We start from the raw sequence: 56,304 nt of genomic DNA on the forward strand, positions 1-56,304 counted from the left end.
AAATACGTTGGCTTCAAATGCGCGGACGACTACTACGAAAGCATCGACATGCCGACCGCGTTGCATCCACAAACTCTCCTCACCTTTACTTACGACGGCCAGCAATTGCCAACTAAGTACGGTTATCCGATGAAGCTCAGAATGCCAACCAAACTCGGCTACAAGAACCCGAAGCACATCATGGAGATCTTCGTCACCAACACTTTTCCTGGTGGCCACTGGGTCGACCAGAGTTACAACTGGTTCGGAGGTTCGTAACGGTACAAATGCGTCGTCGGACAACACGCTGCGATTCGCCTGTCGACGCCATACCGATTCTTGTAACAGCGTCGTATGCCGCCAGTTCCGTGCGGACGATTGCGTGCAGCACTTTCGTGCGCCGTGCTCGTCGTCAAGAGCTTGGATCAGCGGGTGCGCGTCGCATAAAGAGGCGGAATCGGATTGAACGAAGATAACCACATCCTCAAGACGGAATGCGACTCAGTGCATCTCCAATGAGTCACCCCTCGGATTTTTAATTCGCGGACCATTGCGATGTCGCGAGCAATGAAGCGATCGCCGCCGCAAGAGTTCGGTAGTGTTTTCACGTGGAGACGGTTCTGGAGTTTGCATCGAATTAATAGTGCGCGCGATGCTTAACAATTTGACTTGCTAGACCCAAGATTATTGCAGGCGTCTGATCCGCAGGAGCAATTGAGGCCCCTCCGTCGGTCGCATTGGCTCGCAAGTGAACCACATGTACACTCGCCTACTCAAGAGCCTATGGTCCTGGACACGCCATGTCTTACCGATTGCAAGTAAGTTCGCGCTGGCTGCCCATGGCGGTAGCTCGCCCGGTCAGACCGACGTTGGAGTCTCAGCAGATCTCGATGCAAATTCACGTGTGCTTGGATCCACGATAGCCGACTAAGGACCTGACGAGCCGCGGGCACAGCCATTGCTGCCTTTAGGGGACAAATCGCGACGTTCACCGGGCAGCATCGCTGTCTTCTCAAGCGAGCTACCCAATGACGACCAGGTCCACCGGTGATCCGACTGTTGCCGTGCTTGCGCAACTTATCGAACGCATTGCGGATCGCGACATCGCCGCGATAAGCGTGCTTTATGAGCTTACCGCGGCGAACCTGTATGCCGTAGCGCTACGCATACTGAGGCGAAGGGAGTTCGCGGAGGAGGTATTGCAAGACGCCTTTGTGAATGTCTGGAGGTTCGCTTCGGGATACAACAACAGCGTTTCGGCGCCCATGGTATGGATGGCAGTCATCGTTAGAAACCGCGCGTTCGATTACCTGAGACGACGAAAAGCCCTTGCGGGCCCGGAGATCGAATGGAGCGACATGCTTGACGATCTATTGGCGACTGAAACGCCTGATCCCTATGAAATGGCGGTCTCAGATGAGAATGCCCGGCATCTGTCCATCTGCATGAACCGTCTTGATGTAAACCAACGGCGCGCATTGGAGCTCGCTTACTTTTACGACTTGACCCATCGGGAGGTAGCAGAGCAAATGAACGCGCCACTCGGTACTGTAAAGGCGTGGATACGCCGTGGGACCGAAGCGCTTAAGATCAGCCTGCAGGTTTTGGATGGAACTGCGACTTCGACACCCTGTCTGCAAAAAAACAAACCTTCAAGCATCTCACCAATGGCATAGCGACATGATTGAAGTCCGGAAGGTAAATAGTCTTATGGGAGAGGCCGTTCTCGTCGATTGAGAAATTTCCGGCCGGTTCTCAAGCGGCTTCCTGAACTATCCCGGTCGTTCGGCTTAAGATTTTGCCATTGCGTTGCGATCGATCATCAAGCGACACGACGCGGCGAGGATCGGAATTTTCAATGAAATCGAAATGCGATCACTCTATCCTGCCGCGCCCTGTTGAACATGGCTAGGCTTGTGCGTCCCTTACAGATCAAGGAGGCTTCAATGAACTACCGGGCGAGTTATCTCTTGGCGCTACATCGCTGGGTGTTGCGTGTTGCTCTGTCGGCGTGTGCCGTCGCCGCTTGCTCAACCACGAGCGCGATCGCAGCAACGACGCTGTCGGCCAATGATCAAGCATTCGTAGCCAAGGTTGGGCAGGGTGGGATGTTTGAAGTGGAAGCGAGCAAAGTGGCAGAAGACAAGGCAAAGGCGCAGGATCTCAAGGATCAGGCGACGACCGAAGTCCATGACCATGAACTTGTCGGTGAAAAACTCAAATCAATCACGTCGGCTAACGGGGTCGATTTGCCTTCAAAACTGAACAGCGACTTCCAAAGTCGTGTCGATCGCCTCCGCACGCTGTCCGGCGATGCATTCGACAAAGCCTATCTGACTGAGATGGTGCGAATCCACGCGATGGATGGCGCGGCCTTCGCTAAAGAAGCCAAAACCGGCGACAGCCCCGATTTGCGCGCGTTTGCCTCCGAGACAGTGCGTATCGTTGAACGCCATATTGGCGCCCTTCACGGCACGGATAAAGCGATCAGATGATTGAGGTTCGACGGGATGCATGGACATCCGCCGAGGCCAACGAAGCTTCTACCGATCCTTCCTGGTCGTCGCCTCCGGATTTGCTACGTTTCAAGGTGCGAAAGTCCGGCTGTGCGTAGTGCGCCGGCGAAGGGAACAAGCTTATCCGATCGGGGAAGATTGGGACTTGCGCGATTGTTGCTAGAGCTTTCTCAACTGGAGGCTGCGATGGAAATGATGAATAGCATCTTCAGATAGTATGTTGTCTGGCCGCCGTAATCACGATCTCCCCGAACTCCTTTGGTCCTTGTCCCAAAGTAGCTGGCCTGCGATCAGGCCGCCGGCATCGAGTAGCGGGAAACATCGACGCGGTCTGCCACACGGCCGCCAAACATCACGGTGCGCCTTCGCGAAATGGACGAGGCTGACATCTTCGCGTGGGCCGGGAACAAGTGTTGCATCCCCGTTGTAATCCGGGATGCAACGGCCGTCGAAGCGTCAACACTGGGGGCAAGCACATGAGCGTTCTCGCGAGCATCATCGACAAGATTTTCCCGCCCGATCATCCTGCCAATACGTTATCTGGCGCAACAATTGCCCCGGCGACCGCTCCACCCGGTCCTTCGATCGCGCCACCGACCAATCTGAACGATACCGCCGCAGCGTCACAACCTCCGGTCACGCCCTTGCCGACGGTAGACATTGCGGCGATTCTTGACACGCGGCAGTCGGCCCGCACCGATCCTTTGGACTGGCGGACTTCAATTGTTGACCTTCTGAAGCTCCTTAATCTCGACAGCAGCCTTGAAGTCAGAAAGTTACTAGCCGCAGAATTGGCCTATCCAGAAAACCAAGACGACTCCGACCTCGTGGACGTCTGGCTCCATAAAGAAATATTGAAGCGGCTTGCGCGAAATGGCGGCGAGGTTCCAACCAGTTTGAAAACTTGAACGACCCTAGAGAACCCAAACAAGGTGACGCACGATGACTTCGAAAGCGGGAAACAACGCATGCAATGCCGGCGTCGTTTTGATTGAACAGCAACTGATCGCCTTGACAACATTCGCAACCTTGCTAGCAGACTGGGACGGCAAGGGGCGCGCGCTGCCCGACCTCACTGCAGGCGAGCGCTACCTGCAAAGAAGGCGTGCAGCGAGCCGCGCCAGCTCGCACATTGAAGCGGGCGTGACGCTGAAGCACGAACTGGTTCCTGTTCGACTCCTATGGGAAAGGTTTCTTGATTTTCCTGAGGGATCATCGAGCGTACTCCGAACTGCCTGTGCTAATGCCATCCTTGCGGTCGCGGTATTTTTCGAACAACATGGGATGGGCGCATTGAAGACGCCCGAAGTCCAGTTCTTAATGCGCATTCGCGATGCCGCAGTGAACGCAAACCTTTTTGAAATCGAGAGCGGCCACTATATTCCCGTCGCGACCTTCGATGGCCTCGCCATTTCCGACAGGCTCAACGGCGCGCTTCTTTTCGGCGACGAAACCACGCCCGGCTTTTTAGAGTTTGGCGATGTTGCCGCACTGCTCGCGTATCTTTCGACGCATCTGAGCGGTGTTCAGACCATGGTGAGTGCCGGCGATGCGGGTTGAATGTGGAGATTGTCGACCGCTAAGTCACTTGAACCGGGTCAACTCGCGCGTTGAAACGCGCTTCCGTCGATCGCGGCCATGACGAATAGCTGACCCGACACCATCAAGGGTATCCGATCACACAATGATCGCGTGCGCAGCAACGGCCGTTCTATAGCCCTGGGAATCGTTTAAGCCACCAGGGTCGACGCGATACGCCTTCAGGATTTTGCCGCCGACCGGCGCGTGCTAGCGGCGATAGTTGACGCCGCCCCCTGTCGACCAGCGATCAGTGATAGGTGGTGGCCGACCAGTATTGGCCATTCGCACACGGCATTATTCGCAAGCCCCAATTGGTCGGCTCCGAACATTTTAGTTAGTCGGGGCGTTTTAAGACCAATACAGCATTGGTTCCACCGAAAGCGAATGAATTCGACAGCATAACTTTCGTCGACCGGCGTTCTCGCGGTGCATTCGGCACATAGTCCAGATCGCATGCTGGGTCAGTGTTTTTCAAGTGCATAGTGGGCAGCAAGGTGTCTTGCCGCATCGCGAGCAACGACAAAACACACTCAAGCGCTCCAGCCGCGCCCAGCAGATGTCCGTGAACGGACTTCGTCGCGCTGACCGGAATACGATAGGCACGTTCGCCGAAAACCTCTTTTATTGCTGCTGTTTCAGTTGAATCGTTCGCAGAAGTCCCGGTACCGTGAGCGTTGATCGCGTCAACTTCAGACCTGTCGATTTGAGCGACGAAGAGTGCGTTGCGCATGGCAGCTGCTTGTCCCTCCACACTTGGTCGTGTGATATGGCCAATATCGGTTGCGAGGCCGTAACCAATCACCTCGCCGTATATCGGAGCTCCACGTGACACCGCGAATTCCCAAGGTTCGAGGATCACCATCGCTGCGCCTTCGGCGAGCACCATACCGCTGCGATTCTCGGAAAATGGCTTGCACGACGCGGCAGGGTCCTTGCCGTCGATAGTCGCGATGGTGTGAAGCGCCTCCCACGCTTTGAGCGAGCCGCATGATAATGGCGCCTCTGTGCCGCCGGCGATCGCGAAGTCGAGCTCTCCGCGCGCAACCCGCGACCACCCTTCCCCAATTGCCACGGCAGACGAGGCGCATGCAGTCGAATAAGTCAGGCACGGGCCACGTAGCCCGTATTCAATGCTGATCCACGCCGCAGGCGCGTTGTACATGCCCATCAAAACGGTAAATGGTTTGATGCGGTCGGACTCCTCACCATAGAGAATTTGATAACCATCATCTATAGTGTGTGTGCCTCCCATCCCGGTCCCGACGAATACTCCGCTACGCGAAAGATCGTTGGAATCCGATTCCCACCGCGCGTCAGCAACCGCTTCTTTGGCCGCCACGAGCGCGAACTGGCTCACGCGGTCAAGCATCCGTAGTTTGGGGGGAGCGAAGTGATCCGCACCATTTAACTTCGCCGATCCCGCTATGGGCGATACAAGCCGCCCCGCAAATGGAACGTCCAGACGATGAATGCCGGAAACGCCTTTTCGTGCGTTTTCGAACACTTTTGGCGCAGAGGTGCCTAGCGGACAGATCGCACCTACGCCAGTAATAGCTACTCTTCTCATAGCGACGAAGACGCCGAGGGCAACTTGTCGGTCGCGGTCAAGTCTCCGTGCTGAACAGCAATCTGCGCATCGATAAACTGAAAGACATCCTTTAAAGTTTTTAGAGGCGGCGGTTCTGCCGACACGGTTATCTTGAATTTGTCTTCAACGGCAAACAGCAACTCTGCCACTGCCAATGAGTCAAGGCCGAGCGTTTCGAGTGAAGCATCAGGTGTCAGCGCTGCCGGCTCGAGGCTGTAGTCCTCAGCCAGCGTTGCGCGAAGCCATTCAAAGGTCGTGGTCATAGCGGTATGGTTAGCCTTCTTTTGCTTGTCGTCTGTCGGTCGAATATCGCAATCATACGGTGCTTCGCAAAGTGGTTAGCGAGGCGATGGTCGCTGCATCGACCGCGCAACGGGTCTTACCGCTCCATCTTGCACCCAATGGCAGCAGGCCAGGCCACACTTTGACGAGCATAAGCAATGCATCGGCAGTTGGCGCGCGCATACTCGCGTGAGCGAACAGGGAAGCGAGGCGCATGCGCGGACCGAATCGCTGATGCCATTGTCGTGCGTAGCGGCGTCTCGCTGAATGTTGCCACGCCGCGTCACCCGCTATGTGACCTCGCTCTTCGCGTTGTGCGCCGAGCAACTCCGCGCATAAGAGCCACGCCGATTGCAACGCCATGCTCATGCCCTCACCAATGATCGGGTGCGCCTCCCCCGCAGCATTGCCTATCCGGAAAAATCCGTCATCGTTGTGAACACGAATACCGGGATGCAGTGGACCGGCGGCGATCCAGGCTTCGGGGCGCGTAGCCGTTGAAAGCGTTTTGCGAACTCCCGCGCACTCTCGTATAAGCATGGCCTCAACCGCTTCGCCAGCACTCATTCCCGGCGCTGTGTGTCGCAGCGCTTCTAAACGATCGCGACGCACGCAACAGGCCAACGTCATGACGCGGCCGTCGGCCACAACCATGCCTCCGTATCCGCCGTCAAACGACAATACAGGCAGCAAGCCGTCCTCTAACGATGCGTCCGCGAAATTAGCTTTGAATGCTAGCAAGTCATTGGCACGGTGTACGCGTCTTCCTTCGTCACGACTTCCAGGCAAGGCCGCCCAAGAACCGTGCGCGTCGATCGCGATGGGAGCACAAAGCGTTGCTCTTGCTTTTGATCCCAAGGCTTTCAATTCGCAGCGCCATGCACCTGGACCGCCTCGAACGCTGTTCAAGGACCACGGTTGAAAGATTTGCACGCCGACCGCGCGAGCTTTTCCAATTAAAAGCGTGTCGAGCGTCTCGCGGCCAAGCGCACGACCCCATGCAAAGCCGCTGCGGGTGGCTGGCGGCAGCTCGGTGACCGCAGTGTGAGCGCCCCGCATGAAGGCAACCTTGCGCAACGCCGGTCCGGCGAGGCGTTCGAACTCTGACGCTACTCCCAGCGCGCTGAGAAGCGGCAGGTTGCTTGCTGCAATGCACTCACCACATACCTTGCGACGCGGGAACGTTTGCTTTTCGATCAGCGCGACAGACCAGCCCGCACTCGCCAATAGGATCGCGGCCGATGATCCGGCGGGACCGGCACCGATGATAAGTACATCGAAGTTATTTTCCATGATCAACCTACAATCGATGGGCAGAAAAGCAATGGCTAAAGAACCCTGCGGAATATTCACTCATGCTCCAACGATGCCCTGTTTGCACCCAAAGTTTTGTGATCTCGGCGTCCCGAAAGCCCGCGTGTACACTTAGCACTGCGTCTTCGCGCGTGACCGCGTTCGCACCAATCGCCCCAATTAAGTGGCTGCCTGCTAGCGCGATGTACGAACGGTGCGGCTCACAAGCGAGAAACCGGCTGCAAGACCGCGCAATTGCGTTGAGCAAATTAAGCAGGAACACTCCTTCGAAGTGGTGCAGAAAGAGGTTGACGACGATCAGGTCCCATCGTTCCGGGTCCTGATCGTGCCGAGCACAATCACTATTTTCGACCCAATCGGTGACGTCCTCGACTTTTATGTCGACTTTCCAATTAGCCTTCTCGTACGCTTCTACCGTCTTTGACGCGACCAATTGTTGGCGATCAAGCAGGGTTAGATCGACCTCCGGCCACGCGGGTCCTAAAGCTCTCGCGACGCTAAGCATCAGCGTGCCGTCGCCCGCGCCAAGTTCAAGTACCCGGAGACGGCTAGAAGGAAGGTGAGGGACTAGCTGCTTAAGGGCATTGCAGACAATGGAACGCGTGCCCATTACCCGATGCACGCGTTGCAAATCTCGGCGCGAACGCATCGCTCTCGGATCGACTTCTTTGAGGTGATCAGGCGTCTCAGCAGAGACCTTCCGTGGAAGACTCATCGGTGCTCCAGGATCGACAACGCGAACGGTAACGAATCGAGATAAATCATTCGCCCACCTTGAGCAGCGCGCCATGGCAACTAAACCCGGCTCCGAACGAGGACAGCCACCACCATCCACCCGGTGCGTTATCAGCGAGGGCCGCTGCGAGCACGAAATAGACAAAGGCGCTTGACATGTTTCCATACTCACGCAGCATGGCTGCGCTATACCGTAGGTCGAGCGGCTGCAGGTCCAAGGAGCGCTCGATAGCGAGTAAAACGTCACGCCCCCCCGCATGCATGATCCAGGCGGAAATGTCTTGAGATACTACATTTTGCCGTTTGAGCACGACTTCAAGCACGCGCTGAGCATAATGCGCGGCCAGTCGCGGCACGGGTCGGGTCAATACGTTTCGCAACATACCGTCGCGTTGCTCGAACATCAACGCTTGCCGCTCGCTCGGATCAATCAGCGACGAACTGTCGATCCACTCGATGGAACGCGATGCGATGTCGGGGTCGGGGTCTCGCGACAGGACGACTGCGCCGGCACCATCGCCAAAAAGGCAAGCGCTTATGATGACGCCCGGGTCATTGTCCAGGTACATTGCCGCGCTACTGACCTCGACGCAGATTGACAGCACATGCCGGCAACCGCCAGGTGCACCGGCAGCGGACGCCCCTAAGAGCGCTTGGCCGAGTTGCAGATTAGGTAAAGCGGCCGCGCAACCCTGCCCCACAAGGTCGAACGCTTGGACGTCAGCGCGCAGGCACACTCGCTCAGCGACATAGCCGGAAAGGCCTGGACACATGTATCCAGTGCACGTGCTAACTACGACTGCGTCAATCTCGCCAGATACCAAGCCTGCACGATCCAGTGCTCGCATAGCTGCCTGTGCGGCGAGATGAGGCGCGTGCTCGGAAAATCGTTTGGAAAGCGTGTTCGGATCAATAGCAAAAACGTCGTCGAGCGACGCAAGCGCGAGCCGTCGCGCCTCGATTCCGTTATCGCGTTGTAAGACAGTGCGGGCAACGAAGTGCGAACGTGCATCGAGGCGAGCAAACCACTCCGAGTTTTGGAATGCCGCTAGGCACTCGGCCTTTGTGTACCGCTGAGGAGGACTTGCGGTACCGATTCCTCTAACGAACATATAACCTTTGATATCTTGAGTGATGCTTCGCGTGGTGAATGCATAGCCATTACTGGCATGAAAGCGGATCTGACCTCGCCGAAGTCCCGATAAGTGACTAGGCGTAGGCGCAAAAGACGGACCTGATCAGCTCAAGCGCAACCATGTGCGCAGCTCAAGCGCAACCATGTGCGAGTAAAAATGCACAAATGCTGAGCCACTTATTCGGATAGCCGGCCGGAACCCGGGTTTACGCGGGCGGTCCTGGAGCTCGCCTCGGACACTCATGAGGTGCCGACAGTTGCTTGGGTATGCCACCAAATAATTCTAAAGAATTGCCGTCTCGGGAGAACTGGAAAACGTAGCTGCGGTCCTTTAACGACGGACATCGCCGGCCGAAAGGGTAATCGGCATTGCATATTCCGACGAGCCGACGTCTTGGAAATTCGCGGAGCACAGACGAGGAATATCTCTTGCGAGAGCGATCTAACCACCCAAGGAGGCGCTCATGACATCGCACAAGCCGTCCGACCCATTCAAGAATGCTTCCGGAGGTTGGGGGTCTCTGAAGGCCGTGACTGGAATTCTTCTTCAGGAGCATGTCGCAATCGATGGCAGTCGGGTACTCATGCATCAAAATAAACCGGACGGGTTCATGTGTGTGAGTTGCTCGTGGGCCAAACCCAAGGATCCTCACACGTTCGAGTTCTGTGAAAGCGGTGCAAAAGCGACCGCGTGGGACCTGACAGCGAAGCGTGTCGACCCAGATTTTTTCAGCCAGCACACCGTGACAGAACTCAACGAGTGGCACGATCACGAGCTCGAGGAAGCAGGTCGAGTCGCGGCCCCTCTCCGATGGGATCCCAAATCCGACAAGTACGTTGAAGTGTCGTGGCAACAGGCATTCTCCGAGATCGGGAACGAACTCAAAGCCCTTGATCCCGACTCTGCGGTTTTCTACACCTCGGGAAGGGCATCGCTCGAAACCTCGTACATGTATCAGTTGTTTGCTCGCATGTATGGTACGAATAATCTGCCCGACAGCTCGAACATGTGCCACGAGAGCACCAGCGTCGGGCTCAAACAAGCTATTGGCGTGGGCGTAGGAACTGTCACACTCGAAGATTTCGAGAAAACCGATCTCATATTCTTCTTCGGTCAAAACGTAGGTACAAATAGCCCGCGCATGCTTCACCCGGTACAGGATGCGCGCAAACGCGGCGTACCGGTCATCACCTTCAACCCGATCCGAGAGCCGGGCCTTGTCAGCTTCGTCAATCCCCAGTCGCCTATCGAGATGCTGACGCCCGGCTCAACGCAGATCAGTACGCAGTACCATCAAGTCAAGGTAGGGGGCGATAGCGCCGCGATCGCTGGGATTTGTAAGGCCTTGCTGGAAGCGGATGAACAGGCCGTCGCCGCTGGCCTGACTCGGCTGCTTGATGTCGCCTTTATTCAGGAGCACACAGTTGGCTTTGACGAGTTCGCAGCGTTCGTGCGGAACACCGGTTGGGAAGAAATAGAAACTATGAGTGCCCTTTCCCGCGAGGCGCTTACCGAGGCCGCTAACGAGTACAGCCGCGCAAATGCAGTCATCGCGAACTATGGCATGGGGCTAACTCAGCACAGGATGGGGGTCCAGAATGTGCGCATGCTGATGAACCTTCTGCTACTGCGGGGCAATATTGGAAAGCCCGGTGCTGGCCCGTCGCCTGTGCGCGGCCACTCGAACGTTCAAGGCCAGCGAACGGTTGGCATCACCGAAAAACCCGAGTTGGCGCCGCTTGACAAGCTTGCGCAACAGTACAGTTTTGAGCCGCCGCGTGAGAAGGGGCTCAATACGGTGGAAGCCTGTGAAGCAATTCTAGCGGGCAAGGTGCGCGCGGTGTTCCAACTTGGGGGAAATCTTGTCCGGTCTGTGCCGGACCGCTTCGTAATGGAACCTGCATGGCGCAACCTTAGGTTGACCGTCAACGTGACGACCAGGCTCAACCGCAGCCATTTAATTCACGGCGCAGTCTCTTACATTCTTCCGTGTCTAAGCAGGATCGAAATCGACGTACGTGCTGGCCACGCGCAAGCAGTTTCAATGGAAGACAGCACGGGGTGCATGCATGGTTCCCGCGGCGTTGCGAAGCCCGCCAGCGAAATGCTTATGTCCGAACAAGGGATTGTTGCGGGCATCGCCCAGGCGACGCTGGGACACGCTTGCACCGTCGATTGGACCGCGTGGGCCAACGACTATGGGTTAGTACGAGACGCGATCGCAGAAACGTATCCAACCATTTTCCATGATTTCAATGAGCGCATGTGGACGCCGGGAGGCTTTCATCGGCCAATACCTGCAGCCGAGCGCAAGTGGGACACGAAAAGCGGAAAAGCCGAATTCCTGACTCCCACGTCGCTTGACGAAGACCCAGATATGACCATTTCCGAGGCGGATACCTTGCGGTTATTCACCTTGCGCAGCGATAGCCAGTTCAACACCACCATTTACAACCTGGACGACCGCTTTCGTGGAATCCACGGTAATCGGATGGTGCTTTTCATGAACGAGCACGACATCGACCGCCTAGGCCTGTCACCGGATCAGGAGGTGACTGTGGAAACTGTCGCGGGCGACGGGGTACAACGTCGAGTGACCGGACTGAAGGTAGTGCGCTATAACGTGCCGGCCGGGTGCGTCGGAGGATATTACCCGGAATGCAATCCACTATTGCCCCTTTGGCACTACGCAAAGGAAAGCAAGGTGCCCGCGGCAAAGTCGATTCCGGTGAGGATGGTCTTGTAGGCGAATGATGGCGAGCTTCCGGGTCGCTCCTTGGGAAGCGCCTCCTCAAAGGAGGCAGCCCGACGATGAGGGTTGCATGCGCCTTCTGTTTGGCGAAATATGAAACGCTTCTTTTTCTGTAACGGATCAAGCGAACGCCTATGCCTCCGTTCTGGCTGAGTATCATCGCGAAAGCTCATATATTTCTTTCGCTGATTGCGGCGGGTTGGGTGGCTGTCGATATTTTTGTAGTGGGTCTACTGCGGTGCAATAACCCGAGGGATGGGGCCAACCTCGGCCACCTTCGTGCCGCCCACTGACGACCCACCCGCTGGGCCGAGCGTGAAAAGCCAGACCTTGCCCGCCGATTCGGCGACCAGTGCCCAGGTGCCTGCGGCGGTTTGTGCTTGGCCGCATGTCGTAAAGCTTTCTATCCGCCAGAAAAGTTGTCCGGGCGGCAACTCGGCGACCTTCTTTTCGGCCAGCATTGTGATGACAAGCGGCGTCTGCGCAACCGCCGCCGATGGCAGCAAGCATGGTCCCAACGCGAGAACCAGGACGAAACCGATAAGAAATCGTGTCATGAAGGCGCCGCCTTCGTTCCCGCACCGGCGTAAGCCACTCTGGAGCCTCAATCGCCGCGCTATGTCATCGACAAACCGACGACTGTGACAGGTGACCACGCGCCAAAACGGGCTCTTTCGCGGCCGTGCGGCGGTCAACTGAGGCTAGCCAGAATCTACTCCGAATAGAAACCCGAACCCACCAGGCCTGGAACTCCGTTGATCTTTACTGCCTTCACATAGGTCCATTTATGCGACGGCTGAGTCTGCCCGGGTCTCTGGAACATATAGTCGACCCAGCCCGATCCCTTCGTTTCAGTCGTCTGAATCATTACGTCGTGAAACAGCTTGCCGTTGGTATCTTTCTGACCGCTGACGTTGGTCCCCTCACGGGCTGGGAAGGCCGGATTCAACAAGACATTTGTGTTCAGATCGTACACGAACAGATAGGTGTCCCCGTGGAACCACTCGCTGCCTTTCACTCTGAATTCGGAAAACGCGGCCTTGCCTTTACTGTCAATCAACGCCGCGGCTTTGTCGACCAGCGCTTCGGTCTGTTTTGCTGTCTCGGACGTCGGGGGAGATGACTGAGAAAGTGCAGGCGACGCGGAGCAGAACAATCCAACAAGCAGCAAGATGCTGGTAAAGAGAGCCTTCCCGTTCATAGCGCTATCTCCAGCCGCTGAATGCGGCGCTGTTCCGTACATTGGTCGCTCTTCCCGGCCTGAACTGGTGGCGCTGGGTCTGGGCAGCCTCTGCGCGTGATCGCGTGTCTATCCCCGAATCCCGGGCGTCGGCCGCTTTCAATGGCTTGTCCAGCCGTATCGCCAATGACGACCGCTGAGCGGACCCGGTGGCGCTTCGTCATAGGCTCGGCGAGGACCGCACAAGAGCCACTTGTGAACGTGAAGCATCCGCTCCGTATGCGAGAAGACTAGTGCGCAAAGCGCAGCTTGGTGAGGCTCGTTTTCCCGCATTGCATGGGGGGTAAGCATCAAGCCCTGCGAACCGTATTTCCGTTGATCGAACGGCGTTCGTGATAGCGGGTCTCGAGCGCATCTTGCATACGGTTCAAGAGGGAAATATAGGGGGCCATCTGTGTCGTCGGCATGAGCTGCGCGGCGGCGATATTTGTTTCGTCCCAAAGTCGCTCCAATTTGTCACGCGCGATTGCTAGTGGCAAATGAGATGCTAAGAGATCAGCGAAATCCTGTTCGATTTCTGCTACGGGCCGGAAGGAGGACATGTGCAGTTTGGTGATGGTTGGCGTGCCTTGATGGTAACAACATCGGTGAGGTTCATAGCTGCGTTACACAGGCGAGAGAGCGAAGAATAGTGCGAGATAAAATGGCCCCATTTTTAACGCTACGTCGCCATGAATCTCTCCGTTGCGCAGCCCCCGTAAAACTCGATTCACGCTTGCTTGAGCGGTGCCGTGAACATCTGGTCAAAGCCGCCGCGCGCCATGGGCTCAAGCTCAGACAGAACTACAACCGCGAGGCACCGCGCCTGGCCGGGCAGATTGGCCGCTACGCGCACGCCAAGCAGTACAAGCGCATGAGGAAAGCGTTGCGCACGCTGCGCTCGCGCGTGGGCCGGGTGATGCGCGATGTCCAACGGCAAGTCGACCGAGCGTCGGACTCGGGTCGCGTCGCGCTGCTGGAACTGATCGCCCGTACGAAGCGGATTCTGGCGCAGAAGCCCAAGGATAAGAACAAGCTATACGCATTGGATGCACCGGAAGTCGAGTGCCTGGCCAAATCTAAGATTCGCACACCATATGAGTTTGGTGTGAAGGTATCTATCGCGACGACTCACAAGGAGGGCCTAGTCGTTGGCGCTCGCTCAATGCCGGGCAATCCATACGACGGGCATACGCTGGCTGAGGCGTTGGAGCAGGCGGCAATCATGAGTGATGTGAGCCCGGAAGTGGCGGTTGTGGATCGGGGCTACAAGGGCGTCGCGATCGATGGCGTGAAGAACTATCACCCTGGCTTGAGGCGTGGCATCACGCGTGGACTACGGGCGATGATTCGACGGCGCAGCGCGATCGAGCCGGCTATCGGTCATATGAAGGCGGATGGCAAACTCGATCGGAACTGGCTCAAAGGTGCACTGGGCGATGCGATGCACGCGGTGCTGTGCGGCGCCGGCCACAACCTGCGGATGATTCTCAGGAGGCTGCGGTTTTTTTACGCCTTTATGCTGGCCCTGCTGCTGAACTCGGCCGTTCGCATATGACCCAGCGACTACACCACCGGCCGACAAAACCAATTGTTCAGGGTCGACCAGGTAACAAGCGAAGTGCCGTTCATCTCGGTTAGAGGCTCGACTTACCGTTGATATCTGGGGACGGCCAAGATCCGTTACACCCGAACCGTAGACTCTGGAGCCTTTGCATGATTGCCTCAAAGGGTTCTTTAAATTTGTCACACCGTGATATAATATAATTATAGATCCTTTCATCATCAGACCTGGAGTCGGACGGCCTGCTCCAGAATAGAGAAATGTCGCCGGGTGCACGCCCCATGGGGAGGTGCTGTACGCCGGATGGACGGGACCTCCCCATGCTAAAGGCCTCAATTCACGGAGGCCTTATCATGCTGGTTATTTTCCAATCCACCGCGACGCCTGACGTTGTCATGCTCAGGAACCTCGCTCAATATCTTCTAAGTCTGATGGGCAAGAAGCTCGGCGCGCGCGGCGTGATCGCGCACGAAGAAATACCCCATGCGATCGCTCGGCTCGAAGCAGCTATCTCCGAGCAGCCGCATGCAGAGGCTACCCTCGAATCGCTCCGTAGCATCCCGAATGGTCACCACCATGTCGCGGATGACGACCGTCGCGCGCTTTTGCACCGGGCGTGGCCATTGCTCGACATGATGCGTGAGGCTCACAAACAGAATGCCGACATTATCTGGGGCCTGTAGCTGTCCTTTGTTATGCCAACGAGCGAGCGGTCCGAGCGATTGGGGTTCATAGCGACGCCGGAGCAGTTGAGCACAACCTGCGCCCGCAGGTGTCCATCGGCCATGACAGGAGCGAGCCCCGCTATTCAGACACTTCAAACAGGACGCCGCATGACACACGGTTCAACAGCTCCGCGTGGTTCTCGCCCGTCCACCAGCGCGCAAAGAAGCCTCCGGGACGGTGACCAACGACGATTAGATCGACTTCCAGGGAATTCGCGAGACGTGGGATCTCGTCAACCGCACTTCCAACAACGAAATGCCCTGTTGCCGTGACACCCCACGCACGAAGCTTCTCGGTACCCTCTCGGAGTATCTCTTTAGCAGCCTCTTCGTCGATGTCAAACTTCATGGGCGACAACGCGTCGTAGCCACCTGACCACCAAGCGCAATCCATGATGGCAAGCAGATGGGTTTCAGCTTGCAACTGCTGCGCAAGTGCAGCTCCGCAACGTAACGCCCGTCGCCCCTCGGGGGTCGCATCATAGCAAAGAAGAACCCGGTTAAACGGAGCCATTATTCGCACCTTCTGAAACCGATCGATCATTACAGTTCTCGCAGCGAAATCCGTGCCGGCACCGCGTAAATTTGGTCCACGCGATTGATTCCGATCCTGTCCCACACATCGCAATTGCGGTTGACATCGGAACCGCTGTGAGCGGCTCAATAGGTAACACGGGACCTCGTGAAGCTGACGCTGCAGATATACGCAAATTACTTAAAAGTGATCCTGGCCGAATGCAAGGCGCAGATGGCCGTCTCTCGTTCGGTTCGCCACACTTCGATGCGGCGCCGCAGTTTCATTGGCTGTGCCTTGCTTGCATAGACGTAAGGCACAGCGCGTAGTTGATCGGCCGGGATAGCGTGCGACCGTCCAGAAGCACTTCATGCTCAAAGCTCAACACGGTCGCCATCGGCCGTGATGTGATCTCGATCTCTTCGTCACCACGCCGACGCAGTAAGTCCAGGAACAGAACGCTGCGTTGGAACGCATCGACCGTGTATTCCGGCCAACTTGCCAGAACGTCGCTGACACTTATCGCGGTCGGAATAGACAATTCAACGCCCTTCTCGCCTCCGGTAAGCGAAGCGCGCAAGGTGTCGGATGAGGTCGTGTGCAGCATGGCGATCTTTCCTTCGGTACGGTATTGAGCGATAAAGGGGGCGTTCTATCCAATGCTAAAAAGATCAGTGGAGTCGCGACGGCGGCTGGGGCGAGCTTCGGCCGAGCGAAACCTCGAATGACCAACGAAATACGATGAATATTACAGTTGCCGGACTACCCTGATCGCGCACCTTTGCTGATGCGGTCTTTGTGATTTCCAGCGTGAGCTGCTCCGGCATTCGACGGTGATTGCAGTGCGATATCTCTTAGAGGCATGCGGATCTGTCCTTCGAACGGCACAGTGAACGGACCGTTTGCCAACTTGACGGGTTTTGCTCGGTTAGCAAAGTCAACTGTAGAGGTAAAGCCCTGGGCTTAATTGATCTAAATCACCTCGCCGCGCATTCCACGCCCAGTCGACGAAGCCTGACACGTCCTCACTCAACGAAAATGCCGCAAGCAAGTGCTGTTTGTTCCGACAGGCAATCCAAAAGGAATGATCGACTGGTTCTCCTGCGTGGATGTTGACTTCGTACGGAAAGTCAGCGTCAGGGACGCCAATGCTCCCGGTCATTCGGAAAATCCAATGTTGCAAGCCACGTTTCCGGGCGTAAGTCGGCCGCCAATTCCGACTCCCCATTTAAGTGATCGTTAAGACACGCGTCCTATCGTGGTAGGTACAGGCACTCGATCGCGCGGCAAGCTGTAGTCTCAAAAGAGTTGCCCAACTCCCGGTGGACTCGCTGTGAATATCGGGTCCGATGAATAGTTATATATTTAGTAAACCATAATTTATGGAGATAGATCATGACTAGTCGATTTATAGCAGTGGTGGCAGTAAGTTCGCTTGTCGCCGCGACGTGCTTCTCTGCGGAAGCCAATGCCGCCCAGCCGCCTCAAGTTGCTCTCAACGACATGGGAAAACTATCAAACCAGGGCAGCAAAGCCTTCAGCGATATCGAACTTGCCAGACTGGCAATTTTTAACGGTCATCCCGTGGAAGCCAGCAGGCTTGTCAGTGAGGCTCAACGGTCTCTGAAGACCGCGCAGACCGACGACACCGCATTCCTCAAAGCCGAGTCTGATATGAAGCCTCCCCCGTCACGGGTCTATCAATCGAGCGCGCCTAAGGACACGAAGGCCGTGTCATGGTTGCCAGTTGGCGCGGATGTAACGGTTAGCGACGACTTCACGACGCCCGCGAAAACAACCGCGGTCACGTCCGCGAATGCCCACCTGAAGAAGGGACAAACCAACGCCGCCATGAAGGAGCTAAAGTTAGCCAACGTAGGCGTCTCTTATACGATGGAAGTTGTGCCGCTCAAACAGACTACGGTTGATGTGGACAAGGCAGCGGGGCTGATGAAGCTCGACAAGTTCTATCAGGCTGATCAAGTCCTCAAGCAGGTTCAGGACGGCGTGAGATATGACTGGGTCGATCTCAGTGCGGTGCCTCATTCAAGCCAGACCACGTCAAGTGCCAACGCCAACGCAGCCTCATCTGCCGTAGCGAAATAGAGTGGGATTGAACGATGCAGGCCGAGTGCCGGACAAGCAGCCGTGGCCTGAAAAACCTGTCACCGTCATCGCGAGCGACCCATACTTTTGCGCTCAATTGGAAGAAGAGCTCGGACTTTTCGAGTCCGTTGACGATCGCGCCATTTCGCTTCACGAAGGTGGTCAGAGGCCAGTGTCAGTACCTCGCTCGCACCGAGAATTCATGATTCACTCCCGGGACGGCTCGCGGGTCTCCTATATCGGCGCATGGCTTCAGCGCCGAATAGCCCCGTGGTCACTGCGCTGGTGATTCGGGGCGGCCCGCGATAGTAGCCGGCAGGGGTATGACCGCTATTGATATGTCGCTGGTCTGTGCCCTCGGCATTTTTGCAACATAGGTCGCTGTGGCTCCGTCCCAGTAGACCCAATGATTTACTGTGTGAATTTTTACCCTGTCACTAAGTGGACCGCCGGCTGGCAGGCGAACGGGGGTTTTCGATTCGATAAAGACCTGTGCAATACACCCTTTGACTGTCGTGATGGTAATCACCCCACGAGCCCAGGACGGTCGGTTTTGTGTCTGGAGCGTGTACACGTCCGGTGCGATAGCGTACAAACAAGGCGGGGTGCTTGAATCGCATTTCGGTAGCTGGGAAACAGGTGTCGCCAGATTCATCCCTAATAGCGTCGCCGCATGCGCCGACGTGACAGCAAACAATAGCAAGCTGGAGAGAACGGACTTCATGATTTCGTCCTGAAATTTGGAATCTGAATCCAAAGAATATGAGTTGGCCGTCTGTCAAACCATATGGCAATTTTCGGTCCTGTCGGCTGGTAGTAATGCGTTAGGCATTTAGGTCGTACCTGCTCCCTGTGTCGCACATGGCGCTTGCTGCCCGCTCCGCACAATCGGGTGATGGTGGCGCAGGCGACTGCGCTGCATGCCGAAATCCGAATATCCAGTGCCGGGTACACTAAATGCTAAAAGCTATCACGGCACAGGCGGTAAGTCGGCAGCATCAAACCCCTTCTATTGTTGCAAGCTCCGGTTGCAAGCTCCGAAGGCGGGCGTTCGCTTCAGCGTCGGTCAGGATCTCTTCGTCACGGCCAAACGCATACGATCTGGTTGATCTAGGTGCTGATGGAAAAACGCAATTTTCAAGACGCAATTCAATCGGCTGGGATCGGGCGTTGGCTACTGTGCTGTTTGCCAAGGTACCAGCACCATGCTGCTCGCGCGGCAGAGAGCAAGGACACCCGGAAAGCGATATCGTGAACATCGGCAACGGAAATCGTGGTCTTGAGAATCAACTGAAGCGGGAATGTCCGAGCGAGGCATTGGCCGATGCTCATCTCCGTGCCGCAACGCCCCTATTCGTGAATGTCAGGTCCGCTCCCTGCTGCATTTTTCGTTGCGCCGCTGTGCTCACACTCAGCGCTTGCGCTAGCGACACCCATCTCAGTTTTCTCAATCCGCAAGGCCCCGTGGCGTCGATACAGCATACGCACTTTCTTGAGATGGTGGCGTTGCTGGCGATCTTCGTTGCGTTGCCGATCTTTGTTCTCATCCCATGGTTCGCCTGGCGCTACCGGTATGACGCGAAATCCTCACGTTACACGCCTAAATGGGCGTTCTCTAGAATTCTGGAAGTCGCTGCGTGGAGCGGTCCCGCGGTGATCGTGGCGCTGTTGGCCGTGCTTGTCTGGCGTAGCACGCACGCGCTCGATCCGTATAAGCCTCTGGCCTCGGGCACACCGGCGCTGCGCGTGCAAGTAATTGGTTACGACTGGAAATGGCTATTCATCTATCCCGACCAGGGTGTAGCCAGCATTGGGGTGCTGCCCCTGCCCGCGGGTCAGCCCGTGGCAATGCAGCTAACGTCAGCCACGGTAATGCAGTCGCTGCAGATACCCGCTCTGGGCGGTCAGATTTACGCCATGGGCGGCATGGTCACACAGTTGCACTTGCAGGCGGACAAACCCGGGCGCTTCATGGGTGAAAACACCATGTACAACGGCGACGGCTTTCACGAGCAGCGCTTCACCGCCGTGGCGATGACGCCCGATGCGTTCGACGAATGGGTGAAACATACCCGGGCTCACGGTATGGCGCTGGATGCGAGCACGCTCAAGCTGATATCGAAACCCACGACCCGCGCGCAACTCACGGCCGCGCTGGGCCAAAGTCCAGCCAGCGATGGCGGCATCTATTTCAACCACGCGACATCCGACGTTTTCTCCAACGTCGTCAGAGCGACCATGGACGGTACCGTGGCCGATCCTCAGATCACCGGACATGCCGCAACATCGACAGCGGTGAACGTCGTTGGAAACGCGCCCCCCCCGTCTACGGAGCAAAAGCCGTGAGCCTTCCCTACGTTTTGGCGCATCCCTTGGGACGGCTGAGTCTGGAATCCCTGCCGTTCTGGCAGATGCTGCAGGACCCGAGCGAAGCCAATGTGATCAACGGCATCATCGCCACTGGAGCCGCCTCAATGGTGGTGATCGGTGCAATCGTCACCTTTGCATTGATTACTCGCTACCGGAAGTGGGGCGTGCTCTGGTCCGACTGGCTTACCAGTCCAGACCACAAGAAGATCGGCATCATGTATGTCGTGCTGGCCTTCGTGATGCTGGCGCGTGCGCTAATCGAGGCCCTGCTGATGCGTACCCAGCAGGCATTCGGCCTCGGCGGTGGCTTTCTGTCACCGGATCATTTCGCGCAGCTGTTCAGCACTCACGGCACCATCATGATCTTTTTCATGGCGATGCCGTTTCTCACCGGCATGATCAACTACGTCATGCCGCTGCAGATCGGTGCGCGCGATGTCGCCTTCCCCGTGCTCAACTCGGTCAGTCTGGGACTGACCGTCGCCGGCGCCGCGCTGGTGATGATTTCGCTTTGCATCGGCACCTTCTCGACCGGGGGCTGGTTCGGATATCCACCCTACACCGAGGCAACCTTCAGCCCCGGCGTTGGCCCGGATTATTGGATCTGGGCACTCTCGCTTGCGTCTCTCGGCTCTACCTTCACTGGCATCAATTTCGCGGTCACCATCTACAAACACCGTGCTCCCGGGATGACGTTCATGCGCATGACACTATTCACATGGACCGCGTTGTGCACCAGCATCCTGATGATTTTTGCCATGCCGCCGCTGACTGTTGCGACGGCCCAGCTTGCGCTGGATCGCTATCTCGGGTTTCACTATTTCACCAATGCGCTTGGCGGCAACATGATGCACTTCGCCAATCTGTTCTGGCTATTTGGCCATCCGGAAGTTTATATCCTGATACTGCCGGCGTTCGGCGTCTACTCCGAAGTCGTCTCGACATTCTCCGGCAAGGTGCTGTTTGGCTACCGCGCACTGGTGATGGCCACCATGGCCATTGCGATCCTGTCGTTCACCGTCTGGTTGCATCATTTTTTCACGATGGGCCAAAGCGCAAATATCAACGCGGTGTTCGGCATCGCATCGATGCTGATCGGCATTCCCACCGGCGTGAAAATCTACGACTGGATGTGGACGATGTTTCGCGGTCGGATACGCTTTACCGTGCCAATGATATATTCAATCGGCTTCATGCTGCTATTCGTGCTGGGCGGCATGAGCGGGATCCTGCTGGCTGACCCGGGCGTCGACTACCAGGTGCACAACAGCGTATTTCTGGTCGCGCATTTCCACAATGTGGCGGTGCCCGGGCTACTGTTCGGGATGATCGCTGCCTACCACTTCTGGTTTCCCAAGGCGTTTGGCTTTCGTCTGAACGAGCGCTGGGGAAAAATCTCGGCACTGTGCTGGATAGTCGGCTTCATGCTGGCGTTCTTCCCGCTCTACGGGCTGGGACTGATGGGTATGCCACGCCGCACCGTGGCCTACTCCGAGCCCGCCTACGTGCCGCTGGAAATGGTGGCCTTGCTCGGTGCCGTTCTCGTTATCGTGGCCCTCAGCGCGCTAGTCGTGCAGCTATGGGTATCGATCAGGCAGCGGGACGCGAATCGGGTGTTTGCCGGTGATCCATGGGATGGCCGTAGTCTGGAATGGTCGATCTCGGCGCCCCCGCCTGAATACAATTTCGCGATGATTCCACGCGTCACGGATCGCGATGCATTCACTGTTACCAAGGAAGACCGCAGCGCCTATCGGCGGCTCGACACGTATGAAGACATTGAGATGCCGAAGAACAGCGCCATGGGGCCGGTCATCGGGGCCATCGGCTTCTCCCTCGCCTTTGGCCTGGTCTGGCATATCTGGTGGATGGTGATCCTGTCTTTCACGGCCGCCATGGTCACCATGATCGTGCGCGGGTTTGCGCGAGACACCACGCGCATTGTCAGCGCGCAGCAAGTGCGCAAGGAACATCATCGATGGATCGATGCTGTAGCCGCGTTCACAGCCATATCCCGCGCTGACGAACGCACGCCGGCTAATGAGGGACTAGCCCAACACGAAACCGACGGGGTGGTGCCATGAGCCGCGAAGCCCCCAAGTACCCGGGCTTGAACCTGAGTTCCGCGCACGGCAAGGATCACGAAGCTGCTGAAAGCCTGATGTTTGGCTTCTGGGTGTTTCTCATGAGCGACGCCATCCTGTTCGGCATGGTGTTCGCGACCTATGTGACCTCGGTACATGCCACAGCCGGCGGCCCAGGACCCTCCCAGCTTTACGACATCAAGAGCATCTTTGTCGAGACCCTGTTGCTCCTGGCCAGCAGCTTCACTTTCGGGATGGCGTCGCTGGCGCTCAAGTACAAGCACAGCACACCGCGGCTGATCGGATGGTTAGCGGCGACCCTGATACTGGGCGTGGCCTTCCTGTGTTGCGAACTGCATGACTTCACCACCATGTTCGCCAAAGGCGGCGTACCCAGTCGCAGCGGTTTTCTGTCCGCCTTCTTTGACCTGGTGCCGTTGCACGGCCTGCACGTCACTGGCGGCTGCATCTGGCTGATCTGTCTGGTGGGCCAAATAGCCCGCTGCGGTCTCGATACCAAGACGAAGCTCGGTATCATGCGGCTCGCGCTGTTCTGGCACTTCCTGGACATTGTTTGGATCGCGATTTTCTCCGTGGTCTATCTGGCGGGGCTCACATGAGCGAACAACCAAATCTCGCCGTGGACGGCGTAGACCCAAGGCAGGAGGAACGCCGGGAGTTCCGATCCTACCTCTGGGGCGCGGGCATCGCGTTGTTGCTCACCTTGGTGCCGTTCGCGCTGGTGCACTGGGCTGATTTACCGCGCTTGCCGATGCTGATCGTTATTGGCGTGTTCGCGCTGGTGCAGATCCTCGTGCACTTCCGCTATTTCCTGCACATCAGCTTTGCCCACAAGCGCGAGGATCTGCAGCTAATCCTGTTCTCCGCGCTGCTGTTGACGATTATGGTGGCCGGCACGATCTGGATCATGGCCAGCTTGGCCCTGCGCATGGCGATGCCGGCATCTTGACACTCGGGACCGCTTTTAGCCTGCATTAGCCGCCTGTCGCAAATCCCGGGTACAAGGTCATACCGCCGTCCACAAAAAGCGTGGCCCCGGTCACGTAGTCAGCCGCGTCTGACGCAAGCCAAACTGCAGCCTGAGCGATGTCATCCGGTTCACCTATGCGCTTGTAGGGTACCAGCGTCATCAGCTCGGCATAGGCCTCAGGCGTGCTCCACGCTCCCGTATTAATCGGCGTGCGAATCGCCCCCGGGGCAATACTATTGACTCGAATGCGGTAAGGCGCAACTTCTTGTGCAAGGCTTTTCATCAGTAGCATGACGCCACCCTTGGATGCGGCGTAGTTGGCATGACCCGCCCAAGGTATCTCCTGATGCACGGAGCTCATGCACAGAATTTTCCCTGCCGCAACCGATACAGCACTATCAACACCCCGCCGTTTGAATTCCCTTACCGCTTCTCGCGTACAAAGAAACTGTCCGGTCAGATTCACTCCAATCACGGTATTCCACTGCTCCAGCGTCATTTTGTCGAACGGCGCGTCGCGCTGCAAACCCGCGTTGCTGACCACGATGTGAAGCGTACCGAAATGGTCGATCGCACGCGCAAACATTGCCTGCACTTCTTCTTCATTGCTGACATCGGCCTGAAGCGCAATCGCACGCCGTCCAAGGCTTTCTATTTCGTGAGCAACGTCTTCCGCCGCTTGCGGATCGACTACATAGTTGACAATCACGTCTGCACCGGCGCGAGCAAGTCCAAGCGCGACGGCTTTGCCGATGCCGGAATTCGCGCCGGTCACGAGCGCAGGCTGCCCAGCCAACGTGGGGTAGGACGCCAGGTGTGGCAAACGGCTTGCATCCGGACTCGCCGGGGCGGAAGGATCTTTAGATGCTTCATCGGTCATGAAATACTCCTGACTTGTTGGCGTTTGGCTCGAGAGTGGGGTGCGGGACACGCGTTACGTTAGGTGAGCACGGGAATGTTAGCTACCGCCCCGGTTAAGCGTCGGACCACACAGGTTGAGCGCTGTGTTGACGATAGCAAGGTGGGTCAACGCTTGCGGAAAATTGCCCGCAAGGTGTTTGCCCGCGACGTTGTATTCCTCGGACAACAATCCAAGGTCATTACTGACAGCAAGTACGCGTTCAAATTGCGCCCGCGCCTCGTCGGTGCGACCTTGCAGGATCAGGCAGTCGGCCATCCAGCACGAGCATGCGAGAAACGCGCCCTCGCTCGCGCCGTCCTGGCGAGCCTTGGTTCGGCGAATGAAGCCGCCTTCCGAGAGTTCCCGCTGGATCGTCGCGATTGTCGCTGCCATGCGGGGCTCATCAGCCGGGAGAAAGCCAACGAGAGGCAGCAGGAGCAGGCTTGCGTCAATTTCCTGGCCGCCATAGTGCTGCGTGAAGCTGCCCAAGCCTTCGTTCCAGCCTTCCCGGCAAACCTGTTCGTGCACCATCGATCGCAATGCTGTCACGCGTTCAAGCATGCGCTGATCCACCGTGCTTGCGTCACCGAGCGCTTCACGATGGCGAATGAAACGATCGAACGCGACCCAAGCCATCACCTTCGAATACGTGTACTGTCGCGGATCGGCGCGGGACTCCCAGACTCCGGATCCTTCGCTGTCCCACATTGCCTCGAGGTGCTCGACGATTTTTAGAGCGATCGCCGCCTCCTGTGTCGAAGCCGGCACGCCACCCCGGCGAGCGAGGTCGAGGCAATCAAGAACCTCCCCGAAGACATCAATCTGATGTTGTGTCGACGCGGCATTGCCAACACGCACCGGCTGGGAATAACGGTATCCCGGCAACGAATCGACGATCCACTCAGCAAGATGGCGAGCGCCGTCAACGCGATACATGATCCTGATTCGTTCGGGCGACCCGGCAATGGCGCGCAGTAGCCAATCTCTCCACGCCTGCGCTTCGCCATGAAACCCAGCATTAATTAGTGCACCTAGCGTAAAACTTGCATCTCGAAGCCAACAGTATCTGTAATCCCAGTTCATCTTTCCGCCCGGGGCCTCGGGCAACGACGTCGTGGGCGCCGCGATCAACCCGCCACTCGATTGATGGATCAATGCCTTGAGCGTCAGCAACGAGCGCCTCACCTCGTTCGGCCAGTCAGTCTTCGAATTGTCGAAACGAGCGATCCAGTTGCGCCAGAATCCCTGGGTCGATACTAACGCGGCTTCAGCATCGATGGCCGCTGGAGGCGGCTGGTGAGACGGCCCGTAGCTCATCACGAACGCTAACCGGCTTCCTTGCTTAACAAGAAATTCGGTTTCGGTGGCATGAGACTTAACTTCGAGTGGCATCGGTGCGCGCAGGATCACCAAATCGGGCCCGACTTTCGCGACCATACTGTTGCCTTCCGCTGTCGACCAAGGTGGCAAGGCACCATAATCGAACCGAAGGCATAGGGTCGATCGCATTTTCACGCTGCCGCGCAAGCCAACGACTATCCGCACGACCGATGAGAACGTTGTTCGCATCGGCATGAAGTCAACGACCCGGACCGCGCCTTCCTCTGTCGCAAAATCGGTCTCCACGACGAGCGTATCTTCCTGATAGCGACGGCTTTGATGGATCACTGGGGCAACGGGGGCCATTGACCAATGACCGTTTTCCTGCGTGCCAAGGAGCGCGGCGAAGCAGGCGTCATCGTCAAATCGCGGCCAGCAAAGCCAGTCGATGGAGCCATCCCGGCTCACCAACGCAGCGGTTTCGCCGTCGCCCAACAGGGCGTAATCCTCGATAGGCTTGCTCATTGCAGAATATTCCGGAGCTGAAACACCATAAGACATCTAGTCCTAAACAAACATTACTAATCGATAGGGGTGAATGTCGTCGTGATGAAATGACAGTTGGTTGTAAATACCAAAAGCTGCAGAACCCGCGGGGCCGCGATCTCCCTGACAGCGTCGCCAGGAAGCCCATCGGAAAGTCGATCAACATTCTCCGGTTCATTGCCCCCGGTGGATCGTGATCGCGTGTTTCAGACTTTGTACTTTTTAGCCAACAAGTGGACACCGCCGATCAAACCGAGGGCAGCGACTGCCCAAAAGGCAGTACGGTGCCGATCGGTGAACATCTCCCAACTGCCCCGTTTCGACTCGCTGTCAAATCGCCCATGCGCGCCGTAGTTGCCAGCCACCGGTTCGAATAGATTGGCCGGCGCGTCCGCCGCCAGAGGCTCATCGGTCAACTGACCGCTGTAGCCTGCTGAGGCCAGATACTTATCGATCAGACCCGGCGCGATGCGATTGGCGAGGATCGCTTTCACGGTTGGAAAGCCAACCCAGACCTCCCTGCGCTTATGCGTGGCGGCGAAGAATATGGCCCGGGCCGGAACTTCGGGTTCAAAAATGGGCGCTACCGGCTTCGCTTTCACGCCCGTCTTGTTCATCGCCCAATCGAATTGAGGCGTGTTCACTGCCGGCAAATCCACCATCGTCAAGTGAACGTTCAGCTTGTCATGGATAATTTCGGAGCGCAGAGCGTCCGTGAAGCCGCGAATCGCAAATTTGGCACCGCAGTAGATGGACTGCAGCGGAACTGATCGATAACCGAGTGCCGAGCCCACGTTGACGATCGTCCCGCGGTTTCGAACCCGCATGCGCGACAGCGCCGACATGGTTCCGTGCACTTGGCCGAGATAGGTCACCTTGGTGCCGCGCTCGAACTCTTGCGCAGTGAGCTTTGAGACCGGCGCAAACACAGTGGCCATGGCGACATTGACCCACACATCGATCGGTCCCAATTCCTGTTCGACTCGCGTGGCGGCAGCGTCGACTGCAGGGGCGTCCGCGACATCAGTGGGAATCGCGAGCGTACGGACCCGGTACCGCGACTCGAGCTCCGAAGCCGCGTGCGCCAGCCGGTCAGGATCCCGCGCCAGCAACGCTACGTCATATCCCTGGCGTGCAAACTCTTCGACCGTGGCGCGACCGACACCTGCGCTCGCCCCGGTCACTACCACCACTTTTGGCATTGTCTTTTCTCTCTGAACGGTCACATGAAAACGCGGGCTCGAGTGGAACCGGCAGTAGTTCATAGGGGCGGTGTATGAATAACACCATGCTGCTGAAGCGCAAAACTTGTACCGCCCCTGTGGGACGACACACTGCATTACTAAATACCAACAGGACTGTTTTTTGCCTGAATGATTTGGACATACCGGACGCAAGCGTATTCAACGCGACGCCAGCGGACCTAATCCCTAAACCATGACACGAGTGATCGGAACAGGAAAAGCATGAGCCACTACGACGTCATCGTGATAGGAAGCGGCCCGGGAGGCGCGTCCCTCGCGCATAAACTTGCCTCGACTGGCAAAACCATTCTGCTACTCGAACGCGGCGACTACTTAAAGCGCGAGCCGGCCAACTGGAATTCGAAGACCGTGTTCGTCGAGGGCATGTATCAGACCAGCGAAACCTGGTACGGCGGTGACGGCAGTAAGTTCCACCCGGGCCTTCACTACTATGTAGGCGGCAACTCCAAGGTGTACGGCGCGGCGCTCTTCAGGCTTCGTGAGCGCGACTTTGACGAGCTTCAGCACAAGGACGGCGTGTCACCTGCATGGCCGCTCAAATACGCAGACTTTGAGCCCTATTACGCCGAGGCCGAGCGCCTGTTTCATGTTCACGGGCAACGTGGCGAGGATCCGTGCGAGCCGCACGCGAGTACCCCTTTCCCGCATCCGGCTGTGTCTCATGAGCCGCGCATCCAGGCCCTTAACGACTCCTTGGTCGAAGCGGGATTGCATCCTTTTCATTTGCCACTCGGTATCCTGCTGGACGAAAAAGATGGCAAGGTGACGCCCACCAGTCGATGCATCCGATGCGACGCCTTCGACGGATTTCCGTGTCTGCTCAATGGCAAGGCAGACGCGCAGGTCATGTGCGTGGACCCCGCGCTTGCGGCCTATCCGAACCTTACATTGATGACGAATGCCTACGTGTCCCGGCTTGAAACCGACGAATCAGGCAACGCCGTGACAGGCGTGCATGTGAAACGCGCGGGGATGGAGGAGCGCTATACGGGCGATATTATCGTGGTTGCTTGCGGCGCATTGTCGTCGGCTCTTCTTCTCTTGCGCTCAGGCAATGACAAACATCCCAGGGGCCTAGCTAACGGGTCCGATCAAGTGGGCCGTAACTACATGCGGCATAACCAGTCCATTTTGATGGCACTCATGCGCGAGCCCAACGATACGATCTTCCAGAAGACCCTCGCGATCAGCGATTTCTATTTCGGCGCGGACGACTGGGGCTATCCGCTCGGCCTGATCCAGATGTGCGCGACCTCGCATGCCGATCAGATCCGAGGCGAAGCGTTACCCGCATGGCTCGAATGGCTGCCAGAAATACCCTTCGAAACGATGGCACGGCACTCAATGGACTTCTGGCTATCGACGGAAGATCTGCCTCGCGCCGAAAACCGCATCCGATACGATGGCGAACGCGTCGTGCTGGAAATCAAGGAGGGCAATATGGAAGCGCATCACCGGCTGAGAAAGAAACTCGAGGGCCTGCTTGCCGACGCAGGCGCCCACGCTGCGATGATGGACCGTAAGCTCTATCTGGGTAAGGACATACCGATTGGGGGCACCGCTCACCAGGCAGGCACCATCCGCTTCGGTGTCGACCCGGCCACCTCCGTGCTCGACGTGAACTGCAAGGCACATGAACTCGACAATCTCTACGTGACCGACGCCAGCTTCTTTCCGTCGATCGGTGCAGTCAACCCGACCCTGACAATCATTGCCAATGCGCTGCGGGTCGCGGACAAGATCGGCGAGCGCCTGGGCGTGATGCCGGTGGCCGCATGATGCTCACCGCGAGGAATTGAAGATGAATCTCTTCAACATAGTCGCTATCCCCTTGGTCGCACGCGTATGCCTGGTCGTGATGTTTCCCTTTAGCGCGATCGACAAGATCGCCCACTGGAAGGAAGCGATGCAGCAAGCGACCTCTTCTTTCCTGCCCGGCGGCGCAGTGTTACTCGTGATCGCCATCATTGTGGAGTTCGTCACGCCTGTTTGCGTCGTCATTGGCTGGCACGATCGTCTCGCGGCATTCGTCCTTGCGGGTTTCTGCACAGTCACGGCACTCCTGTATCACCCGTTCTGGAAATATCCTCAGTTCTGGTCCAAGGCGGGCGACGGTCGAAGCCACTTCTGGGACTTTCTAAAGAATTTCGGTCTGGTCGGAGGCCTGCTTCTGATTGCTATCGGCGGTACGCCGATGAGCGCGTCCGCCGTGCTCGACCATCCACTTTCGTCTGCACCGTATGGAAGTGTTTCGTCGATGGGTTCCCCCGCCTCTTCGAGCACTCAGTAAAGGGACGGAAACCACCCAACCAAGGAGCGCATTCATGTCCGACTCAGTTTCAAACGCAACTACACAATCGGCATCGAAAAAAGGGGATGCCCCTAGGGTCGGCTATTGGCATTTGTGGACCGACGATCAGGGGATCAGTCATCAAGCCCGCTGCGAACTGGACCGGTTTGAACTGAAGGGCGTGGGTAACGCTGCCCCTCAATGGAACGACAAGCAGGAACGGTCCGAGGCCACGGTGGTGGTCACGGTCCAGCCCGTCGGTTGGGTCGGTGACTGGCACGAGAACCCGGCGCCTCAGTGGATCATCCCGATATCGGGGCGGTGGTGGGTAGAGTCCATGGACGGCACGCGCATTGAAATGGGCCCGGGCGACCTCTCGCTAGGCGAGGACCAGGGAAGCATCGCCGATACGACTGGCCGCCTGGGTCATCGCTCAGGCACGATAGGGGATCAGCCTGCGGTGCTCATGACGATCCAGTTGCACGTCGACCCGGTCCACGTGCCGGGACACTTTCGCTAGCGAGCGTCACATGGGCACGCATTTCGATGTGGAAATCATTGACCCGCGCTTTAAGGCGATGGTCCTTCCGAACGCGGCGCTCGAATTACTCGACGACGGCTTTCGGTGGCTTGAAGGACCGGTCTGGTTTGCCGATCAGGATTGCCTGCTGTTCAGCGACCTGCCGAATGACCGGATCATGCGATGGACGCAAAGCGGCGGCGTCAGCGTGTTCAGGCAGCCGTCGGGCTTTGCCAACGGGCATACGCGCGACCGTCAGGGCCGGCTGATTGGATGCGCGCACCGCGAGCGATGTATTACGCGTACCGAACTCGACGGGCGTGTGCTGATACTGGCAGATCGCTTTGAAGGCAAGCGTTTAAACTCGCCCAACGATGTGATCGTCAAAAGCGATGACACGATCTGGTTCTCAGACCCACCCTATGGCATTCAGACAGACTATGAAGGAGGCAAGCAGGTGGCGGAGCGTCCCGCATGCGTATATAGGCTCGTGCCGAGCAGCGGCGAACTCAGTGTCGTTTCTGACCAGTTCGTGGGTCCCAACGGTCTGTGTTTCTCACCGGACGAGACGCGCCTTTATGTCTGTGAAAGTGGTCTGCAGTTCGATCCGAGCCCGATCCAGAACATTGCCGTGATGGATGTCGACGCAGAGGGCATCGTGTGTTCCAAGCCGAGCGTATTCCACAAGATCGATCCTGGGTTCGCCGATGGCATTCGCTGTGATGAAGATGGCAATGTATGGTCGAGCGCGGCGGATGGCGTGCACTGCATCGCGCCATCCGGTGAACTACTGGGCAAGATTCACGTGCCGTTCACTGTTTCAAACTTGACGTTTGGCGGGCGTAATCGAAGCCGCTTGTTTATCTGCGCCTCACATTCCCTGTTTGCTATCTACACCAATCAGCGGGGAGCGCAGCGTCCGTGAAGCCCGCGCCCATCACCCGGATTATCCGAATCAGCCGCAACGTCGTTGAGCTTGACCGTAGTACTGCGTTCTATCAGGACCGGCTCGGCTTCCAGGCCACTGGTCCAGCGTTCATCATGGACCGAGCGCTCGCGGACGAACTTGGGTTCGGCGCGCGTGATATCAACGTGCAACGCTTGCGGCTTGGCGAGGAGGAAGTCGAGCTTGTCGAAGCTGGGCCGAACGCACGCCCTTATCCCTCGCCAAACACCTCAGCAGATCTTGTGTTTCAACATCTGGCAGTACGTTGCATGGATATCGACACCGCGTTCAAGCGGCTTTATCGTGAAGACAGCGCCTCGGCGTGTCCGACGGCAATTTCACGCGGTTCGGATGGCGGTCCGGCGCCGATTCGTCTGCCCGACGGCAGCGGCGGCGTCACGGCATTCAAGTTTCGTGACCCGGATGGTCACCCGCTCGAATTGCTGCAGCCTGCCGGCGATGAAAATGCGCGATCAACTGTGCGCGCGGGCGTCGACCATACCGCCATATCCGTATCCAGTGCCCCGTCGAGCATCGCATTTTATGCGGACTCGCTGGGACTGACCATGAACGCTTATCAAACCAATTCTGGAAGCGAGCAGGGATTGCTGGATGCGCTCGAAAATCCGATAGTCGATGTAGTGTCTCTTCAGACAACCTCGGAGTTGTCACCTCACCTTGAATTGCTTGCGTACCGCAGACCGATTGTCCCGCAATCTCTCACCCGAGCCATTGCCACTGACATCGTCAGTGACAGAATCGTGGTTCGTTGCAGCGATTTAAGCAGGCTTGCGTCGAATCTCGGCATGCCATCGCGTCATATAAGACCGACGTCGGAAGGGCCTATCCTCCTCTTTCAAGGTCCTGACGGTCATTATCTGTTGGCTATCGAACGGCTGGAGGGACACTGTTAGTAACGGATACAGCCCACACACTCACGACCCAGAACCGCCGCCTGGACACCTTGGTCCCTCAAAGAACGCGGGTATCGGGTCCTTCCGCCTCTATCCCCAGGCACAGCCAGAATACGTCGACGCCGAGCAATCGCGACAGACGCCGGCACCCCGAACGCGTCGGAGCAGTAATACCGGCACGCCAATAAGTCACTTCTTCTACTGCAACTCCGACTCGCTTGGCGGCCTGACTTGACGAGATATTGTTTCGCTTCAGACAAAGGTCCAGTCGAGCCCCGAACGTCCGACGCCCGGCGCGATGCGCCAAGCTCTCCTCGAACAATAAATCTTCAGACCTTCTCGGCAGCTTCGATCCTTGGCGCGGTCGGCTACGTCCATTCGACTGCCCAGTGGGATTTATCGGCGATGCTGAATACGACCTCGCTCGCTGCCCTTCGAGTAATATTGTGGTACGCAGGCCTTTTGGCCATGAAAGGAGATTGACATGGGTGCGACTATTTTTACCTTTGTGTTCGGCGTGTCCATCGCTGCTTTTTTCATGTGGTCTAACCATAATGGGCAAAAGCACGATCGCGAACGTGATTGGCGTTAAGTTAGTGATTTTAGGGACGCGTAAGCCTTCCTCAGGATGAAAAGCCGCACCTAACCAGGTGCGGCTTTTTTTTCCTTTACGGCGACTCTCAGAATGGCTTACCACTGCCCGGAAGCATTGACGGCAGCTCCGACCATCTCACGCAACCATTGATGCGACGGGTCGCGATGCAGGCGCTCGTGCCACAGCATGACCATTTCATATCCGGGAACGTCGACAGGCGCCTGTACTATCCTTAGTCCAGCACCCGCCCTGGCCAGGCGTGAAGGCAGCATCGCCACCAGATCGGTACGCGAAAGCACGTCCCTGACGAAACTGAAATGAGGCACCGAGAGCATGACACGTCTCTGTATGCCCATTTGCGCTAACACTGTGTCGGTTACACCCGCGAATCCGCCTCCGTCTGGGGACACGACGACATGCTCGAGTTTGCAGAACTGCTCCAACGTGATACGTCGCTTGAGCCGCGGATGACCCGGGCGCGCAACGAGGACATAGTGCTCCTTGAACAAGGTCCTACGGCGCAGCCCTTCAGGCGACTCATCGGCCGTGTGAAACGCAAGATCCACTTCACCAAGGTCACATTGTCTAGCGATAAGCCGGGGCGCTATTTGCACAACGCTGAGTCGCGCGTTGGGCGCAAATTTACGCAACAGGGGCAACGCGGGAAGCAGCACCGTCGCCTCGCTGTAATCTGTCGCGGCAATCCTCCAGGTAAGGCTTGCGCTGGATGGATTAAACGGTTGCAGGGGGGACATGACTTCATTTAGCGCGTCCAGCGCCACGGCTAGCGGCTCCCGCAATGATTCCGCCCGCGCAGTGGGTCGCATGCCACGAGGCCCCGGCAAAAGCAAAGGATCCTCGAACATGTTCCTTAGCTTGGCCAACTGAACGCTGACTGACGGCTGGGAAAGATGGAGCCGCTCTGCCGCGCGACTGACGTTGTGCTCTGCAAGCAACACGCTGAGCGTACGCAAAAGATTCAGGTCGAGATTTTTCAGATTGTCCATGGCTATAGCAGGTATCGCAGAAAGTCATTTCCAATATACCTGATCATTGATTAGCCTGAATGCTCCACCATCAATGAGATGAAAGATGAAAGTCCTTATCGTGTACGCCCATCCTGAGCCGACATCCCTTAACGGCGCCCTACGCGACGTCGCCGTCCACGAACTGGAAGCACAAGGACACGAGGTTCGAGTATCAGATCTCTATGCCATGAACTGGAAAGCTGAGATCGATCGCGCAGACTTTCCGCTGCTTGGGCCCGACCAACGGCTTCAGGTAGCGCCTGCCTCGGCCCAGGCTTTTGCCTCTAATACGCTGACCGCGGATGTAAAGGCCGAGCAAGACAAGCTTGTCTGGGCTGATGTCCTGATCCTTCAATTTCCGCTGTGGTGGTTTTCGATGCCGGCGATCCTCAAAGGATGGGTCGATCGGGTGTACGCCTTCGGCTTTGCCTATGGTGTCGGTGAGCAAAGTGAGAGACGGTGGGGCGATCGCTATGGCGAGGGGACATTGGCGGGCAAGCGTGCAATGCTCTTGGTGACTACGGGCGGCTGGGAGGAACATTATTCAGCCCGCGGGATCAACGGCCCGATTGACGACCTGCTGTTCCCGATCAACCACGGCATCTTGTTCTACCCGGGGTACACGGTGCTACCGCCGTTCGTATCCTATCGCGTTGACCGCCTTGACGAAGCCGGCTTCCTTGCTGTGTCCAGCCGCCTGCGCGAACGGATGAAGACGATTGAAACAATCCCACCAATTCCTTATCGGCGTCAGAATTTTGGCGACTACGTGATCCCCACGATGCAGTTGCGGCCCGAATTAGAATCGCCAGGCGCTGCTGGCTTCTCTATTCATCGGAGTGAAACGGCCTAAAGCGTATTGCCTCGTAAGTCCCGATGCCACGCGTGCCGGACGAACATTACGAGTTAAGGACGGCACGCTTGCATACGCCCAATACCTCCTGGCACAGCAACGCTCGCAGGTAGAGCAGGCGAGTTAGTACTTTCGCAGACCCGGCCATGTGCCGTAATGCCGTTCAGTTAGCGTTCCGGTGAAACGCGTGAAGTTGCTCGATATCAGTTGTAAACGAGGCATGGTGGTGTTAACTTTCTTCGCCATGCCTCAAGTTGATCGGAAGGAATCGAGAGAACCAGATCGTGCGGTCGGCATGCGCCGACTGCACGATTACCTACCAGCAGCTTGGATCGACGATGCGATCCGATCGACCGATAAAGCGAGCATCAGGCGCCGGCGACTGCCCGCCGAGAAGGTGGTGTTTTTAGTTATAGCGCTGGCCTTGTATCGACAGCACTCCGCGAGCGAAGTCGTTGATGAACTTGACATCGCTCTGCCCAAAATGGATGGCGCGTTCGTTAGCAAAAGCGCGATAACGCAAGCTCGCCAACGCGTTGGCCCGGCTCCAGTGGAGTGACTTTTCAAAGAGTCGGCGAAGAACTGGATCACAGAGAGCGCCGATCAAGCGAAATTCAAAGGATTTTCGCTCTTCGCGATCGACGGCACGACCTTGCGGACCGCCGACAGTCGATGCAATCGAGCCCATTTCGGTTCTCAATTGAGTAGGAGCGGAAGGATTGGCAGCCACCCACAGGTGAGAGGGGTTACGCTGTCCTCAATCCAAACGCATCTTATTTGCGACGCTGAATTAGGACCCTACGGTATCAACGAAATGCTGACCGCGCGTCGGCTCGTTCCCCGAATTCCAAACTATTCGATTACGGTGTTTGACAAGGGGTTTATGTCAGCGCAGATTTTGTGCGGTCTTCGGGCGTCGGGCGAGCGCCGACACTTCATAATTCCGGCGAAATCGAATACACGTTGGACAAGGATCTCGGGAACGGACGACGATCAAATTGTATCGTTGACCGTTTCTCAGCAAGCACGACGCGCAAATCCAAACCTCCCGGATAGTTGGCGAGCACGAGCAATCCGGACCACCGACGCGAAAGGGCGTCGGCGGATTCTCCTCACATCGCTGACGGACTCTCGCCGATTCAAACCTTCTGAAATCGAAGCGGTGTACCGACGCCGGTGGCAGGTCGAAACAAGCTACATGGAACTAAAAAACACAATGCTCGGCGTGGCGCTGACGTTACGCGGTGAAACTGTGCAATGCGTGTATCAAGAAATCTGGGGAGCCTTGATCGCCTACAATCTAATCCGCATCGGTATGACGCGAATCGCCAGGCAATCGACGTTGGATCCGCTTAGATTGAGCTTCATCCGTTCCTATCATGCAATGCAGCTGACCTTTCTCGGAATCGCGAATGCTGACATGACCGACGACGCCCGTATGGAACTGATTCGGTTGGGGAAGCGAATAGCCCAATTGCCCCACCGATCTCGTTCTGGACGAATTTGCCCACGAACTGTTAAGGCGAGGCCGTTTCGATATCCCAGCAAGAAGCTTCGCACGAAAGCTTCTGCTGATTTGCGGTCTGGGTGGGTCAAACCAATGGCATTGAAGTGCTTGGCGTCACCGACCACAGCGCATTCTATTCCATTTATTTCTTCGATCCCAACGGGCACCGTGTCGAGCTGGCGTATCCGGACCCGGACGAGGAAGAGATGATCCGCAAGCTTGATTCGGTCAAATGGGCCATGCTCGAAGACTGGTCGAAGACCAAGCGCGCGCCGCAGCACGCTGCCTTTCTCCATGACCGGGAGTTCAAAAAGTGATTGCCTCGATGGATGAAACACACGACCCAGCGCTTACGAGCTGGGTGAGCTCAGCCAATGTCGACGAGACCGATTTTCCGATCCAGAATCTGCCGTTCGACTCGTTCCGTCGGCGCGGCGCTAATGAGCCCTATCGCATCGGCGTAGCAATCGGCTACCAAGTGCTCGATTTGCGTCTCGCGTCGGAACGCGCTGCGTGGTCGGATGGTGTCGGCGCATTGCTCGCGCCGTTGGCCGAGGGCGATCTGAATGCCTTCATGGCGTCAGGCTCGCGGGCGCGAAGGAGCGTCCGCCGAGCGCTGTCGGCGGCGCTCGCGGAAAGCAGCGCCCAGCAGGCGGCGTTGACTGACTGTCTCGTGCCGCAGGCGGACGCGGAGATGACGCTGCCGTGCCGCATCGGCGATTACACCGACTTTTACATCAGCGTCCATCACGCGACAACGATCGGACAGCAGTTCCGTCCCGGCAATCCGCTGCTGCCGAATTACAAGTGGGTGCCGATCGGATACCACGGCCGCGCCTCATCCATCCAGCCGAGCGGGAGCGCCTTTCATCGTCCGGCGGGCCAGACCAAAGCGGCGGACGCAGATGCGCCCACGCTCGGGCCGAGCAAGCGGCTGGACTATGAGCTGGAGATGGGCATCGTAATGGCGAGCCCGAACGAGCAAGGCGAGTCGGTGTCGATCGATCAAGCTGAGGATCATGTCTTCGGCTTGACGCTGTTCAACGACTGGAGCGCGCGTGACGTCCAGGTCTGGGAATATCAGCCGCTTGGGCCATTTCTGTCGAAGAACTTCGCCTCGACGCTCTCCCCGTGGGTCGTGACGATGGAGGCACTTGCGCCGTTTCGTCGGGCGTTCATCCGTTCGGCAGACGATCCGCGGCCTCTGCCGTATCTCGATTCGCTCGAGAACACGGAAGCCGGTGCAATCGACGTTCAGCTTGAAGTCTGGATTCAAACCGAGGCGATGCGGCGCGCCGGCCATGCGGGCGATTTGCTAGCGACGTCGAATCTCGCTGACGCATATTGGAGCGTCGCGCAGCTAGTGTTCCGTTCCGCTGATTCTCGTACAAAGTCTTTGTAGCTTTGCGAGGATGGCGTCAGCGGAAGCGGTCCATGTAAAAGGTTTGCAATTCTGGTTGTAGTGGGACACGAATTGATCGATACGCGTAATCAGTTGCCTGACCGAGCCGAACGAACCGCGACGTATGGCCTTGCCGGTGATCAACGCGAAGAAGCGTTCCACCTGGTTGAGCCACGAACTATAGGTGGGGATGAAATGCATGTGCCACCGAGGCCGCGCGGCCAGCCATGCCTTGACCTTGGGATGCTTGTGGGCACTGTAGTTGTCCACGATGCAGTGCACATCGAGACCTTCGGGACCGCCTTGTCAATCTCGCGCAGGAAGGACAAAAACTCTTGGTGCCGGTGACGCGGCTTGCAGGTGGCGAGCACCGCGCCGTTGAGCACGTTCAGGGCCGCAAACAAAGTGGTGGTGCCGTGACGCACATAGTCATGCGTGACGCCCTCAACGTAACCGAAGCCCATCGGCAGCATGGGTTGCGTACGCTCAAGCGCCTGGCATTGGCTTTTCTCGTCTACGCACAGCACCAGCGCGTTCTCTGGAGGGCTCAGGTACAGGCCGACCACGTCGCGCAGTTTCTCGATGAAGAACGGGTCGGTCGACAGTTTGAAGCTTTCGCTGCGGTGCGGCTGGAGGCCCAGCAGCTTGAAGTATCGATGGACGGTGGTCGCAGAGATTGTCGTCTCCGCAGCAATTGCGCGTATGCTCCAATGCGTGGAACCGTCGGCAGGCTTGGTTGCAACGTCTTGTAAATCAACTCGGCCACCCGCTCGTCATCGATCGTGCGAGGCTTGCCGGGCCGCACTTCGTCGTACAGACCATTGATGCGCTGTCCAAGAAACCGGGAACGCCATTTACCCACCGTGGCACGCGTGAGTTGCAGGCGCCTGGCAATCTCGCTATTCGGTTCGCCAGCGGCCGCAGCCAGAACAATGCGTGCCCGTGTAACCAGCGCAGCCGGAATCGACCGCGAACGCGCCATCGAAGCAAGTTGCAATTGTTCGGTTTCGCTCAACGTCAACTCCACCTTCGGTCGTCCCATTGGCATGCTGGCATCTCCAGTTCGGTTGATACCAACATCCTACGCAAACATAGTTCAGTTAACAACGGAACAGCACACTAGTCGCTCATCACACAGTTAACGGCTGCAATCTCAATCCTGGCGACTTGCTGGGAACAGGAACGCTCTCGGGGCCGAAACCAGAACAGGCGGCATCGTTGATGGAGTTGACGTCAAACGGCAAACGGCCCATCAAGCTCTCCAACGGAGAAGAGCGCGGTTTTTTGCATGATGATGACAGCATCATCCTGCGGGGCAATTGTCAGCGCGCGGGACAACGCCGCATCGGATTCGGGGAGTGCCGCGGTACGGTCCTGCCAGCCCGCGGCACTCGCGCGGTCTGATATGGACAGCGCTTTGATGAGACGGAAGGAGCCTCGATGTGCGAAATTCGTAATGTTGGCAGACCTGCGCGCAGCGTTCGGAGCCGTAGTTGACGACGCAGAAACCCGCAGGAAAGCGCGTGCGCCAACCTTGTACGCGCGAGAGAACGGGCCCACGGTTAACACGCCCTCAATGGAATGGACGGCCGACGTTGGTATTTTAAACGGCATTTTTGCTCTGGCTGCGACGGAGCTCCATCGAGACTGTGAGATGCAGTCATCGAAGCGCGATTTGACCAAGTGTCAGGCGACACACTCGCCTCCGACATGGCTTCTGGTTGGACGCCCCGCTCTGGAGGCGTAGTGATGATCCTTTCGGCTCTCGTTCAGTAGGTCGCTTCCGGCAGAGTGCGACCCAATTCAGTTGGTCAAATTTCTACAAACCGGCCATTCGTTCGTCGTAGCGTGCAGGAAGCTACTGTCCCCGCGAGGACGAACCGAAGCGCCAAATGGCAATTCCAATCCAGTTTTAATCCCTACCCCAATCGGAGATCCCACAACACATCGAGTACGTGTTGCGTGGAACGTTCTACGTACCCCGCACGATGTGCAACGCCAAGACGACGCCACAACGCAGGGCGCAGCGGACGCATGACAATGCGCAGGTCGGGCAATGGCGTAGAGGCCTCATGGGGCAACAGCGCTGCGCCATAACCTGCCGCGACCAGGCTCTTGATTGCGTCGTTGTAGTTGAGCTGAATGCGCGGCACAGGCTGGTAACCGCCGGTCGCGAACCACTCCGCAGTCAGGCGCGAGAGACGCGTGGTGGCGTCGTTAAGAATGAGCGGCTGAGCCGAGAGCCACTCAGGCGTGATGCGAGCCGGACATCGCCAATCTGCCGGCACGAAGGCCATGACGGGGTCGCGACGCCAGGGCTTTATCGTGAGTCCAGCCACCGGGGGCTGAGGCAGAGCGACCAGCCCAACATCCAGCGTTCCATCGGCCAGTCGGGTCAGCGTTTCATGCGAAGTGAGTACCGCAACCTGAATGTCGATAGCGGGATGGTGAAGGCGCAGCACCTCGAGCGCTTGCGGCAGCAGGTGTGCGATCGCGCCCGTCGACGCGCCGAGCCGCACGCGCCCTTCAAGCCCCTGCACCTCACGGTGAACATCGTCCAACGCCTGCTCCGCGTCAGCCAGCAGTCGCCGCGCGCGCTCGACCAACATCTCGCCTATCGCCGACGGTCGAACATGTCCGCGCTTACGTGACAGGAGCGGAGCCCCAATGCGCTCTTCCAGTTCAGCGATGTGCAGACTGACCGTGGGGGGCGCCAGGTGCAGCGCACGCGCCGCGTCGGCGAATGAGCCACGGTCGGCAATCGCGACCAAGGTGCGCAAGCGGTCCAGGCTGATCTCTCGCATGCCGGCGTCCAGATTCAGAAAAGCTGAATGTTAGGGTTATGAAATTCGACTTTTACTATTTTAGCGGTACGCGGAAGATAGGGGCTTGCTGTACTTGTTATGACCCAGTCACCGGAGTATTCCGCGCATGAGCTCTCCTCTTGTATTCATCGACGGCGACCAAGGCACCACCGGGTTGCAAATTCACGAACGGCTTCGCGACCGAACCGATCTGAAACTGGCTACGCTTCCCGCCGCGGAACGCAAGGATCCGAAGCGTCGCTCCGAAGCTATCAACGCCTGCGACATCGCCATCCTTTGCCTGCCCGATGCCGCCGCGCGAGAGGCGGTGGATGCCATTATTAACCCTGCTGTCAGAGTAATCGATGCAAGTTCCGCTCACCGCACACTGCCGGACTGGACGTACGGCTTTCCAGAAATGTCTCCGGGACAGGCTGAGCGCATTGCGAACGCACGTCGGGTCACCAATCCAGGTTGCTATCCGACCGGTGCAATTGGCTTGCTGCGTCCCCTGCTGCACGCCGGACTCATACCAGGCAACTACCCGGTCAGCATTTACGCGGTGTCCGGCTACTCCGGACGCGGGCGTGCAGGCGTCGAAGAACACGAGGGGCCGGGAGCTGTCGACGCACCGTCGTACCAGTTATATGGTCTGGAACTCGCGCACAAGCACACCCCGGAGATCCAGCAGCACGCCGGACTCGCGCAGCGTCCGCTCTTCGTCCCTGCGTATGGTGCGTTCCGCCAGGGCATCGTGCTGACGGTGCCCTTGGAGTTGCGGCTGCTGGCACCCTCCTTGGACGGTGCCACGTTACACGCATGCCTCGCACGCCACTATGCTGAAGCGGCCCGCGTCCACGTCTTGCCGCTGCATGAATCGCGCGTTTTAAAGCATTTGGATCCACAAGTACTGAACGGTACGGACGATATGCGCTTAAGCGTATTTGCTAACAGGGAACACAGGCAGGTCTTGCTATCCGCGGTTTTCGATAATCTCGGCAAGGGCGCGGCCGGCGCTGCGGTGCAGAACCTGAACCTGATGCTCACGCATTAGAGTGGCCGATGGATTTAGATAGCGTTTGGCCGCACCCGGTCCGACTTTGAGTCGGCGAAACGAGATCGGGGCACCGGAACTGCGTTGGGCAGAGGTCGACTCACGGCCCTTCGCAATGCTCCGAAGCCGGACGTACGAACCGACCTTGACTGGCTTCGAGACAACGCCCTGAGGTGCGAACTTGCCGGTCAGCTCTCGGGGTCGTACCCGAACTCGCGGAGCTCCTGCGAGCAGCCGCAGGCTTTGGCGATTTCCGCGGCCCATTGGACGGCGGCGTCGCGCGACGGGAGTTCCAGGACACAGAAGCCGCCGTCGAACTCCTTGGTCTGCGGGTAGGTACCGTTCGTGACGGTGCCGTCAGCGGCAACCATCAGCGGCGCGACGTCCTCGTTGATACCACCGCCGAACACATAGACGCCGGCATCCTTTGCCTCGCGTATGACTGCGTGTGCCGCTTCGCCGACCGCAGCTATGTCTTCCTCGCGAATGTCCATCGCCGATCCGGGGAAGGAAATAAGGTACTTCGTCATCGTCGGTCCTCCGGGTGTGAGTTCGCTCGCACGTCGGACATCTTGCGCCGGAATGCGAGCGGATGATTCGGTACGTCTTTACGGCCAGTTCTCGTTGGTGCTTCTGTTGTCAAAGTAGTCCCCCTAATCGATATGGCGGCGGCTAATCTGGCGACTTCTGCTTGGAGCATCTAGACGGTAAGCCGTACCCGTTTGCGGGTCGCCGGATTGTCCTCGAAGTAAGTCTCCTTGTCGATCGTCTCTTGCTTGCCGAACCCGGTCCGATGCCTAATCGAAAATCAATCCGCCGCAGGCTACCGGGCCATCCGGCTCACATCTACCCAAAAGGCATTCCATCATCGTCGACCACGTGATACCTCGCACTCGCTATGTGCCCCCGAGTATCGATTGACAGCGTTTATACCAGCTGGCCGCCCGTGCGGGATTGGGTAGCTTGTCGCCCGCAGCGGCGGCATTCCAATGGTTATCCCAGTACAGCCCAAGCGTCCGAGCCGCGTCGAGATTACCGTATTTAAAAGCAGTCTCGTATTGCACCTTGGCTTGCTCCGGATCGGCCTCCATACCACGACCGAGACGCGCGCTATCGCCCAAAGCGGCCGCAGCAAGACCTTTCAATGCATCCTGTGCGTTGTCGTCCTTCAAGACATCGGCCAATATGCGATTTGCTGATTCTGGATCTGCATCGCCCCCAGTACCCGCGAATAATGAAAGCGCGTATGCGACGCGCAGCGTCGGATGCTTGTTGACACCCACTTGCTCAAATAGTTTGCGTCCGAGATAGGGTGCGCCGGGAATGCTCGACAACAGTAGCGCGTTGGCGGTAGTCGCGATCGCCTCAAATGACGCAAATCCCGATTTATGGGCCGACATGACATGCCGATAGAATTTTTCGATGTCCAACGCTGCATCGTGTCTTTTCAAGGCTTGCCATTCGAGGGGCAACTGATTGAACCAACTTGCTTCCGACATTTTCCTCGCCTCCTTTAAATACGGATGCGGCAACCATCATTAATTATTCCAACACCGGTAGCATGCGTCGGAAGATGATGTTCGTTGAAGAGGCCAGTGCGGCGCCTGAACCTGTCCGAAGCGGATCGTCACAGGTTCTGCTTAAATCCGTTCGAACGCCACTGCAAGGTTGCTCCGGCCTATGCAAACGCACTTCGCGCTATTCGCAAGTGACGCCACCGTTTTGCGAGCATCCTCATTTGTTACCGCAGCGTAGTTGCCATAGGTAGCCTGCCGCTAACTCTGACCCACGGCAGGCCACGTCAAGCCAATCTATGTTTTGTTGCAACTGCGGCAGCTCTTACAGTGCAGCATCCTTCAGTTTCTTCAGAGGCCGCACCTTGAGACGTACAGATGCCGGTTTTGCTGCGAACCACTTGTCTTCGCCCGAAAACGGATCTTTGCCAAAACGCTTCTTCTTCGCCGGTACATCTTGAGCCACGACCTTCAGCAAACCAGGAAGCGTAAATTCTTTCGCACCCTTCTTGTGAACGGAGGCGAGGACTGTCTCTTCCAAAGCTGCCATCAGCGCTTTCGCAGCTTTCGGTTCGACCCCGGCGCGCTCAGCCAAATGCAAGCTCAGCGATGCCTTCGTGAACGAATCCTTGATCGGCTTCAATGACGTAGCGTTTGCAGTTTTCGTTGCCGGCGATACGGCCTTCTTCGCACTTACGGTTGCTTTTTTCGCAACGGGTGTAGGAGCCTTCTTAGCAGACACAGTAGCCTTTTTTGCAGCAGGCGTTTTCTTCGTAGCAGTTGCCATGAGTTCCTCTAAATCGTTTAGGTTGCCCAAGACGCTTGCCTTTGCGAGGTCAATAACCGTTGTCTTTCGCAAAGGTAAAAATGCTCGGGTATGCGCAGAGTAACAACCTCAAGTAGAAGGCGCAACGTTTGAGACCCTAATTTAGGATGGTTTTCTAATTCTCGAGGTGATCTTCTCGTTGTCGATACTTCTAAAACAACACAGGGTGAAGTCACATCTCGCGGAACCGTTATGAGCTGCGAGTACACGACTACGGTCTCATTGACGAGCGTCGTCTCTTCCTCGACTTGTGATGGTGCCCTCCCCCTCCGGGAAAATTATTGCGATTAGTTACGGGACGTGAGCAACTTGTTAAGAAAACGGGCCGGATTTTCAGCAGCGATCTACAACGACTTTGCTTGACTACTTTCCTAGTGCGCTGCTAACTGGCATATTGCGAGGATGTCTAACAAAAGGAGCCCACATGCGTACACTTGAACAAATCCAGGAGAAAATCGCAATACTGCAGAGTCAGGCTGAAAAACTCATCGCGCAGAAGTCACAGATTGCGCTCGACAGCATCCGCGCACTGATGCTGGAACACGGGCTCACCACTGAAGATATCGAGGCAAAAGCCAAAGAAAAGCGCGAGGTAGCTGCATCCAAACGTGCAATCGTGAAAACAGCCAGCGCTTCTCCGACGAAAGATCTGCGCAAGGGACCGTTCCCCGTTAAGTACTTTGATCCCAAAACAGGGAAGTCATGGACCGGACGCGGTCGTGCACCGGCATGGCTCGCAACGACGAGAAGTAAAAACAAGTTTCTGGTCGATGGCGCGGCCACCCCGATCGAAACAGCAGGTAGCGCAGACTTCGCCACCACACCTGAAAGCTCGGCCAAGAAACCGTCCAGCGCGGCCGTGAAAAATTCAGCGGTGAAGAAGGCGGCGGCAAAGAGTACGTTGCCCGCTAAGTATCTGGATCCGAAGACCGGAAAGTCGTGGAGCGGCCGAGGCCCTGCGCCTGCATGGCTCGCCAATGCGCGAAACAAAAATCGTTTCCTAGTCGAAGGTGCAGAGCCGTCGAATTTCGGTGCGCCCGCGAAGAAGACACGCAAAGTTGCTAAGACTGCCAAAGCACCGAAGTCTTCGGATGTGACCGTCGCGACGAAGAAAGCGGCGAAGAAAACCGCTGCAGCCAAGAAAGATCAATCTACTGGCTCACAGCCGCCGAAATATCTGGACCCCGTCTCTGGCAAGACGTGGAGCGGACGCGGCCCGGCACCCGCGTGGCTTGCGGCCGTGGAGGACCGCAATGTCTATCTCGTGAATCAGGACGCTGCATAAGCCAGCGCGCACTGGTGCACAGTCTCGGAATGCGCTCTCGCTAACGAGCGCATACACGCGAGCTAACGCCGCTGCGTCAGGAGACGTGTATTTAGCTCCCAACCGTTCCTGGCATTTAAGGAGATCGCAATGCCAACCCTCGAACAGATCCAGGAGAGATGAAGAAATTGCAGGTACAAGCGAATGCGTTGATTACAAAAATGACTCAAGCGGCGGTCGACCAAATTCGAAAAATTTTGCCGTTGTCGAAACCCCTGTCGGCTCAACGACCTGAAAGTGATTGCCCGGTTTGACCAAGTACTGCTCGCCAGCTTGGGCGAACCAAGACACAACGTCTTGTTGCAAAACCTTCATGCAGAGCCGTGTCTAGCCCTCGCTGACGCCGCGCTTTTGGGCCCCGTTCGGCTGCCCTTCAGGTCGCTCATCTCCGGCTCGATTGCGTGACCCGTGACGACCGGCGTCGCTCAGTCCAGTCAATCCCGAACTGAAGGTGTCGATGGCATAATTGGCTTCTACCTGAACAGCCGCACGCTCCGTATTTCAAGCATGCAACTCGATATTTTTGCAGACAGCCGTGATGTGATGCTGCGCAACGATGTCCTGAGCGCGCTGCAACGCTACGATGCGCGTGAGACACAGCAGGCCCTTCGGCGGCTGAGTGAAGAGTATCCCGATGACGACAGCATTCCCCTACTGACCATTCTGGCCGGCGCACTTGACCTGCGCTCAACCGTTGCGTTCTCCAAGCATCAGGTCGCGGCTGAAACACGCTGTGCTCTTGTTGAAAAAATCACCCCGGCCGCCCGGCGCATGTGGGGCGAGCTTGCGAGCACCCGATGGCTTCTACCCCTATGGAAGGAACTGGCGCAGCGCGCGAGTTCGCTACCCTACCGAGCCGATTCGCTCGACACCCATGCGGCAGCCCTGTGGCTGCAGGCAGGCGGTTGGTCGGATGCGCGCGATGCGGTCCATACTATCGAATCGTGGCGTCGCATTCCCGCTCCGCTCGCATGGATGGCCGAAGCCTCCTACCGGCTCGACGCACTCGAGGACACATGGCCCCTTTTGGCAGAACTCGCATGGCTCGCGCCAGATCGCTGTGCCGGGCTCGTCGAACGGATGGGTGACAAGTCGTTGGACTCGTTGCTCAAGAAGTTCTACGCGAGCTTTGAAGGGGCCGGCGATAGCACGGATATCGCCTGGTTTCCTGCCTGGGTTTTGATCGAGAAACCCGCTCTTGCGCGCCTCCTGATCGCGGCGCAGCCCTCCACGCAGACCAGCCCGGAACGCGCCATGCGGCTGCTGCTTGAATTGCTCAGCCTTGAGCGACAAGGCCGGCACAACGACGTTTTGGATTACCGCAAAAAGCTTCAGGGCTTGCACGCCTCACTCTACTTGTCCTACATGAGCACTCGCTGATTGAAAACTCCCCCGATCGGAAGTAGCCCCCACAACTTCGACGTCAGGCTTTCGGTTGGCGCTCTGCGTTGCCGATTCAACGTCTGAAGGAAGCAGTAACAGAGATTAAGCGCGCGGCCCGCACCGACCCTCTTCTTGCGGCCGAGGGCGCTGTTTTGCTTACCGAAAAGCTCTCGCCCGCGCTGGAGCAGGTCGACAGCTCCTCGGGTGCGCTGGGAAGCGCGGTGAATCGCGCCATCGACGTGCTCGTCCCGATCATTGCCGCGCCAGACGACACAGAATCCGTGCGCGAAGCATGGCTTGAGCGGCTATTCGATGCGCTGCAAGAAGATCGGATGCCGTACATCGAACACTTAGACGACTTTTGGGGCCAGTTATGCGTGACGCCATCGATCGCCTCGGCTTGGGCGGAGCGGCTTTTAGGGACGACTACACGTGTGTTAGGCCCTGACGGCCACGGCGAGTTCTTCACCGGCACGACTGCTTGCCTGAGCGCGCTCTACGGCGCTCAACGCTACGACGAATTGATCCGACTGGTGGATAGCGCGCTTCAACTGGTGGCATTACCGCAGTTGGGGAGTCGATGCGTTGATGGCGCAGAGTCGGCCAGCCGAAGCACTACGCTAGGCACAGGCTTCAAAGAATCCAATGCCCCGCTTGCGCGGCCGCGACAGCCGCTGAGGCGATCCTCTTGCAGTGCGGAATGATTGATGAGGCTCATTCGTGGCCACAACCAGCTGGTTCGATCCTGCGATGAAACCAGCTCCGAGCGCGGATGATACGATAAAGCGCAAATGCTACGTCTCTACCGAGGGGTTAGGTAAGCATGAAATGCACTTCCAGAGCGAAGTTACCAGCATCGTTGCAGGTTGGTACGTCGCGGTGGATTGATGGCGAGGTCCAGCGCTACCTGCTTACAGGCGAATATGACGCCTTTTTCAACGGGTGGCCTGGCTCGGATTTTGTTGACACCGCCACACAGGCTACCCAGCAGCTGCGCAGGGCTCTCTTGTCGGAAACTATGCGCCGTTCAGCCGGCGTTCAGTTTTCGCCCTGTGTTCCAAATGACCTGTATGCATGGAGCAGCAACAGATTGCGGCCGATCGTGTATGGACTGTTCGATGCAAACGAGCGCGCAGCCGTCCTACACCTGCTGGCAAATAGCATTGTGTTCCTCACGCCTACAACCACACTGAAGGCCCTTCAGACTGAGCGCTGGCTATCTACAGCGTGGCATGTGGCGAACATATACTTGGAGAGCCTGGAGCTACCAACGCTCTCTTTGCAGGGGTGCAACGTCGTCGGTTTGAGCCAGGAGACGACCTGCTACGTTTCGATGGCGTACTTCCGGGAGACCGACCCTTTCGCTGACTTCGTCGTTCACGAGGCAGCGCATGTTTTTCATAATTGCAGAAGGTCCGCTGCCGGTTTAGGCCACCGGCCTCGCAGCGAGTATCTTCTCGATATCGACTTTCGCGTGCGTGAGACCTTTGCATGGGCATGCGAAGCCTGGAGCCGAATAAGTTCGACAGCACCTAGTCGTAGCGATCGAGAAGCCCTGCTTAAACAGCACGCGGAGCATGGACTTCCAAGCGACGACAGGGTCGATCACAGCGAATATCTTGATATTCTCGCCGAGGCTGTTAGAGCGCGAAACGGTTGGCAGAAAATTCTGTCGCGCTGTACCGTAAAACGGCGACCGATCATGGTAAGTCTGGGCGGCTAATTGTTCACCCCGCGACCGCCATGTTTGCGAAACGAGCGCCGTGATGTTCGCAAAATTGCTTAGGAGCACATCAGATGGGCGCAACACCCGACGTTTATACGATCGCATATGTCGCGAAGATGTTGGGCGAACCGCAGGCATTGCTGGAAGAATTGGCGCTTATGAATCTGGAGCCGGAGGATGGTTGCCTAGGTTTGATTGACCACATGGACGCTCAAGGTGACGGACTGGTTGCAGTGACCGCATTCACGACCGCTGGCATCGAAGCTTTGAAGGAGTTGGTCGCCGATATACAGCGGAATTAAAGAGAATTCAGTTCAGTCGCCCTAAATCGTTACCCGTCAAGAGATGGGCAGTAAGCGTCACTCGCGCGCCCGGCTTGAAATGTCCGTCGCATCGCGCAGCTTCGGTTTCTGTGTCTCCCTCGCTTCTCCAGCAGGCAGAAAAAACAGGTTTAGGCTTAACCGTTCGAGCGCATGGGAGGTAGGGGACCGCCTCCGCAGTTAAGGTAGATCGGCGGTCCTTTCAGTTTTTTTCGGCGATCAGAAATCGACAATCGAATGCTCTTGCCGATCCGCTGCCGACTTTCGACCTCATCAATTGCGCGCCGCAAAACAGACACCGGCCGCGTCGCGTGTGGGGCTGTCGTCGACCGCTTCATCGCTCCTATGCAGCATGCCAACGGCTGCTTGGCACAGAACAGGAGTCTTTCGCGAGCGCAAGTTTATGGTTCTGCAATCGCCACGAGACGCCCATTCAACGACGCCTCCTGGGGCTCAGCGCGCTCGGAACCTCATGCATTGTGAAAATGCCCGCGGTCGCAATGGCCACCCGCCTGCGGGCAGCTTGCTCATCGTCGCCGAAGCGGTCGACGCCCCACGATAAGGTCGTGACCAGTTCGAAGAGATCTTCTGCCGTCACAGTTTTCACCGCCATGCCTGCGGATTTGGCTTCATCGAGAAGCACGCGGGTCTTCTCTATCAGCCGCGTGCTCGCCGGGTTCATCGACGATTCCGGATCGCTTCGTGCGCTGGCTACGCAATAGGGCAAGTCATGCCAGATGCGCAGTTGCCAAGTCAATCGTAGCAGCCACTCCGCAAGCGCCTCGCGTGGACCTAGCGAACCCGAGAGCGCTTCGGCCTCGGCGAGCGCGGCCTCAATATTGGCTTCCATGACTGCAGCGAGCAAGTCGTCTCGAGTCGGGAAATTCCGATAAAGCGTAGCGTTGCCGACGCCAGCACGGACGGCGATGCCGTCGAGGGACGCCAGCACGCCTTCTTCCTCGAACGTCTCGCGGGCCGCGACGAGGATCGCGTCGCGATTGCGTTGCGCGTCGGCGCGCAACGCGCGAGGTGCTCTTTCCGGGGAACTGCGAGCAGCAGACATGGCATCTCTCTTTGACAAAGTGGGGAATGCCCCCGTATATTGTTCGTTCTGGGGAGAATCCCCGTTTCGACAGGAGAATACATGAAGCAGTCACTCGACGGTAGGACGGTATTCATCACAGGAGCCAACGGCGGGCTGGGAGAGCAGTTCGTGGAGCAGGCGCTCCAGCGAGGCGTAGGCCAAATTAAATGTGTCACCGACGGAGCCTCGAAATATCGGGCCGATGCGCCGTTGAAGTGACATTATCGCTTACAGTCCGAACGAAATAAAAGCGTCAATTCGCATAAGTCCGTATTAAATTCGTCACCTCGCCTCCTACACTTCGAATCCCGTCCGTAAGGCCCTGACTTATGGAAAATTCTCTGTATATTCCGGAGCCGGTCGCGCTCGCCCGTCCACGCGGCGCCCACCGGTTCGAGGCATTCAGCCCGAAGCTTGCGCGCCGCGTCATGTTTTACCGGCGTCCGCTGCTCGACCAATGGCTGCTCCTTGAGACGAATCCCAAAGTGATCGCGTTCTGCGAACGCCCAGGCTATGTGATGATCAACGGATCCCGTCGTCTCGCTGACTTCTGGGTCCATTACGTCGATCTGCGAGAATTAGTTATCCTCATAGAATCTGAAATTGATGGATCGGTTACAGCATTCCCCTGCGACGATGAGGAAAACGAGTTACTGATCCGGTTTGTCGCGCCGGCTGAACTAGCCGCTGCGCGTGTATGGCTTGACAACTGGCAGCGGATGCTCCCCTACCTTGTCACCAATCGCGGTCTCATTCCGTCAACGCTGTCCGGAACGATCGCCCGTTTCCTGAAGCAATCTCAACGATTGCTCGATATCGAGCGGGAATTCTCGTCCACCGATCCTGTTCTGGTTCGCGCTGCCTTGTTTGGTCTGCTTCATGACGGCCGGGTCAGCTCACACGAGCTTCAAACGCAACCCCTGTCCCTGCTCACCCCATTCGTGGCTACGGAGGCAACCTTATGAATCGCCGCAAACCAGATCTGCAGGCGATCGACGTTAGCGCCTGGCCCACTGTCGCCTATACCGAGTTTGACCAGGCGACGCGGAACATGTTCGAGAAGCGCCAACAGGCCATATTGCGCTACGTCGCCGGGGAAGCGATCAGGGAAATTGAGAAGTCCGCCGGTATCAATCGCCGTCAACTGTACCGCTGGCTCGAACGCGCGCAGCAACAGCATCCTGACGGGCGCCCTTTCGGCTTTCGGGGACTTATCCGCTACATGCGCATCGCAGACTATGAGCGAGTGCGCGACGTACAGGTGCACGGCGAACGCGGCAGTCGAGGCGCCGCTGGCGCTCTGGCGCAACTCTTTGAACGCTATCCGGCGCTTGCAGGATGGCTGCTTCTTCAGGTCAAACGTCGCAGGGTACTGCTTGAGCAGATACATACCGACGGTCACTTACGAACTCGCCTGCGCGGTCTGCAATCGCTACACGATGACTTCCTGCACCAATGTCGGTCGGTAGGGTTGACGGCAGGTGACTATCCGTTCAACACAGCCGACCGTGCACTTCGTTCGCTGTCACGACGCTTAAAGGATGAGATGTTGCGCACGTTCGGGACGGCGGCCCGCTCGGCCGGAGCGCCGCACCTCAAGGGCTTGCCTCGCCTCGACGCAGCAGGTACGCCCGCGGCGACGCGTCCGTATCAGGTCGTCGAATTCGACGGCCACCGGCTCGACATCCGGCTCAAGGTTGTCGTACGCGATCCACTCGGCTTTGCACACGAATTCGAGATGGAGAGGGTTTGGCTCCTTGCAATCATAGACGTGTGTACGCGCGCCGTGCTCGGTTATCACATCGCGTTAGCCAGAGAATACAGCCGCTACGACGTCATCAAGACAATCGAGAATGCGCTCGAACCTCATCACGCGCGGGCGTTCACGATAGCTGGCCTCGCCCGTGGAACGCAGGACGGCTTTCCGTCGGAGCGCCTGCCTGAACTGGCGTATGCAACCTGGGAATGGATGAAGCTCGACAACGCGAAGGCAAATCTCGCGAATGAGACCTTGACGGCGCTATGCGAGTTCGTTGGCTGCGTGGCTGACGCCGGACCGAAATACAGTCCCGACGAACGGCCTTATATCGAGAGGTTCTTCGGCACGATCGCCAGTCGCCTCTCATCTCGGTTACCCGGCTACACCGGTTCTCATCCACGAGACCTGCGTCGGGCACTCGCTGATCCTAAAGGCGACCTGCGCCTCTACGTCTCCCTTGACGAATTGGGTGAACTGGTTGAGTGCGCCATCTCAAGTTACAACGGTACACCCCACACCGGCCTCAACAACGCGACGCCGCTGGAAGCCATGGAGTACTTCGTGCGCAGCAGGCAAACGCTGCTGGCGTGGCTCGCTGAACAGCGTCGCCGAACGCTCTGTCTGATGCAATCGGCAAGGCAGTGCCGCGTTCGGGCCTATATCGGGCAGGGTGTGCGTCCGCACATCAACCTTTACCGCGTCCGTTACACAAACCGTGTGCTTGCTGCCAGTACGCATCTGATCGGCCAGCGTCTGCTGATCTATATGAACGCGGACGATCTTCGCTCCGTACGGGCCTTTCTCGCGGATGGCACGGAGTTGGGCGTACTTGACGCTCAGGGCGCGTGGCAGTTGGTGCCGCACAACCTCAAGCTACGTCAGGAGATCTGCAAACAGTCAGGCAAGCGCCAGCGATTCTCTGACGTCGGCATGAATCCGATCGAAGCCTACGTTCAGGAGAAGTTCACACAGGCGAAGAAGACGCGCAAGGCGGCGACCGATCTTGCCCGTACAAAGCAGTCGCTGGCGTCGGCATCGACCGTACGCACGCCGCTCGGGCCGAGCCGTCCCGCCGAGAGCGAAACTGCAGTTACAGCGCGCACGCAATCATCGACGCAATCGCAAACCGACGGGCTCGCCTCACTTCCACCACCCACGCCGGTGCGTCCACGAAAGCTCTCGATTGGTACTGGCCAAGTCTTTTAACGTCGTCATTTTAGGGAGTGTGTCATGTCGCTTAAGATACCGCGTCCGGTCGATCCATCGCTGCATCCACTCGTCACTGGCAATTATCGTCTCGCCACACCCGCAATTGAAGGCTTCTACGACCTCGTCACGCGCTGTCTGCGCTACCGGATCATGGGTGCGCTCATCTATGGCCCGTCGCGGGTTGGCAAGACCCGCGCCATCGAATACGTGCGGCTTCTACTCGCACGCGAATACCCGAAGATCACCACGTACCATGCGCAGTGCGAGCACAAGCCGCGGCACGCCGAGGGCCCGTTCTTCGCAACGCTGCTTGAGGCGGTCGGCGACACTTGTCCGAATGCCGGCACAACGTCGACCAAACGAACGCGACTCTCGTTGCGCATTCGCGAGGCCGCCGCCAGGGCAGGAAGTGGCACCGTGATCCTGTTCTGCGACGAGGCGCAGAGACTGAATGACCACGAGTACGAATGGCTGCGGGACGTGCACGACGCGCTCGATCGTCAGCAAATCAAACTTTTCACGTTTCTCGTTGGACAGGAGGAACTGCTTGCACAGAAGACGGCACTCCAGGTTGCGCACAAGACGCAGATCGTCGCCCGTCTCATGGTCGAAGAACTTGCCTTCTCCGGCATCCGCAACGCCGAGGATGTCGCAACGTGCCTTAATGGTTACGACCAGACCGCCTATCCCGAGCGGACCCCCTGGAGCTTCACACGCTTCTATGTGCCTCAGTCCTTCGACGCCGGCTATCGACTGACCAGCGACGCCGCCGTTCTGTGGCAGGCGTTCGAGGACGCACACCACAAGGCGAGCTTGCCGGGGATCCTGGACTTGCCCATGGAATCATTCGCACGCGCTGTCGAGATCGTGCTCAAGGACAGCGAGCTCAAGGACGCACCAGGCTACTGCCCCAACGCAGCTTTGTGGACTCACTCGGTACGTCACTGCGGTTACGTTCAGTCTCGGCATGCCACCGGACGCGTGCTTGCGACGGCGTAACCCGGCGGCGCTTAAGCCGCCTCGTTTCCCGATTCTGGCGTTTGACGAGCGCGAATTCCGTCTGGCGCTCGGGAGCGTCTTCAATCTCAAATGGCTAGTACCGGGAGAATCACTGGTCTCGATTCTGTGGAAGTTCGGCTGTGCAAACGCACTCGCTGCCGATTTCCTCGTTCAACTGATAGACCCCGATATTGACCCGTCTGTAGGCGTGGCTCCTGTGCGCGAGGTCGTCAACCTCATGCGCCTTCGTCGTCTGCTGCGCCTGCCCGAGAACGTGCTGCACGCATCGCTGCTCGACGCGGCGGTCCCTGGTCGCTACCACCCCGCTTTCCGGTATTGCCGACAGTGCGCGGCACATGGCTACCACAGTGTGCTGTATCAACTCAACGATGAAGACCGTTGTCCTGCGCATCGGCAATCGCTCGAAACGCGATGCCTGCACTGTGGGGAAGAGACGCCCTACATCGTCAACACCAGCCTCGTCGAAGCACCGTTCCGATGCGTCTCGTGCCACTCGCACTTCAGCTACGGGCGCCTTTCGCTACTTTCGACAACCCCGGCAATGCGCAGGCGGGACCGCGCTGCCATCAGTCATCGATTGCGTGTTCGCTCGGACGACAATATGGACGTCCCTCGTCCTGAGCAACGTCCACGGTCGCCGGATGACGACTTACGCCCCATGAGGCGGTGACACTTTTAATTCGCGTCCGACAACCTGTTGAATTCTCGTGGTTTTTCTCGCCGCCGGCGCTGCATTTAGGCGAATTGACAGATTTAGTTGCGAACTTGTGACAGATTTATTTCGGTCTACGACTCCGGCGCTAGGAGAACACACCGTAACCGTACTAGCCGAAACCGAAGCACGGCTCGCGCATAAGGAAGCTGGCGCTTAAAGCCCGTCGAACGCTTCATGGCTGGGTCAAAGTGTAATTTTCCGCAATTATTTAATTTTCGAAAAAATCAAATTGGTAGTTATACTAATAAAATTCTGAATCGCAAAATATGCCGGCTAACAAAAATGTTCTCCACTACTACCACCGCTCGCAGGAACACGAAATGACCCGGTTATTTTTTACGTCGGCAGTGCTCGCCGTCGCAATCGTATTCCCCGCTTTCGCCATCGCTCAAGACAACGGCGCACCCACTCGTGCAGCAGTGAAGGCAGACTTTATTCAGTTCAAACAGGCAGGATTCGATCCAACCGCGAACGACCAGGTTGACTACCCGGAAAGTCTGCAACGGGCTCAACAGAAATTGGCCGCGCAAAGGCAAACTGAATCCACGTCTTACGGTGCGTCAACAAGCGGTACATCAACATCCGGTGACTAGAGCGCGTGTCGGCATCACGCCCGGAACCACGGCAAAGCTTCACAACCACGGCCTCTCGTTTAGCCGCCGCTCCTCGAACGCCTTGATCTCCGATGCCAGCAACAAGGTGTCATCCACGTCGTCCGTGCCGTCAAGAAGGCGCGCCTTGACCGAGGCCGCAATATCGAAATGCAGGGTCGTGCCATCTGGCGTAGTGACAGTCTGAGCCGGCAGGTCGACCTTCAGTGCGTAACCGGGAACAGCACTGACTTGTGCCAGTAACGTTTCTATATCCTGCGCATTCAACACAATGGGCAGCATCTTGCTCTTGCACCAGTTGTTATAGAAAATATCGGCGAAACTTTCGGCGATCAGCACGCGAAAGCCGTATTGAAACAGCGCCCACGGCGCATGCTCGCGGGAACTGCCGCAACCAAAGTTGCGTCGTGTCAGCAGCACCGACGCGCCGGCGTAACGCGTTCGATTCATCACAAAACCCGCAGCTATTACACGCTCGCTCGCCGGTTTGCCGTAATAACCAACATCCTCATGGCGCCATTCGTCGAAAACATACGGACCGAATCCCAGGCGTGCGATGGACTTCATGTATTGCTTGGGCATGATCGCGTCGGTGTCCACATTATCGCGATCCAGTGGCACCACTAAACCTGTGTGGCTGGAAAAAGCTTCGATCATTGCAGCACCCCATCCGGAGCGAAAGTACGGATATCGATGAAATGCCCGCGCAGCGCAGCGGCCGCTGCCATCGCGGGGCTGACGAGATGTGAGCGTCCGCCCGCGCCCTGGCGCCCTTCAAAGTTGCGGTTGGACGTCGACGCAACCCGTTCGTTCGGCTCAAGGCGGTCGGCGTTCATCGCGAGACACATCGAACAACCGGGGTCACGCCATTCGAAGCCGGCAGCCATGAAGACGGCGTGCAATCCTTCTGCTTCCGCCTGACGCTTGACCGCGCCTGAACCCGGGACCGCGAGCGCCAGTTTGATGGTGGAAGCAACACGGCCACCGAGCGCGCGCAACACGCTCGCCGCAGCCCTCAGGTCTTCAATCCGGCCATTCGTGCATGAGCCGATAAACACTTTATCCAGCACGATGCTTTCGATCGGAGTGCCTGCCGTCAGACCCATGTATTCGAGTGCTCGCTCACAGGACGCGCGCCGCCCAGGCTCGCTGACAAGAGCAGGATCGGGCACCACGCCGGTGATATCCACAACCATGTCCGGCGATGTGCCCCACGTGACCTGCGGCGACAACTCAGACGCATTCATCACGACTTCGGCATCGAATCGAGCATCCGGGTCCGACTGCAACGCCATCCATTCCAGCGCCGCGCGATCCCAGTCGCTGCCTTGAGGCGCATAGAGCCGTTCACGGCAGTACTGCAGGGTGGTCGCATCGACGGCGATCAGCCCGGCCACGGCGCCCGCTTCTAT

53 protein-coding genes and 6 pseudogenes (1 of these 59 only partly in view) are annotated in these 56,304 nt (G+C 57.6%); 36 read left to right on the plus strand and 23 right to left on the minus strand.

Annotated features, from left to right (window positions below; translation table 11 throughout):
* The 5 genes from ACSQ83_RS26930 to ACSQ83_RS26950 form a co-directional block, all read left to right on the plus strand.
* On the plus strand, window positions 1-258 hold a 258-nt coding region (locus ACSQ83_RS26930; RefSeq protein WP_436230261.1), incomplete at its 5' end, for a molybdopterin-dependent oxidoreductase.
* Between the two features lie 749 nt (window positions 259-1,007).
* Entirely contained in the window at window positions 1,008-1,655 is a 648-nt protein-coding gene (locus ACSQ83_RS26935; protein ID WP_436230262.1) for an RNA polymerase sigma factor, read from the plus strand.
* Between the two features lie 270 nt (window positions 1,656-1,925).
* Window positions 1,926-2,474 (plus strand): DUF4142 domain-containing protein, encoded by a 549-nt coding sequence (locus ACSQ83_RS26940; protein WP_436230263.1) that lies wholly within the window; start codon window positions 1,926-1,928, stop codon window positions 2,472-2,474.
* Window positions 2,475-2,971: 497 nt separating this feature from the next.
* Window positions 2,972-3,403 (plus strand): DUF3597 domain-containing protein, encoded by a 432-nt coding sequence (locus ACSQ83_RS26945; RefSeq protein WP_436230264.1) that lies wholly within the window; start codon window positions 2,972-2,974, stop codon window positions 3,401-3,403.
* A 34-nt stretch (window positions 3,404-3,437) separates the two neighbouring features.
* Entirely contained in the window at window positions 3,438-4,055 is a 618-nt protein-coding gene (locus ACSQ83_RS26950; protein ID WP_436230265.1) for a hypothetical protein, read from the plus strand.
* Between the two features lie 355 nt (window positions 4,056-4,410).
* On the opposite strand, the gene ACSQ83_RS26955 is transcribed toward ACSQ83_RS26950, so the two are convergent.
* Genes ACSQ83_RS26955 through ACSQ83_RS26975 form a run of 5 tightly spaced genes read right to left on the minus strand, consistent with a single transcriptional unit; the run spans window position 4,411 to window position 9,176 of the window.
* The gene (locus ACSQ83_RS26955; protein ID WP_436230266.1) at window positions 4,411-5,643 is read right to left on the minus strand and encodes a beta-ketoacyl-[acyl-carrier-protein] synthase family protein; all 1,233 of its coding nucleotides are present in this window, start codon (window positions 5,641-5,643) and stop codon (window positions 4,411-4,413) included.
* The gene (locus ACSQ83_RS26960) at window positions 5,640-5,927 is read right to left on the minus strand and encodes an acyl carrier protein (RefSeq protein WP_436230267.1); all 288 of its coding nucleotides are present in this window, start codon (window positions 5,925-5,927) and stop codon (window positions 5,640-5,642) included. Before ACSQ83_RS26960 ends, ACSQ83_RS26955 begins: the two co-directional genes overlap by 4 nt.
* 52 nt (window positions 5,928-5,979) lie before the next feature.
* The gene (locus ACSQ83_RS26965) at window positions 5,980-7,239 is read right to left on the minus strand and encodes an NAD(P)/FAD-dependent oxidoreductase (protein ID WP_436230268.1); all 1,260 of its coding nucleotides are present in this window, start codon (window positions 7,237-7,239) and stop codon (window positions 5,980-5,982) included.
* 7 nt (window positions 7,240-7,246) lie between these two features.
* Complete coding sequence (locus tag ACSQ83_RS26970; protein WP_436230269.1) at window positions 7,247-7,975, minus strand: class I SAM-dependent methyltransferase; 729 nt, start codon at window positions 7,973-7,975, stop codon at window positions 7,247-7,249.
* A 46-nt stretch (window positions 7,976-8,021) separates the two neighbouring features.
* Complete coding sequence (locus tag ACSQ83_RS26975) at window positions 8,022-9,176, minus strand: type III polyketide synthase (RefSeq protein ID WP_436230335.1); 1,155 nt, start codon at window positions 9,174-9,176, stop codon at window positions 8,022-8,024.
* Window positions 9,177-9,594: 418 nt separating this feature from the next.
* Between ACSQ83_RS26975 and ACSQ83_RS26980 the strand changes: the two genes are divergently transcribed.
* Window positions 9,595-11,877 (plus strand): FdhF/YdeP family oxidoreductase, encoded by a 2,283-nt coding sequence (locus ACSQ83_RS26980; protein ID WP_436230270.1) that lies wholly within the window; start codon window positions 9,595-9,597, stop codon window positions 11,875-11,877.
* A gap of 236 nt (window positions 11,878-12,113) precedes the next feature.
* On the opposite strand, the gene ACSQ83_RS26985 is transcribed toward ACSQ83_RS26980, so the two are convergent.
* The 3 genes from ACSQ83_RS26985 to ACSQ83_RS26995 form a co-directional block, all read right to left on the minus strand.
* Entirely contained in the window at window positions 12,114-12,440 is a 327-nt protein-coding gene (locus tag ACSQ83_RS26985) for a hypothetical protein (RefSeq protein WP_436230271.1), read from the minus strand.
* A gap of 155 nt (window positions 12,441-12,595) precedes the next feature.
* On the minus strand, window positions 12,596-13,084 hold the full coding sequence (locus tag ACSQ83_RS26990) for a cache domain-containing protein (RefSeq protein ID WP_436230272.1): 489 nt from the start codon (window positions 13,082-13,084) through the stop codon (window positions 12,596-12,598).
* Between the two features lie 329 nt (window positions 13,085-13,413).
* Window positions 13,414-13,665 (minus strand): hypothetical protein, encoded by a 252-nt coding sequence (locus ACSQ83_RS26995; RefSeq protein WP_436230273.1) that lies wholly within the window; start codon window positions 13,663-13,665, stop codon window positions 13,414-13,416.
* Between the two features lie 164 nt (window positions 13,666-13,829).
* Here ACSQ83_RS26995 and ACSQ83_RS27000 point away from each other — a divergent pair.
* Together ACSQ83_RS27000 and ACSQ83_RS27005 are read left to right on the plus strand one after the other, a co-directional pair.
* Window positions 13,830-14,660 (plus strand): annotated as a pseudogene (locus ACSQ83_RS27000) (IS5 family transposase); the annotation flags it as partial.
* 359 nt (window positions 14,661-15,019) lie between these two features.
* Window positions 15,020-15,349: a DUF1840 domain-containing protein gene (locus ACSQ83_RS27005; protein WP_436230274.1), complete on the plus strand. Its 330-nt coding sequence runs from the start codon at window positions 15,020-15,022 to the stop codon at window positions 15,347-15,349.
* Between the two features lie 121 nt (window positions 15,350-15,470).
* Here the strand turns inward: ACSQ83_RS27005 and ACSQ83_RS27010 are convergent, their stop codons facing one another.
* Complete coding sequence (locus ACSQ83_RS27010; protein WP_436230275.1) at window positions 15,471-15,935, minus strand: universal stress protein; 465 nt, start codon at window positions 15,933-15,935, stop codon at window positions 15,471-15,473.
* 253 nt (window positions 15,936-16,188) lie between these two features.
* Window positions 16,189-16,512: a DUF3141 domain-containing protein gene (locus ACSQ83_RS27015; RefSeq protein ID WP_436230276.1), complete on the minus strand. Its 324-nt coding sequence runs from the start codon at window positions 16,510-16,512 to the stop codon at window positions 16,189-16,191.
* Window positions 16,513-17,300: 788 nt separating this feature from the next.
* Here ACSQ83_RS27015 and ACSQ83_RS27020 point away from each other — a divergent pair.
* The 5 genes from ACSQ83_RS27020 (at window position 17,301) to ACSQ83_RS27040 (ending at window position 23,435) form a co-directional block, all read left to right on the plus strand.
* Window positions 17,301-18,011 (plus strand): YfdX family protein, encoded by a 711-nt coding sequence (locus ACSQ83_RS27020; protein WP_436230277.1) that lies wholly within the window; start codon window positions 17,301-17,303, stop codon window positions 18,009-18,011.
* A gap of 1,401 nt (window positions 18,012-19,412) precedes the next feature.
* On the plus strand, window positions 19,413-20,357 hold the full coding sequence (locus ACSQ83_RS27025) for a cytochrome ubiquinol oxidase subunit II (protein ID WP_436230278.1): 945 nt from the start codon (window positions 19,413-19,415) through the stop codon (window positions 20,355-20,357).
* A gap of 65 nt (window positions 20,358-20,422) precedes the next feature.
* Window positions 20,423-22,465, plus strand: a complete 2,043-nt coding sequence (locus ACSQ83_RS27030) for a cbb3-type cytochrome c oxidase subunit I (protein WP_436230336.1) — start codon at window positions 20,423-20,425, stop codon at window positions 22,463-22,465.
* A complete protein-coding gene (locus ACSQ83_RS27035) occupies window positions 22,462-23,085 on the plus strand; it encodes a cytochrome c oxidase subunit 3 (protein ID WP_436230279.1) in 624 nt (207 codons plus the stop codon). The genes ACSQ83_RS27030 and ACSQ83_RS27035 overlap by 4 nt, the downstream gene beginning before the upstream one ends.
* A complete protein-coding gene (locus ACSQ83_RS27040) occupies window positions 23,082-23,435 on the plus strand; it encodes a cytochrome o ubiquinol oxidase subunit IV (protein WP_436230280.1) in 354 nt (117 codons plus the stop codon). The genes ACSQ83_RS27035 and ACSQ83_RS27040 overlap by 4 nt, the downstream gene beginning before the upstream one ends.
* 25 nt (window positions 23,436-23,460) lie before the next feature.
* Here the strand turns inward: ACSQ83_RS27040 and ACSQ83_RS27045 are convergent, their stop codons facing one another.
* The 3 genes from ACSQ83_RS27045 to ACSQ83_RS27055 form a co-directional block, all read right to left on the minus strand.
* Window positions 23,461-24,336: an SDR family oxidoreductase gene (locus ACSQ83_RS27045; protein WP_436230281.1), complete on the minus strand. Its 876-nt coding sequence runs from the start codon at window positions 24,334-24,336 to the stop codon at window positions 23,461-23,463.
* 78 nt (window positions 24,337-24,414) lie between these two features.
* Window positions 24,415-26,202, minus strand: a complete 1,788-nt coding sequence (locus tag ACSQ83_RS27050) for a glycoside hydrolase family 15 protein (RefSeq protein ID WP_436230282.1) — start codon at window positions 26,200-26,202, stop codon at window positions 24,415-24,417.
* 227 nt (window positions 26,203-26,429) lie between these two features.
* A complete protein-coding gene (locus tag ACSQ83_RS27055) occupies window positions 26,430-27,425 on the minus strand; it encodes an SDR family oxidoreductase (RefSeq protein WP_436230283.1) in 996 nt (331 codons plus the stop codon).
* Between the two features lie 264 nt (window positions 27,426-27,689).
* Here ACSQ83_RS27055 and ACSQ83_RS27060 point away from each other — a divergent pair, with 264 nt between their 5' ends.
* From ACSQ83_RS27060 to ACSQ83_RS27080, 5 genes are read left to right on the plus strand one after another with little or no spacing between them, the layout of a single operon-like run.
* Window positions 27,690-29,267 carry a GMC oxidoreductase gene (locus tag ACSQ83_RS27060; protein ID WP_436230284.1) on the plus strand — a complete coding sequence of 526 codons (1,578 nt, stop codon included), beginning with the start codon at window positions 27,690-27,692 and terminating at the stop codon, window positions 29,265-29,267.
* Window positions 29,268-29,289: 22 nt separating this feature from the next.
* Window positions 29,290-29,778, plus strand: coding sequence for a DoxX family protein (locus tag ACSQ83_RS27065; RefSeq protein ID WP_436230285.1), 489 nt, complete (start codon window positions 29,290-29,292; stop codon window positions 29,776-29,778).
* A gap of 34 nt (window positions 29,779-29,812) precedes the next feature.
* A complete protein-coding gene (locus ACSQ83_RS27070) occupies window positions 29,813-30,298 on the plus strand; it encodes a cupin domain-containing protein (protein WP_436230286.1) in 486 nt (161 codons plus the stop codon).
* 10 nt (window positions 30,299-30,308) lie between these two features.
* Window positions 30,309-31,223, plus strand: coding sequence for an SMP-30/gluconolactonase/LRE family protein (locus ACSQ83_RS27075; RefSeq protein WP_436230287.1), 915 nt, complete (start codon window positions 30,309-30,311; stop codon window positions 31,221-31,223).
* Complete coding sequence (locus ACSQ83_RS27080; protein ID WP_436230288.1) at window positions 31,220-32,158, plus strand: VOC family protein; 939 nt, start codon at window positions 31,220-31,222, stop codon at window positions 32,156-32,158. Before ACSQ83_RS27075 ends, ACSQ83_RS27080 begins: the two co-directional genes overlap by 4 nt.
* 58 nt (window positions 32,159-32,216) lie before the next feature.
* Here ACSQ83_RS27080 and ACSQ83_RS27085 read toward each other — a convergent pair whose 3' ends face one another.
* Both ACSQ83_RS27085 and ACSQ83_RS27090 read right to left on the minus strand, forming a co-directional pair.
* On the minus strand, window positions 32,217-32,711 hold the full coding sequence (locus ACSQ83_RS27085) for a helix-turn-helix domain-containing protein (protein WP_436230337.1): 495 nt from the start codon (window positions 32,709-32,711) through the stop codon (window positions 32,217-32,219).
* A 137-nt stretch (window positions 32,712-32,848) separates the two neighbouring features.
* Entirely contained in the window at window positions 32,849-33,760 is a 912-nt protein-coding gene (locus ACSQ83_RS27090) for a LysR family transcriptional regulator (RefSeq protein ID WP_436230289.1), read from the minus strand.
* A gap of 85 nt (window positions 33,761-33,845) precedes the next feature.
* Between ACSQ83_RS27090 and ACSQ83_RS27095 the strand changes: the two genes are divergently transcribed.
* From ACSQ83_RS27095 to fahA, 5 genes and pseudogenes are all read left to right on the plus strand, one after another.
* The gene (locus ACSQ83_RS27095; RefSeq protein WP_436230290.1) at window positions 33,846-34,634 is read left to right on the plus strand and encodes an NAD(P)H-dependent oxidoreductase; all 789 of its coding nucleotides are present in this window, start codon (window positions 33,846-33,848) and stop codon (window positions 34,632-34,634) included.
* 187 nt (window positions 34,635-34,821) lie between these two features.
* Window positions 34,822-35,193, plus strand: a complete 372-nt coding sequence (locus tag ACSQ83_RS27100; protein WP_436230291.1) for a transposase domain-containing protein — start codon at window positions 34,822-34,824, stop codon at window positions 35,191-35,193.
* A 12-nt stretch (window positions 35,194-35,205) separates the two neighbouring features.
* Window positions 35,206-35,934 (plus strand): annotated as a pseudogene (locus ACSQ83_RS27105) (IS4 family transposase); the annotation flags it as partial.
* 293 nt (window positions 35,935-36,227) lie between these two features.
* Window positions 36,228-36,458, plus strand: a pseudogene (locus tag ACSQ83_RS27110) (VOC family protein); the annotation flags it as partial.
* A gap of 8 nt (window positions 36,459-36,466) precedes the next feature.
* Window positions 36,467-37,507, plus strand: a pseudogene (fahA, locus tag ACSQ83_RS27115) (fumarylacetoacetase); the annotation flags it as partial.
* Here the strand turns inward: fahA and ACSQ83_RS27120 are convergent.
* Window positions 37,502-38,591: pseudogene (locus ACSQ83_RS27120) on the minus strand (IS630 family transposase). The pseudogenes fahA and ACSQ83_RS27120 sit on opposite strands and share 6 nt — an antisense overlap.
* Window positions 38,592-38,662: 71 nt before the next feature.
* Between ACSQ83_RS27120 and ACSQ83_RS27125 the strand changes: the two are divergent.
* Window positions 38,663-38,947: pseudogene (locus ACSQ83_RS27125) on the plus strand (fumarylacetoacetase); the annotation flags it as partial.
* A 515-nt stretch (window positions 38,948-39,462) separates the two neighbouring features.
* Here ACSQ83_RS27125 and ACSQ83_RS27130 read toward each other — a convergent pair.
* A complete protein-coding gene (locus tag ACSQ83_RS27130; RefSeq protein WP_436230292.1) occupies window positions 39,463-40,347 on the minus strand; it encodes a LysR family transcriptional regulator in 885 nt (294 codons plus the stop codon).
* Window positions 40,348-40,474: 127 nt separating this feature from the next.
* Between ACSQ83_RS27130 and argC the strand changes: the two genes are divergently transcribed.
* Window positions 40,475-41,401: an N-acetyl-gamma-glutamyl-phosphate reductase gene (gene argC, locus ACSQ83_RS27135; protein ID WP_436230293.1), complete on the plus strand. Its 927-nt coding sequence runs from the start codon at window positions 40,475-40,477 to the stop codon at window positions 41,399-41,401.
* Window positions 41,402-41,589: 188 nt separating this feature from the next.
* Here the strand turns inward: argC and ACSQ83_RS27140 are convergent, their stop codons facing one another.
* The 3 genes from ACSQ83_RS27140 to ACSQ83_RS27150 form a co-directional block, all read right to left on the minus strand.
* Window positions 41,590-41,931 (minus strand): YciI family protein, encoded by a 342-nt coding sequence (locus tag ACSQ83_RS27140; RefSeq protein WP_436230294.1) that lies wholly within the window; start codon window positions 41,929-41,931, stop codon window positions 41,590-41,592.
* Between the two features lie 366 nt (window positions 41,932-42,297).
* Window positions 42,298-42,900 carry a sel1 repeat family protein gene (locus ACSQ83_RS27145; protein ID WP_436230295.1) on the minus strand — a complete coding sequence of 201 codons (603 nt, stop codon included), beginning with the start codon at window positions 42,898-42,900 and terminating at the stop codon, window positions 42,298-42,300.
* Between the two features lie 340 nt (window positions 42,901-43,240).
* A complete protein-coding gene (locus ACSQ83_RS27150; RefSeq protein WP_436230296.1) occupies window positions 43,241-43,702 on the minus strand; it encodes an HU family DNA-binding protein in 462 nt (153 codons plus the stop codon).
* A gap of 463 nt (window positions 43,703-44,165) precedes the next feature.
* Between ACSQ83_RS27150 and ACSQ83_RS27155 the strand changes: the two genes are divergently transcribed.
* From ACSQ83_RS27155 to ACSQ83_RS27175, 5 genes are all read left to right on the plus strand, one after another.
* On the plus strand, window positions 44,166-45,026 hold the full coding sequence (locus ACSQ83_RS27155; RefSeq protein ID WP_436230297.1) for an H-NS family nucleoid-associated regulatory protein: 861 nt from the start codon (window positions 44,166-44,168) through the stop codon (window positions 45,024-45,026).
* A 447-nt stretch (window positions 45,027-45,473) separates the two neighbouring features.
* Window positions 45,474-46,445: a hypothetical protein gene (locus ACSQ83_RS27160; protein ID WP_436230298.1), complete on the plus strand. Its 972-nt coding sequence runs from the start codon at window positions 45,474-45,476 to the stop codon at window positions 46,443-46,445.
* Window positions 46,446-46,600: 155 nt separating this feature from the next.
* Complete coding sequence (locus ACSQ83_RS27165) at window positions 46,601-47,152, plus strand: hypothetical protein (protein WP_436230299.1); 552 nt, start codon at window positions 46,601-46,603, stop codon at window positions 47,150-47,152.
* A 119-nt stretch (window positions 47,153-47,271) separates the two neighbouring features.
* Entirely contained in the window at window positions 47,272-48,171 is a 900-nt protein-coding gene (locus ACSQ83_RS27170; protein WP_436230300.1) for a hypothetical protein, read from the plus strand.
* Window positions 48,172-48,245: 74 nt separating this feature from the next.
* Entirely contained in the window at window positions 48,246-48,476 is a 231-nt protein-coding gene (locus tag ACSQ83_RS27175) for a hypothetical protein (RefSeq protein WP_436230301.1), read from the plus strand.
* A gap of 451 nt (window positions 48,477-48,927) precedes the next feature.
* On the opposite strand, the gene ACSQ83_RS27180 is transcribed toward ACSQ83_RS27175, so the two are convergent.
* On the minus strand, window positions 48,928-49,557 hold the full coding sequence (locus ACSQ83_RS27180) for a TetR/AcrR family transcriptional regulator (protein ID WP_436230302.1): 630 nt from the start codon (window positions 49,555-49,557) through the stop codon (window positions 48,928-48,930).
* An 81-nt stretch (window positions 49,558-49,638) separates the two neighbouring features.
* Between ACSQ83_RS27180 and ACSQ83_RS27185 the strand changes: the two genes are divergently transcribed.
* From ACSQ83_RS27185 to ACSQ83_RS27210, 6 genes are all read left to right on the plus strand, one after another.
* Entirely contained in the window at window positions 49,639-49,797 is a 159-nt protein-coding gene (locus ACSQ83_RS27185; RefSeq protein WP_436230303.1) for a hypothetical protein, read from the plus strand.
* Window positions 49,798-49,907: 110 nt separating this feature from the next.
* A complete protein-coding gene (locus ACSQ83_RS27190) occupies window positions 49,908-50,543 on the plus strand; it encodes a hypothetical protein (RefSeq protein WP_436230304.1) in 636 nt (211 codons plus the stop codon).
* Complete coding sequence (locus ACSQ83_RS27195) at window positions 50,540-52,543, plus strand: integrase (protein ID WP_436230305.1); 2,004 nt, start codon at window positions 50,540-50,542, stop codon at window positions 52,541-52,543. Before ACSQ83_RS27190 ends, ACSQ83_RS27195 begins: the two co-directional genes overlap by 4 nt.
* A 24-nt stretch (window positions 52,544-52,567) precedes the next feature.
* Window positions 52,568-53,545 (plus strand): AAA family ATPase, encoded by a 978-nt coding sequence (locus ACSQ83_RS27200; RefSeq protein ID WP_436230306.1) that lies wholly within the window; start codon window positions 52,568-52,570, stop codon window positions 53,543-53,545.
* Complete coding sequence (locus ACSQ83_RS27205) at window positions 53,532-54,236, plus strand: hypothetical protein (RefSeq protein ID WP_436230307.1); 705 nt, start codon at window positions 53,532-53,534, stop codon at window positions 54,234-54,236. The genes ACSQ83_RS27200 and ACSQ83_RS27205 overlap by 14 nt, the downstream gene beginning before the upstream one ends.
* 365 nt (window positions 54,237-54,601) lie before the next feature.
* Window positions 54,602-54,874, plus strand: coding sequence for a DUF4148 domain-containing protein (locus tag ACSQ83_RS27210; protein WP_436230308.1), 273 nt, complete (start codon window positions 54,602-54,604; stop codon window positions 54,872-54,874).
* 39 nt (window positions 54,875-54,913) lie between these two features.
* Here the strand turns inward: ACSQ83_RS27210 and leuD are convergent, their stop codons facing one another.
* Together leuD and leuC are read right to left on the minus strand one after the other, a co-directional pair.
* On the minus strand, window positions 54,914-55,546 hold the full coding sequence (gene leuD, locus ACSQ83_RS27215) for a 3-isopropylmalate dehydratase small subunit (protein WP_436230338.1): 633 nt from the start codon (window positions 55,544-55,546) through the stop codon (window positions 54,914-54,916).
* Window positions 55,546-56,304: the 3' portion of a 3-isopropylmalate dehydratase large subunit gene (gene leuC / locus ACSQ83_RS27220; protein ID WP_436230309.1), read on the minus strand. 669 nt of this gene lie beyond the right edge of the window; only the last 759 of its 1,428 coding nucleotides appear in the window; its start codon lies beyond the right edge, outside the window; the stop codon is at window positions 55,546-55,548. Before leuC ends, leuD begins: the two co-directional genes overlap by 1 nt.

This window comes from Caballeronia sp. LjRoot29 (assembly GCF_964252755.1).
Taxonomy (GTDB): domain Bacteria; phylum Pseudomonadota; class Gammaproteobacteria; order Burkholderiales; family Burkholderiaceae; genus Caballeronia.

Bases quoted from the DNA above. Each gene is read 5' to 3' on its own strand.
- ACSQ83_RS27050 (WP_436230282.1), bottom strand. From the start codon at position 26,202: ATGAGCAAGCCTATCGAGGATTACGCCCTGTTGGGCGACGGCGAAACC.
- ACSQ83_RS27130 (WP_436230292.1), bottom strand. From the start codon at position 40,347: ATGCGAGAGATCAGCCTGGACCGCTTGCGCACCTTGGTCGCGATTGCC.
- ACSQ83_RS27055 (WP_436230283.1), bottom strand. From the start codon at position 27,425: ATGCCAAAAGTGGTGGTAGTGACCGGGGCGAGCGCAGGTGTCGGTCGC.
- ACSQ83_RS26935 (WP_436230262.1), top strand. From the start codon at position 1,008: ATGACGACCAGGTCCACCGGTGATCCGACTGTTGCCGTGCTTGCGCAA.
- ACSQ83_RS26970 (WP_436230269.1), bottom strand. From the start codon at position 7,975: ATGAGTCTTCCACGGAAGGTCTCTGCTGAGACGCCTGATCACCTCAAA.
- ACSQ83_RS27190 (WP_436230304.1), top strand. From the start codon at position 49,908: ATGGAAAATTCTCTGTATATTCCGGAGCCGGTCGCGCTCGCCCGTCCA.
- ACSQ83_RS26960 (WP_436230267.1), bottom strand. From the start codon at position 5,927: ATGACCACGACCTTTGAATGGCTTCGCGCAACGCTGGCTGAGGACTAC.
- ACSQ83_RS27030 (WP_436230336.1), top strand. From the start codon at position 20,423: ATGCTGCAGGACCCGAGCGAAGCCAATGTGATCAACGGCATCATCGCC.
- ACSQ83_RS27070 (WP_436230286.1), top strand. From the start codon at position 29,813: ATGTCCGACTCAGTTTCAAACGCAACTACACAATCGGCATCGAAAAAA.
- ACSQ83_RS27150 (WP_436230296.1), bottom strand. From the start codon at position 43,702: ATGGCAACTGCTACGAAGAAAACGCCTGCTGCAAAAAAGGCTACTGTG.
- ACSQ83_RS27175 (WP_436230301.1), top strand. From the start codon at position 48,246: ATGGGCGCAACACCCGACGTTTATACGATCGCATATGTCGCGAAGATG.
- ACSQ83_RS27060 (WP_436230284.1), top strand. From the start codon at position 27,690: ATGAGCCACTACGACGTCATCGTGATAGGAAGCGGCCCGGGAGGCGCG.
- ACSQ83_RS26985 (WP_436230271.1), bottom strand. From the start codon at position 12,440: ATGACACGATTTCTTATCGGTTTCGTCCTGGTTCTCGCGTTGGGACCA.
- ACSQ83_RS27145 (WP_436230295.1), bottom strand. From the start codon at position 42,900: ATGTCGGAAGCAAGTTGGTTCAATCAGTTGCCCCTCGAATGGCAAGCC.
- ACSQ83_RS27035 (WP_436230279.1), top strand. From the start codon at position 22,462: ATGAGCCGCGAAGCCCCCAAGTACCCGGGCTTGAACCTGAGTTCCGCG.
- ACSQ83_RS27075 (WP_436230287.1), top strand. From the start codon at position 30,309: ATGGGCACGCATTTCGATGTGGAAATCATTGACCCGCGCTTTAAGGCG.
- ACSQ83_RS27210 (WP_436230308.1), top strand. From the start codon at position 54,602: ATGACCCGGTTATTTTTTACGTCGGCAGTGCTCGCCGTCGCAATCGTA.
- ACSQ83_RS26945 (WP_436230264.1), top strand. From the start codon at position 2,972: ATGAGCGTTCTCGCGAGCATCATCGACAAGATTTTCCCGCCCGATCAT.
- ACSQ83_RS27085 (WP_436230337.1), bottom strand. From the start codon at position 32,711: ATGGTTAGACCACATGAAAAAAGCAGCGATGGACACGCCGAACACAAA.
- ACSQ83_RS27140 (WP_436230294.1), bottom strand. From the start codon at position 41,931: ATGACGAAGTACCTTATTTCCTTCCCCGGATCGGCGATGGACATTCGC.
- ACSQ83_RS27065 (WP_436230285.1), top strand. From the start codon at position 29,290: ATGAATCTCTTCAACATAGTCGCTATCCCCTTGGTCGCACGCGTATGC.
- argC (WP_436230293.1), top strand. From the start codon at position 40,475: ATGAGCTCTCCTCTTGTATTCATCGACGGCGACCAAGGCACCACCGGG.
- ACSQ83_RS27020 (WP_436230277.1), top strand. From the start codon at position 17,301: ATGACTAGTCGATTTATAGCAGTGGTGGCAGTAAGTTCGCTTGTCGCC.
- ACSQ83_RS27005 (WP_436230274.1), top strand. From the start codon at position 15,020: ATGCTGGTTATTTTCCAATCCACCGCGACGCCTGACGTTGTCATGCTC.
- ACSQ83_RS26990 (WP_436230272.1), bottom strand. From the start codon at position 13,084: ATGAACGGGAAGGCTCTCTTTACCAGCATCTTGCTGCTTGTTGGATTG.
- ACSQ83_RS27045 (WP_436230281.1), bottom strand. From the start codon at position 24,336: ATGACCGATGAAGCATCTAAAGATCCTTCCGCCCCGGCGAGTCCGGAT.
- ACSQ83_RS26950 (WP_436230265.1), top strand. From the start codon at position 3,438: ATGACTTCGAAAGCGGGAAACAACGCATGCAATGCCGGCGTCGTTTTG.
- ACSQ83_RS27015 (WP_436230276.1), bottom strand. From the start codon at position 16,512: ATGCTGCACACGACCTCATCCGACACCTTGCGCGCTTCGCTTACCGGA.
- ACSQ83_RS27170 (WP_436230300.1), top strand. From the start codon at position 47,272: ATGAAATGCACTTCCAGAGCGAAGTTACCAGCATCGTTGCAGGTTGGT.
- ACSQ83_RS26940 (WP_436230263.1), top strand. From the start codon at position 1,926: ATGAACTACCGGGCGAGTTATCTCTTGGCGCTACATCGCTGGGTGTTG.
- ACSQ83_RS27195 (WP_436230305.1), top strand. From the start codon at position 50,540: ATGAATCGCCGCAAACCAGATCTGCAGGCGATCGACGTTAGCGCCTGG.
- ACSQ83_RS27090 (WP_436230289.1), bottom strand. From the start codon at position 33,760: ATGGACAATCTGAAAAATCTCGACCTGAATCTTTTGCGTACGCTCAGC.
- ACSQ83_RS27010 (WP_436230275.1), bottom strand. From the start codon at position 15,935: ATGATCGATCGGTTTCAGAAGGTGCGAATAATGGCTCCGTTTAACCGG.
- ACSQ83_RS26980 (WP_436230270.1), top strand. From the start codon at position 9,595: ATGACATCGCACAAGCCGTCCGACCCATTCAAGAATGCTTCCGGAGGT.
- ACSQ83_RS26965 (WP_436230268.1), bottom strand. From the start codon at position 7,239: ATGGAAAATAACTTCGATGTACTTATCATCGGTGCCGGTCCCGCCGGA.
- ACSQ83_RS27200 (WP_436230306.1), top strand. From the start codon at position 52,568: ATGTCGCTTAAGATACCGCGTCCGGTCGATCCATCGCTGCATCCACTC.
- ACSQ83_RS27180 (WP_436230302.1), bottom strand. From the start codon at position 49,557: ATGTCTGCTGCTCGCAGTTCCCCGGAAAGAGCACCTCGCGCGTTGCGC.
- ACSQ83_RS27185 (WP_436230303.1), top strand. From the start codon at position 49,639: ATGAAGCAGTCACTCGACGGTAGGACGGTATTCATCACAGGAGCCAAC.
- ACSQ83_RS27095 (WP_436230290.1), top strand. From the start codon at position 33,846: ATGAAAGTCCTTATCGTGTACGCCCATCCTGAGCCGACATCCCTTAAC.
- ACSQ83_RS26995 (WP_436230273.1), bottom strand. From the start codon at position 13,665: ATGTCCTCCTTCCGGCCCGTAGCAGAAATCGAACAGGATTTCGCTGAT.
- ACSQ83_RS27155 (WP_436230297.1), top strand. From the start codon at position 44,166: ATGCGTACACTTGAACAAATCCAGGAGAAAATCGCAATACTGCAGAGT.
- ACSQ83_RS27040 (WP_436230280.1), top strand. From the start codon at position 23,082: ATGAGCGAACAACCAAATCTCGCCGTGGACGGCGTAGACCCAAGGCAG.
- ACSQ83_RS26955 (WP_436230266.1), bottom strand. From the start codon at position 5,643: ATGAGAAGAGTAGCTATTACTGGCGTAGGTGCGATCTGTCCGCTAGGC.